We start from the raw sequence: 57671 nt of genomic DNA, 5'->3' as shown, positions 1-57671 counted from the left end.
GCCCTCATCGCCGATATAATTGACTCGATGTCCCTGTTGGCCTTCTTGTTATTTATTTCCATTTCGGATTTTTCTTCCCTGCTTAATCTTAGCAGTACAAAATGAAGCCTTAATTCATAGAAAAAATGACCCTTTAAATTATTGAATATTTCTATATTCAGATGATAACGGCAAAAGAAATCGCATACATAATGGCAAATTTCACCGAGTTCAATCGAAAATTCTTCCAAAGGCACCTCACCTTTCATCAAATTACCTGCACCATCGCATACATAATCAAGATAATTATCTAAAATATGAGGCTTTTTTAATACTCTGCGGGTTAAATCCGGTTTTATATTGCCATAAATAAAATCGGTCTTATTCAGTTCCATTTGGCTTTTTAAATGGTTATATAATATTTTTGAAATGGCGATATGTGTGAAAAAGTTCATCTTTACAGCCCCCCTTTATCGCTGCTATATATTCTACTTATAATATAACCTGCCGATATAAATATTGATTAAACTTACGGTTAATATTATGTCAATTCCTTGTTAAATCATATATTTGAGTTACAATTGATTTGATGAACAATTATATATTAATGCCGAACTGGAATGTGATAGTCGTCATATAAGGGGGAAAATGAATATTGAAAGGTTTGGATTTGTGCAGGGAGTATTACAGTAGCGTAATAAAACCTATAATAGATGAACATATCAGCTTCATTGGAGAAAAATATGCTTCTGCCTTAATCGGTTGGGGATCGGATGTCCTGGGTAACGATGATGAAATATCCACTGACCACGAATGGGGGCCTAGATGCATAATTTTTTTACCCGAGGAGTTAAAACAATATAAAGATAGAATGTATGAAATATTGAATACACGGATTCCATCTACGTTTATGGGTTATTCTACGCATTTTATAACCGATAAAGAATCCATGGGGGTCAGAAAGCTTTCATCTGACGGGTCAGGGAATGTACATATAGACATAACGACATGTAAAGATTATTTTCAGGCCAATCTTGGAGTCTTGGTGCCACAAAATGAAATAGAGTGGCTCTCTATACCTGAAAATCACCTGCTGGAGGTGACAGGAGGCGAAGTATTTTTTGACGGTATGGGCAAACTTACAAAATTGAGAAAGTTTTATGGCGGGTATTACCCTGATGATGTCTGGAAATACAGGCTCGCATATGCATGGCAGTCGCTTGGGTGGGATATTGACCTAATAGGCTTATGCTGTGACAGGGGAGATGTTTTATCATCAAGATATTGTTTGAATGAAACCATATTTAGAATAATAAGGCTGGCATTTCTATTAAACAGGCGTTATGCTCCATCTTATCCAAAATGGATACATCGCGAATTTTACAAACTCCCATCTATTGCGAAAGAGATCGGTACAAACCTTGAAAATATATATATTGAAAAAGATATTAAAATTGCCATGAAGAAGATAACTCAAATATGCCGTTTTTTAATCGAGTACCAAAATCGAATAAAAAAATTGCCTTCATTAAAAATAAGGCAAAACCCATATTGTAGAGGATATATGGATATCGATTTTCAGTATATTGCAGAGCAAACCTACAGGACAATTTATGGTGAGCTTAAAAGTATTCCGATATATGGCGCACTGGACCAATGGATTACAAATGAAGATTTTTTATTGGATGCTAATAAAATGAAATCATTATCGGCCATCTACAAATATGATGATGAAATATAGCATCCCATATTAAAATACTTCTTATTTGTACGATATAGCCATTTTGCCCATGATGTTCCATACCTTTATAAAGGATTGCCTGTTGATTTTTTGATTTTTCACACCGTTAAACGGATTGTTTATATAGCAGTAATCTTTATCGTAACCTACGAGCACAACAGCATGTTCATTCAGCGCTGCCTTGATTTTAGTGCCGTTCTTCTCCCACTCCTCATATTTTTCAGGCGGGTTAAAATCGATTGTGGACCATACAATTACCGGATGGTTTTCATTGACACTCTTTATCAATGATTCAAAGGGTTTTCCGGTCAGATCGACTGCTCTGCCATGCAGATACTGATCCATGAGTTCCATCATGGGGATATTATAAACTGCAAAGCCCTTATTTTTCCCTGTAATATCTCCCACAAATCCTTCATTGGGGTTTCCCCACTTTTTTATGTGGCCCTTTTCGTCTAAAACTACAGGAGTTTTGTCCTTCTTTATCTTTTTTGCAAGTGTCATCTTGTCGACCTTGATGCCCGCATACTGGAACACCATAGCCAGGCTGGTTACCTCACACCCGCTCATCAATTCCGGTTTTTGGGGAATAATGGGCACATCCAGTAAAACCGATTCCCTGTTTTTATCATCATTGTCCTCCCGAGCCTGAATATTCTCCCTCTTCCTGTCCGAATTCCGGTCCGGCTTAGTTTTTTCACCATCCGGACATCCCGTAAATAATATATTTATCAATAAAATTAAAATCATTAACTTTATTTTGGTAATCTTCAGCATCGAAATCTTTCCTTTCTGAAATCGAAGATAATAGTTAAAAATTGAATTACTTTTATGTTATGCATTTTTGAAAAATCTAATATAATTTTTTTTACGGGATCACTTTGGGGGCATATGCTAAAGCCTGTAGTTTCAGGCTAAAACCTCCGCTTCAATTTCCACTCAAAAAAAATTTATATAAAAAGGCCATATATTAAAAATTTATTATTGAAATTAATATATATATATGTTATAAATAATTCGAATTATAATTATACACCAAAAGGTATAAGTATAATTACCAATTTTCTGAATTGTATGAAAAAAGGAGCTGATATGGGTTGGCAAACTCTATGGTAAAACTTGATAATGTTGTTAAAAGCTTTAGCGGTGAAAAGGATGCTGCCATAAAGGGTATTTCCCTCGATATCAAAGAGGGAGAATTTCTAACGATACTCGGCCCGAGTGGATGCGGCAAAACTACGACTATCAGGATTATCGCCGGATTTGAACAGGCGGATAAAGGCAGCGTGCTTATAAACGGCAAAGACGTATCAAAGAAAGCACCTTATGAACGCAATGTAAACACAGTATTTCAGAGCTATGCGTTATTTCCTCATATGAACGTATTCGATAATGTGGCTTTTGGTCTGACCATAAAAAAAGTTCAAAAGAGGGAGATCAGGGACAGGGTATTGAATATGCTCAAGATAGTACAGATGGAAGGCTATGAAGATAAGATGCCCGATCAGTTAAGCGGAGGCCAAAAACAGCGTGTCGCTATTGCAAGAGCGATTATCAATGATCCAAAAGTTCTTCTTCTGGATGAACCATTAGGTGCACTGGACCTTAAATTACGCCGTCAAATGCAGTTGGAGCTTAAACATCTTCAAAAGAAACTTGGTATTACCTTTTTGTTTGTTACCCACGACCAGGAAGAAGCTATGACCATGTCCGACAGAATATGCGTCATGAACAACGGGCTTATAGAACAGGTCGGAACTCCGAAGGAAATATATGAAAAACCAAGGACGAGATTTGTTGCAGATTTTATAGGAGATACGAATATTTTTGACGGTACTGTAACAGGCATAAACAACGGTTATGCATCCGTAAAACTTGAAGACAACCAGATAATTGACCTTACATGCAAAAATACAGATGTAAACAAAAATCTGTGCTTTGCCGTAAGGCCTGAGAGATTAAAGCTAAAATCTTCACCGGACCCTAATAATCCTTTCCTTTATGCGACTTTTAAGGAGAGAACTTTTATAGGTTCCGTTTCCAAAACCATCGTTACTCTCTCCAATGGCAGAGAAATAACGATAAGTGAACAGTCGGGAGAGAATTATGCCTTCCCAAGCGGTATAAATAAGGCATATGTGACATGGAACCCCGAAGATGCGGTGGTGATTAAATCATGATAAAGTCAAAAGGTGCTTTAAAATCTATATCGCCTGTTGTTATATGGATGCTTTTATTCTTTATCGTGCCTCTTTTTCTTGTCGTAGTTGTAAGCTTCATGACAAGGGGGCAATATGGTGATATACAGTACAAGATTACCTCCGGTAATTATGCAAAGCTTCTTAATCCTCTTTATATAAGGATTTTATGGAACTCTATTTTAATATCGGCAGCAACGATGCTTTTGTGCCTTATTTTCGGGTATCCTTTTGCATACTTTGTGGCAAGGTCTCCGAAAATTTACAGGCCCATCCTGCTGATGCTTATAATACTCCCTTTCTGGACGAATTCGCTCATAAGGACATATGCGTGGATAATACTTTTAAGGACGGAAGGGATAATAAACACTTACCTTTTAAAACTCGGGATTATAAAGGCACCACTTACACTCCTCTATAACAATACTGCTGTGTTGATCGGAATGGTGTATATGATGTTCCCGTTTATGGTACTGCCTCTTTATTCATCCATCGAAAAACTGGATAAATCCCTTTTGGAGGCGGCATCGGATTTAGGGGCTACACCGGTTAGAGCGTTTTTAAAAGTAACCCTGCCGCTGACAAAACCAGGCATATTTTCAGGATGCCTTCTCGTCTTCGTTCCGACACTCGGGTACTTCTTCATACCGGATTTGATGGGAGGAAGCAAGATAATTCTAATCAGCAATCTGATTAAGAACCAGTTCCTTTCCGCGAGGAATTGGCCCTTTGGCTCGGCGATATCCGTTATTCTCATAGTAATAATGTTTGTAACATTGTTAATATATATAAAATCCGGCGGAAGCAAAGATAAGATGGAGGTGTTATAATAGGTGAATAATTCAGCAGCAAAAAAAATAGGTACGATATACAGCATTTTAATATATCTATTTTTGTATATACCGATATTTGTGCTGGTTGTTTTTTCTTTTAACAGTTCGAAGCTTAATGCTGTATGGACGGGTTTCAGCCTTAAATGGTATTACAGCCTGTTTTCAAATTACAGTATAATGGAAGCTGTAAAAAACAGCCTTATCATCGCCTTTTCAAGCACAATATTATCTATTATAATAGGCACCGCAGCGGCAGTCGGCATGTATAAGTATAAGTTCAGGGGCAAATCGCTGATAGACGGCATGCTCTTTATTCCCCTTGTGATACCGGAGGTAGTCATGGGTATCGCAATGCTTGCTTTTTTTTCTATGATCAAGCTTATACCCCTTGGACTTATAACCCTTATAATAGCTCATGTAACATTTAGTGTTTCGTACGTTATAATTGTAGTAAGATCAAGACTTGATGGATTTGATAAATCCCTTGAAGAGGCTGCGATGGATCTCGGGGCGACTCCCATGCAGACATTCACGAAAGTTACGCTGCCTGTCATAATGCCCGGCATTATGGCGGGCGGACTTCTGGCGTTTACCCTTTCAATCGATGATGTTATAATAAGCTTTTTTGTGGCAGGCCCCGGGAGCAATACGCTTCCCCTTAAAGTTTTCTCGATGGTTAAATTCGGCGTAACGCCTGAAATCAATGCATTATCCGCAATACTTTTGGTGCTTACAGTATCACTTGTCGTGATAATGCAGCTTTTAAACAAGAATATAATAAATGGCAAAAAAATAATAAGTTCTGCGCTTGTTTGCGTGCTGTGCATAACGTTTCTTGGAGGAAGCGCATTCAAAAGCGCGGCGGGTAAAAGAGAACCTCAAAAAGTTATCAATGTATTCAACTGGTCTGAATATCTCCCGCAGTCTGTAATAGATAAATTTGAGCAGGCTTACAATATAAAGGTTAATTACAGCACATTTTCCTCCAACGAAGAAATGCTTGCAAAGCTTATGGCCGGCGGATCCCAATATGATCTGGTCGTGGCAAGCGATTATATGGTTGAGACATTAAGAAAGCAAAACCTGATAAGGCCCATTGATATCAATAATATAGAAAACTTTAAAAACCTGGATGAATCAAGGCTTAATCTTCCCTTTGATCCCGGGAACAAATACAGCATACCTTATATGTGGGGAGATGCATGTATTGTTTTTGATGCCTCAAAGGTCAAAGTCCCTATAAAAGGATATAAGGATTTATGGAATCCCGCCCTTAAGAATTCCATAGTCGTTCTCGACGACGAAAGGGCGATAATAGGTATGGTGCTCAAAAAATCCGGATATTCCATCAACGAAACCGATCCTTTAAAATTGCAGCAGGCAAAGCAAGACCTTAAGGCCCTGCAGTCCAATATAAAGGCATATGACAGCGACAGCCCCAAAACGCTTCTGATCAACGGAGAAGCAAAGGTTGGTTTTGTATGGGGAGCCGAGGCTTCGCTTGCAAAGCGCGAAAATAAAAATCTAAAAATAGTTATTCCACAGGAAGGATTATTCCTGCAGCAGGATAACTTCGTCATACCTAAGCTGTCAAAGAACCAGAAATCCGCCGAACAATTCATCAGTTTTATACTGGAACCCGAAATCGGCGCTGAAATATCGAGGGAATTTCCTTATGCCAGCCCGAATAAAGCATCCTTCCCGATACTGGATCAGGATATATTAAAAGATACGGCAGTATATCCTCCACAGGATGCCGTAAATAAAGGTGAATATTTAAAAGATATAGGACAGTCGGTTAAATTATTTGATGATATATGGACCGAGGTTAAGAACAAGTAACTCAGCCTGCATGTTAAAAAAAGGAATGCAAATTTTGCACTCCTTTTATTTAACCCATTTTTATCTAACACGCCTTGCACCGGTAAAATTCATCCACCTGAGCGACGCAATTTTAACGACATCGCCGGTTTGCGGAGAATGTATAAATAACCCATTGCCTACATATATCCCTACATGATAAGCAGGATTGCCGAAAAATACAAGATCACCCGGCTGAAGATTGTCTGAAGAAACAGCCGAGCCTTGTGAAGCCTGATCAGCCGCCCTTCTGTTCAAATTGACCCCGAAGTGGGAGAAAACATATTTTGTAAAACCCGAGCAGTCAAAGCCTGCTGGAGTGCTGCCGCCCCTTACATAAGGCGTTCCCAGGAATCCTGCAGCATATTCGACTATTGCATTTGAAGATATGGGAGCACTTCCATCCCTTGATGCCAGCAGAATCCTGTTCCCTGTAGATTGTGCAGCTTGAGCTTCCTCCGCCGCTTTTCTCTCCTCTATCTCTTTTATCGTTGCATCAACGACAGCCTGAAATTGAGATATTTTATCGGAATACTCATCTTGCTTGGTTTTCAAATCGGCAATCAGAAGTTTCTGTGAATCTTTTGATGAGTTCAGCTCCGACAATTTACTCTCATTCTGCTTTTGATACGCCAGCAACTGATTTTCGGTTGACTGAAGGGATTTCTTCATTAAACTTATCTGGCTTGTCTTTAATTTTATTTCGCTCATTACGCCTTTGTCGTAATCTATTACCCTTTTTATCATATCCAGCCTTGACAGAAGATCATTGAGATCTTTCGACTGCATAAGCACTTCCATATAGCCATACTCACCGTTCATATACATGGCTTTTACCCTTTTGTTGAACAATTCCTGTTCGGCATTAAGTTGATCCTGCAGCTTTTTTATTTTATCCTCGGTATCCTTGATTTTAACTTTTGTTCCCTCAATTTTTACTTTTATAGCCTTTATCTGATCCGTCAGATTTGAAATTTGCTCGTCTATCTTTTGTATATTCTGTTCAGCCTCCGCCATTTGCTTCATTACGCCATCGTATGTATCCATATTCTGCTTAAGCGTTTGCTGTTCATCTTTTAAACGGTCCGACAATGGATCTGCAAGTACACTGACACTAAAGATTAAATTGATAGCAATTGCCGCTGCAATTATTTTTTTAAAGTTCAAAATAAACACCTCTGAATGTGGGATTTTATATAAAGGTATAAAATTATACCATAAAAGATTTATTGAGCAGAACATTTTGCATTTAAGAGAATAAATAATATAAATAATCAGTATGCATTCTGCTGACGTTAATTTCCTTGCATTATGATGCGAAATATTATAACTATATAAATATACTATACCATTTTAGGCTTCAAATTTAAACTGGAAATAGATGCCACAATATTCTATTTTGCCCGATTATTCATGATTTTGCACGATTAGCCCGGGGAAATATGTATATTTTACCTTATAAGCACTTTTAGAATAATAATTATAAGCGGTTGGTGAATAAGATATATCATAAAAGTATGCCTTCCCAAAAAAAGCAGCGGATTATCTTTCATTGAAAAGCTAAAAAGGCTTTTTCTTTCCTTATACAAAAATCTTCCTGCGACTATGCCGAAAATATATACTCCTATCCATGGAAATACAGGATAATAGTCTGCAGAATAAAAATACTTGTTTGTCAATCCGACCGGAAATAATAAGCCACTTTGAACCTTTACCTTTGATATCAAATTGCCTACAAGGAGTGAGAGGACTCCTCCCACGATCAGTTCAAGACTGTCGGCTTTATTCAATAGAGGATAAATCATCATGCTTATACCTAAAAAATGAAGTATGCCAAACTTTATCAAATAATCCCGTCCTGCAATATATGTAACTATACTGATTGCAAGAGCTGCCGCAAATACTTTTAATCCCCTTTTCGGATTGTTTCTGCTCAGTGTAGAGCTTAGGCCTGAAATGATAATAAAAAGTATTGCAGAAACTCTTCCGATAACCCATATGACACCGCTCTCATAATTAACCGGATATCCATATATATCGCCCAAATCATACATAATGTGAAAGAAGATCATAAGCAAAAGCGCAATTCCTCTTATAAAATCGATTTCCCATATCCTGTTTGATTTTTCAATCATGATTTTCTATCTTTTTTCACCTATAAAGAACAACGCCAGCGTTCCCGGCCCGGAATGCGCTCCTATAACCGGCCCTATGTATGTGATAATGATGTCTTTTACCGACGTTTCCTTCAATATCAATTCCTTAAGATGGTTTGCATCTTCTATGCAGTCGCCATGGCTTATAATTACCAGCTGCTCCTCAGGTTTTACCGCCATTTCAAAAAACTTATTCGCAATCATCCTTATGGACTTTTTCCTGCCTTTTACTTTTCTTACAGGTATAAGCCTTCCTTCATCGTCAACGTGCAGCACAGGTTTTATATCCAGCACCGTACCGATAAACGCCTTCGTGTTCGATACCCTTCCCCCTCTTCTCAAATGGTTCAGGCTATCAACTGTAAACCAGTGATTCAATTTCAGTTTGTTATTTTTCACCCATTCCACAATCTCTTGTTTGCTTTTCCCGTTTTTCAGCATCTCACAGGCATAATATACTAAAAGTCCCTCGCCCGCTGATGCGCTTTTGCTGTCTATAACGCTTATATCTGCATTACTGTATTCCTTTAACACCATATCCTTAGCGATAAGAGCATTGTTGAGGCTCCCGCTTAAAGCCGATGAAAAACCTATATAAATAATAGACTGGCCATCCTTTATATGCTTTTTAAACTCTTCTGCAAATGTAAATACATTTATCTGGGATGTAGTAGACATCTCACCATTTCGTACGGCGGCGTAGAATTCACTGTAACTTATGGTCCTTCCAAAATCATCGGCATATTCCCTGCCCTTGAAATGGTATGTCATGCTCACTACTGAAATATCGTTGTCATTGATGTATTCTATCGGAAGATCGCTGCATGAATCAGTAATAATTTTAACCTGCATTCTTATTCACCTTCATTTCTATTTACTATTGTTTTAATGTTAACATTGTTTATGCTATAAATCAACGATTTTCAAAAGTCCACTTCAATTCGCAATATGAAACCAAGCCTAGGCATAAATAGGATTATGCTATTTTGAACACTCATTCGCCAGATTCAAGTTTTGTAAGTTCTAAGGCCAGATGCCTTATTTTTATGAAATGTGCACCCCGAATGTTAAATTTTTTAACATTCGGGGTGCATTTTATAAATCGGCAGTTTTTAACCTCCAAGGTATGCTTTCCTCACATCATCGTTGTTTAAAAGATCCTTTGTACTGCCCTCAAGCGTTATACTGCCATTTTGAAGCACATATCCCCTGTCAGCAATGGATAATGCCATACCTGCATTTTGCTCGACTAAAAGCACCGTCGTTCCATTATCATTTATATCCTTTATTATAGAAAATATTTCATCGACTAATATCGGAGCAAGTCCCATCGAAGGCTCATCAAGGAGCATAAGCCTGGGCCTCGACATCAATGCCCTGCCTATTGCAAGCATCTGCTGTTCTCCTCCGCTTAAAGTGCCTGCAATCTGGTTTCTTCGTTCGCCCAGCCTCGGAAACCTTTTAAATACCTTTTCAAAGTCCTCCCCGATTTTATCCTTGTCTTTTCTTAAAAATGCTCCCATTTCAAGGTTTTCATATACAGTCATATTCGAGAATATCCTTCGTCCTTCAGGAACGTGGGATATTCCCATATGCACTATTTGAGGGGCATTCATCCTGTTAATATTTTTCCCCAAAAATCCCAGCGTGCCGGTTTTGGGTTTTACGATTCCAGATATCGTCCGAAGCGTCGTGGTTTTGCCGGCTCCATTCGCACCGATCAGCGTTACGATCTCGCCTTCTTCTATATGCAGCGATATTCCCTTCAATGCGTGTACCGCCCCAAAATAAACGCTCACATCTTTAAGCTTTAACATAATCTTTCCCCCCGAGATATGCCTCGATTACCTTTTTATTTTTCTGGACCTCTTTTGGAGCACCTTCCGCAATCAACTGCCCGTAATCAAGGACAAACACTTTTTCACATATATTCATAACCAAAGACATATCATGTTCTATTAATATAATAGTAAGCTTATACTTGTCTCTTACCCATTTTATAAGCCCCATAAGCTGCTTTGTTTCATTCGGGTTCATTCCCGCGGCGGGCTCATCAAGAAGCAGAATCTCAGGTTTTGCCGCAAGCGCTCTTGCGATCTCAAGCCTTCTTTGCTCTCCATAAGGTAAATTTCTGGCAAATTCATTTTTCTTGTCGGCCAGTTTGAAAACATTCAAAAGCTCCGTTGCCTCTTTATATATTCTTTCTTCTTCACTGTAAAACGAAGGCAGCCTTAATATGGATGACATTACTCCGCATTTGATGTTGTCATGAAACGCCAGCCTGACATTATCGAGCACCGTCATGTCCTTGAATAGCCTTATATTCTGGAATGTCCTTGAAATACCGCATTTTGTGATCTGGTATGGTTTTAGTTTATTGCCTGCAATGTCTTTTCCCCTCAATTTATAGGAAATGGTTCCCGATGTGGGGCTATACATGCCCGTCATTACATTGAAAAGTGTGGTTTTGCCTGCGCCGTTTGGGCCGATCAAACCTGCAATCAAGCCTTCCTCAACAGCCATGCTTACGTTGGAAACCGCAATAATACCTCCAAATGCCATGGTAAGATTATTTATCTTGAGCTTTAGCATTCAATCCACCTCGCTTTTTTAGAAATCCAAGGCTGAATTCTTTAGTGCCCATAAGTCCCTGAGGACGGTATATCATAATGAAAAAGAGAATCAGCGAGTATATAACCATCCTAAGTTCCGGAAAGCTCTGGAGGAATGCCGATATAACCGTCAACGCAATGGCGCCGAAGATCGAGCCCGTGATACTTCCCATGCCGCCGAATACTACGATTACAAGTATGTCTATAGACTTTAAAAATCCAAAGGAATCAGGCTTTAAAAGGCAAATATAGTTGGCATACAGGGCGCCTGCAATACCTGCAAAAAATGCTCCTATTACAAATGCAAGTATCTTATAATTTGTTGTATTGACACCCATGGCCTCTGCCGCTGTCTCATCCTCCCTTATAGCTATGCATGCCCTTCCGGCATAAGATTTTATAAAATTATTGACTACCACTACAGTTAAAACAACTGAAAAATAAAGCCATGTCCAGTTTGTATAAAACGGAATATCATTAAAACCGCTGGCTCCGCCTACATAATCGATATTAAAAAATATATTCTTGATTATTTCCCCAAAGCCCAGGGTAGCTATCGCCAAATAATCCCCCTTTAATCTGAGTGTAGGCAGGCCTATCAGAAAACCTATTACTGCGGCGCTAATCGCCGCAAGTATTATGCCGATTGCAAAGGGAAGCCCCAATTTGGCCGTAACGATGGCACATATATATGCACCTATTGACATAAAACCTGCATGTCCGAGGGAAAACTGCCCCGTAAAGCCGGTAATGAGGTTAAGGCCTAATGCGAGTATTATATTTATTCCTATCAGCACGACATTTGTAAAAATATAATCGTTGATCGAGCCGTTACTTATAAAAAACTGCACTATAAAATATACTGCGAGTATAACAGCAAGGCTTATGATATTCTTTTTATTGAACAGTTTCAAAATACCACCCCTATACCTTTTCTTTGACATTTTTGCCAAGGAGCCCATTGGGTTTTACAATGAGTATTATTATTAAAATCGCGAATGCCACCGCATCCTTGTATAAAGCTCCCCCGTTTGCGCTTACCATGGTCTCGGTTATCCCGAGGAAGAAGCCTCCGAACATGGCACCCGGTATTATGCCTATGCCTCCTATGACTGCGGCGACAAAAGCCTTGAGCCCAGGCATTATTCCCATAAGAGGATCAATGGTGTTATAATATACCCCGACCAATACTCCCGCAGCGCCTGCAAGGGCAGAGCCTATCGCAAATGTGTACGAAATCGTCCTGTTTACATCGATACCCATGAGCTGCGCCGCTTCAGCATCCAGCGAAACAGCCCTCATGGCTTTCCCAACCTTTGTCCTGTGAATTACATATTGGAGCAACACCATGAGCAACACCGTTACGACAATGATATATATATCTCTTACATTTATGATTACGCCGCCGAATATTTTGAATTTCCAATCCGGAAGGACATTTGGAAATGTCCTCGTTTCCGCTTTTACAAAATACATCATTCCGTATTCCAAAAACAGCGATACGCTTATGGCGGTTATAAGAGCTGCAATCCTCGTCGAATTTCTAATGGGCTTATAAGCCACTTTTTCAATTATGACTCCCAGAATTGCGCATACGACCATCGAAATAATAAGAGACGAAATAAAATCCATATGGAAAAAAGTCGTTAAGGCAAATCCTACATAGGCTCCTACCATATATATATCGCCATGGGCAAAATTTATAAGGTTGATTATGCCGTATACCATTGTATATCCGAGAGCAATCAGGGCATATGTGCTTCCCAAGGATATTCCGTTGACAAGCTGCTGTAATAATTGCTGCACTAATTTCACTTCCCCTTTTTATTAAATCGCTTAAAAATGCCATAAGAGGGGGGAAATATATCCCCTCTCTTTTAATACTTCAGGCATCTTTAATCAGCAATTCAATTTGTTGTTTGAATCCCTCATTTATTATATTTAATCTCTTTGCTCTCTAAGGCTGCTGCTTTTTTACAAATGTCTGCACGCCGTCTTTCATTTCAAGTATTGTCGCTGCCTTTACAGGATTATGGAATTCATCTATTGAAAGCGTCCCTGTAATCCCCTTAAAGTCCTTTGTCGATGCCAGCGCTTCTTTGATCTTGGCAGGATCTGCAGCTCCCGCCCTGTTTAATGCATCGGCTAAAAAGTATTCGAGATCATAACCAAGAGCATTAAATGCGTCGGGCACTTTATTATATTTTGCCTTAAATGCATTAATGAATTTGACAACCTCCGGCGATGTATCCTTTGACGAATAATGGTTGGTAAAGTATACATCGTTAAGCACATCGTTTCCTGCGATCTGGGTAAGCTTTGGAGAATCGTATCCGTCTCCTCCAAGGACAGGCACATTGAACCCTAATTCCCTGGCTTGCTTTACAATAAGCCCGACCGATTCATAATATCCAGGCAGATACAAAACATCCGGATTGCTCCCCTTGATCTTTGTAAGAACGGCTCTGAAGTCCTTCTCCTTTGCCTGGTAAGCCTGCTCTGTTGTGATCTTTCCGCCAAGTTCCCCAAATTTCTGTTTGAAATTCTTGGCAAGTCCCTTGCTGTAATCGCTTGTGCTGTCTATGAGCACCGCCGCGTTTTTCTTCTGCAGATCCTCGTATGCAAAGTTTGCCATTATTACTCCTTGGAAAGAATCACTGAAACAGGTCTTGAATATATAGTCCCTTACCTTTCCGTTGCTGTCCACCGTAATATCGTCGGCTGTTGCAGAAGCTGATATCAGCGGTACCTTATGCCTTGTGGCAACTGCTGATGCGGCTTTTGTATTGCCTGATGTAGCCGGGCCGAGTATTGCGACTACCCTGTCGTTTGTTATGAGTTTTGTAGCGACGTTAGCAGCTTCGGCATTATCCGATTTGTTATCTGCTTTGTCGAGTTCTATCTGTTTTCCTCCAAGCACTCCTCCGCTCTTGTTTATCTCCTCTGCGGCAAGTTCTATACCTTCAACAAGGCTCTGGCCATATGTCGCCACATCGCCTGACAATTCATAGTCCAAGCCCACCTTTACTTTGGCGTCGGAATCTTCGACTTTTTTGTTGGATGCAGTCTTGGGGCCGCATCCAACAAATAATCCGACCAATAATACAAATGCCAGTAATAATGATAATTTTTTACGCATTCCTATTTCCCCCTTTAATTTTTAAATCATTTTCTATTATTCTTTTAAATATTCATTTGCTTTTATCATCCCGTCCACCGGTAAGTCCCAACTGAACCACCCCCTAATACAAAAAAGAGTATAATTAATATAACATCTGCATATGCTGATGCGAAAAGCCAAAAATTCAATAAAATAATCCGGATGTCAAATATGATAGATAAACAAAAAGCCTCTATATGTATATTTATACATATAGAGGCGCGTAATTCGCTGTACCACTCTATTTCGCTGCTGCCCTGCGGCTGCAGTCTTAACAAGGTTCTATCAAACCCTGGCATTATAACGTATACCAAAACGATCAAGCCTACTTAAGTTTCAGCCGGACAATTCGGAAGCGATCATTTATTCCAATTAGCGCCGATTTACACCCCCACGGCTCTCTATAGCTAATTTAGCAGAATATTTTTGTCTTCGTCATCATCTTTTTATCAATATCACGATATGTTTAACTGATGTAATTGTTCTTACTTTATCACAATAAAGTTAACCCGTCAACTGCTTTTAATGAAATAGTATAATTAAAATTATTACAAATTTTCGCATAAATTTAAGCTGGCATATTTATATTTTATAATCAGCTTTTGCATAATACCTGCTACTTAAGATTCGTCATTTTCGGAACCGTATTGCTTCCGTGGGGCAATACATATACTATGCTTTGATCATCCACAAGCTCGTACAGCAATTTATCCACGTCATGAAACTTTTCCATAAACAGTTTATTTGTGCTGTCATGGCTTAAACTGCTCATAAGATAAATCGGATGCTCCATAATGACCCTTGCGATGCTGTATGCTTTATGCCCTCCAAGCTGAAACTCCTTTTTTATCCTGTCTGCAATATCCTCCGGGCATTTTGCATCGTCGATCCACTCCTTGAATGTTTTGTTCCCGAAGCCTTCCCTGCATTCGGCGATCAAAATTATGGGAGCCCCAGCCTTCAGACAATAAGAAGCATTTTCGATTGCCTTCTGCGCCTGGTACATGTTGATGTCCTTGGGATATCCGCCGGGTGATACTACTGCCAAGTCGCCCAATCTGTCGATTTCGACAGTCGAAAGGGTCTCGCAGATTTTTACTCCCTCCCGCCATGCATAGAGGTAATGGCCTGTAACGATATCGGCTATATTGCCGCCGCTGTCCGCAACGGCATTTGCAATAAACCTGAGTTTTGCATAAGATGCGGCTTCAACCATCGTTTCATTGAAGGGATTGCCTTCAATATTCAATGTTCTGGAACCTTTAAGGCACATGAGCGCATGATGCTTTTTTATCGTTTCGATGCCGCATACTCCGGGAAGCACTGATTTTCTCCCTCCGGAATAACCTGCCATATAATGTGGTGCAATGACCCCGACAGACAGCAAAAGATCCGCCTTTGCCACAAGAGGATTGATTGAAATAGGGATCCCGTACGCAAGATGGCCAATGTATGTCATCCTGCCTCCTGCCAAATGGTTTACAATCTTATATTCACCTGCGATTTTACTGCCCAGCATATCGGTTATTTCGCCGTCAGCCATGGGCCTGTGCATACCTGTAGCGATGAGGATGGTAATATTTCTTTTCTTTACCCCTGCCGCCTCAAGCTCCTTGAGCATAGGCTCCAAAAGAAGATCGTAGGGCGTCGGACGTGTTATATCATTTATTATAATTACAATGTTTTCAGGATTTTCCTCATGCACGATCCTGCTTAATGTCGGAGAACAGATAGGATTTTCAAATCTTTTTTTTGCTATCTTATGCAGATCCGGCATGCTGCTTTCTCTGTTATTTTCGAGTATCCTCATATTCTTGTTTGACTTTATGCTTATTTCGCCGCTGCCGTATTTGATTTCAATATATTTTTCAGCCATTTATTTTACCACCGTTTTAAAATATGCTTAAACCCCGTTCCCATTATTTTCCATGATACTTTTTAAGCCTAAAAGGCTCTTATATGCTGCCTCTTTAGGACGAACCTCGATTACATATATGACATCCATGTTATGTAACTTCGATATATAATACGGAAAATCTATTTCACCGCTCCCTATTATCGAGTGATCCTTGCCGCCCTTTACATCGTGCAGGTGCATATTCCTTATATAGCTTATGTTCTGGAGCATGAAATCCATCTGGTTTTTCTTTATATATGAGTGTCCGAGGTCCCATGTAAGGTATAAGCCGCTGCCCAGCAATGATTTTATGGCATTTTTCTTTGCACCGCCAAAAAAACCTGTATTTTCAGCGCAAAGAACTATTTTATCTCCTGAAAAAGCCAGGAGCTTGGACATCGCATCCTTTAATATCTGAGTATATTCGTTCTCATAGTATTCCTCCAAACGGACGCTTCCGTCAAACATCGTGAAATTCACGCTGTCCCCTATATGAAATGTAAACCTTTTCGCTCCGAGGTCATGTGCAAAATCTATGCTCCTTTTTAATATTTCAAGGCTTGCGTCTTCGATAAGCTCCTGTTTTGTGGAAAGGTTGATATCCTCGGGAGCATGAAATGTAAGAGTAAAGCCTTCATCATCCAGTTTGTCCCTTATATGTTTCCTGTCGGGCTTTCCATACCTATCCGGATAAAATTCAGGCATGTTTAAATTTATCTCAACAGCATTAAAACCGTGCCCTTTAGCAAAACTCGCCGCATCCAAAATAGATGCAAAACCATACGTAGCGGAAAAACCTATTCTTAACACAATATCACCCCTAAAACTCTATAAGCTTTGTCTGGAATATTCCATCCATCTTCTTTATGCTCTCCAGGATATCCCACGGCACGTTTTCATCGATGGTTATAGCCATGAGCGCAATGTCTCCCCTGTTTTTCCTTCCGACTCTCATAGTTGCAATATTGATATCGGCATTGCCAAGTATCGTCCCGATCCTTCCGACATACCCGGGTTTATCCTTATTATTTATTAACAGAAGATATTTTTCAGGCACAACTTCGATGGCATACCCCATTATTTCCGTAATCCTTATGTCGCTGGATCCGAAAACAGTGCCGCTGAATGTGGTGCATCTATCGCCCGAATATATTCTCGCGTTTATAAGGCTGGTGTAATTGTCGCATTTGTCTGAAGTGCTCTCGACTATATCTATCCCGAAATCTTTTGCAACCACATATGAATTTACGAAGTTGACCGTCCTGTCTGATATGTTGCTTAAAAAGCCCCTTAAAAATGAGAGCGTCAACAGCTTTATGTTAAGGCCGGCGGCTTCCCCGCAGTATGTTATCTCTATTCTGTTTACATGTTTTCTGGAAATCTGATAATATATCTTACCGAGCTTTTCTGCAAGGATCATAAAAGGCCTTATAACTTCAAACTCGCCTTTCCCGATGGAAGGCAAGTTTATGGCGTTTTCAACCATGCTGCCGTTTAATGCCTCGATTACTTCCTTAGCAACACTGATCCCTACATTTTCCTGAGCTTCCCTCGTCGATGCGCCTAAATGAGGGGTTATAACGAGATTATCGACACTTAGAATGTCGTTTTTGTAATCCTGGATTTCTCCCTCTTTCAAATCATATTTCGGCTCCACCTTAAGCACATCTATGGCGGCGCCTTCGATCCTTTTTTCATTTAAAGCCCAGGCAAGCGCCTTCTCATCTATTATTCCTCCCCTGGCACAGTTTACGACCCTTGCAGTTTTTTTCATAAGCTTGAACTGGTCAAAGCTTATCATTCCCATGGTTTCGCTTGTTTTAGGGGTATGCACTGTTATAAAATCGCATTGAGGAAGAAGCTCCGCCAGGGATTCCGCCTTCTCTACGCCGAGATTTTTGAACTTTTCATCGGATATATATGGATCATATGCAATAACCCTCATCTGGAAACTTTTGAGTCTGGACGCTACGAGGGAGCCTATCCTTCCAAGTCCTATTATACCGATCGTTTTCTTGTTCAGCTCCACTCCCTTCAGATTATTTCGTCTCCAATCTCCCTTTCTTATTCTGATATTGGCTTCGGGTATATTTCTTGCACAGCTTAAAAGCAGGCCTATGGTATGTTCGGCCGCGGATATGCTATTGGCGTCGGGAGTATTCACAACTATTATTCCCCTCTTCGTGGCCTCCTTAATATCGATGTTATCCGTGCCGTTTCCTGCCCTGCCTATAACCTTAAGATTCGGGGCATTTTCCAAAAGTCCCTTATCCACAAATACCGTGCTTCTTACGATTAAAGCATCATAGCCCTTTATTATATTATTAAGTTCATCTTTTGAAAGCCCTAATTTTACATCGACATCCGCTTTTTCTTCAAGATATTCTATCCCCTTGTCGGCTATCCTTTCAGATACAAGTATCTTCAAAAGCTTTCCCCCCTTTAAAGCGTATTTACGATTTCTTCTGCACGTAAAATTGCACTTCCCGTATCATTTTTATATCCCATTTCATTCAATACCGAACCTAAAGTCTCTATAGTCCTTATAATAAATTCATTTTTCAGATACCCCATATGGCCTATCCTTATTATGTTTCCCTTTAGCTTGCCCTGGCCGCCTGCTATGACTATGCCTCTATTGTACATTCCCCTTCTTAGCGCCTTTTCATCTATATCCTGCGGTACGTAGAGGGCGGTAAGGACTTCGGAGTCGAATCGTCTATCCGGAAATTCCACCAGATTCATGATGAGTGCCGCTTCTTTTACAGCCTTCGAATATATGGAATGCCTCTTGTAAACATTTTCAAGACCCTCGCCGAGTATCATGTCAAGAGCCTTGTCCAATCCAAGGATTAAAGATGTACACGGAGTATACGGCATCCTTAGATTTTTGTATTTTCCAAAGTCGAAATAGAATTTCGCAATCCTGGATTTTTGAGTCTCCAACCAGGCCCTGTCCGACATGGATATAAGGCTTAAACCCGGAGGACACATCAAACCTTTTTGGGATCCAGCTACGGCAACATCGACGCCGTATTCATCGACGTCCAATTTCAAACATCCAAGGGCGCTTACGGCATCGATTATAAACAGGCTGTCATACTTTTTAACGATATCGCCTATTTTTTTTATGTCGTTTTTTATGCCTGTGGATGTCTCGCTGTAAGTGGCATAGACGGCTTTATAATGATTTTTTTCAAGCTCTTTTTCTAAAACCTCCATCCTTATGCCATATCCTAATTCGGACTTCAGTTCGGTAACATCCACTCCGTATGCCCTTGCTATATCGGCATAGCGTTTGCCAAATACACCGCAGTTTATGCAAAGCAATTTATCGCCCGGAGAAAACATGTTTACAACTGAAGCTTCAAGTCCTCCTGTTCCGGAACAGGATAAAATAAGTATCTCATTTTTTGAACCGAACACTCTCATAAGCTTTTTATCGGCTCTGTCCGTTATGTGCATAAATTCATCGGTCCTGTGGTGTATGTTGTATGACATGGATTTGAACACTTCCCGGGGTATATTTGTAGGTCCCGGTGTCATAAGAAGCCTTTCCATAATCATTTCCCCCTTATTTTAAGGGTACATCCTAAATGTGGTACTCGTTTGCCATTTCAAGCAATTTTATGCCTTTATTTCCCTCAGAAAATCTCTGGATGCCCCATTCATATACAAATAGCAGTACAAGCCTTGCGTTTTTGTCCTTTACAATCATGGTATCGCTGGATATATAAAGGCTTGAAGGATCAATGGCATTTTCAAGCCACCTTATAAACCTGTACGGCAAATGCTCAATCCTCACATCCACGCCATATTCATGCTTTAGCCTGTATTCGAGCACTTCCAGTTGCAGCATCCCGACAACGCCTATTATAAGTTCCTCGAAACCTACGTTTATCTGTTTGAAAACCTGTATGGCCCCTTCTTCGGATATCTCGCTGATCCCTTTTATAAACTGTTTTCTTTTCATCGTATCGACGGGACGTATTCTTGCAAAGTGCTCGGGCGGGAAAACAGGTATACCCTGATACTTAAAATACGGTTCCTTTTCGCAAAGGGTATCTCCGAGGCTGAATATGCCTGGATCGAATAAACCTATGATATCCCCCGGATACGCCTCTTCGACAATTTCCCTCTCCTGCGCCAGAAATTGCTGCGGTTGGGAAAGTTTTATGACCCTGCCCTTCTGGACATGGAACACTTCCATACCCTTGACAAATTTGCCGGAACATACCCTCATAAAGGCAATCCTGTCACGGTGGGCAGGATTCATATTCGCCTGTATTTTAAATATAAATCCGGAAAAATTTTTATCATAAGGGCTTATATCTCCTATATTCGATGCCCGCGGCGTAGGAGCTGTCGTCATCTCTAAAAAATCCTTCAAAAAAGGCTCAACGCCGAAATTAGTAAGAGCGCTCCCAAAAAATACAGGCGTAAGTTCGCCGCTTCTTACTTTTTCTATGTCAAATTTATCTCCTGCAATATCGAGAAGCTGTATATCATCTTTTAGCTTATCATGGAGGTCTTCTCCCAGGATTTTTGTAAACGCCGGATCATCGGCACTCCCTATTGTGGATGATACGCGCGTCTGCCCGTGATCCCCCCCTTTGAACACCTCTATTGTGGAAAGATTTCTGTTATATACCCCTTTAAAATCGCCCTGTATTCCAATAGGCCAGTTTACAGGATAAGAACGTATGCCGAGGACTGTCTCTATTTCATCCATAAGCTCAAAGGGATCCTTTCCCGCCCTGTCAAGCTTATTTATGAATGTAAAAATAGGTATGCCCCTCATCTTGCATACATGGAAAAGTTTCTTCGTCTGCTCCTCCACGCCCTTTGCGGCATCGATAACCATAACGGCGCTGTCTGCTGCGACCAGCGTCCTGTATGTATCTTCGCTGAAATCCTGATGCCCTGGAGTATCCAGTATGTTTATGCAATAACCATCGTATTCGAATTGAAGCACGCTCGATGTAACGGATATTCCTCTCTGCTTTTCTATTTCCATCCAGTCCGATGCAGCATACTTTTGTGCTCTTCTCGCTTTCACCGAACCTGCAAGCCTTATGGCTCCGCCATACAGAAGCAGTTTTTCCGTAAGCGTCGTTTTCCCCGCATCAGGATGGGAAATGATCGCGAATGTTCTCCTTCTTTTTATTTCATCTTGAAAACTTTTAGTAAATTCTGGCATTTTATTTCCTTTCCTTTATATTATTAGTCATATGCGCCCATATGTCATATGTTCCATATTCTCAAGTATTATCGATTTTACATTTATAATTTTAATATGTCAAATCCCTGGATGTGCATGTTTTTTATTTGAAGAATATTATTTCAATCGCTTTTACCGCACATTACCTGACCTTGCGCATTTTCTCTTCGATGGCTCTTGCCAGTTGATCCGGGCAGGATGTGGATTTATCGCCGCACTTTATACCCTTAAGCTTTTTTACAACTTCTCCGGCTGGCAGACCTTCCACAAGTCTGGATATGCCGAGGAGATTCCCCGGGCATCCTGAATAAAACTTCACGTCCCTTACAACACCCTTTTCTATTTCAAAGGTAATTTTCTTTGAACATACTCCCTTTGTTTCATAAGTAAACATTATAACACCCCATCGGATATTTTCTAAATAAGTTAACCTGCCTTATGGAATAAATATTAATTGGCAGGTACTTTATTATTATATCATCTTTTTAATCTGCTATGTCCAGATAAAAAAATCTATTTCAAATCCCTAAGTTCACATTCTATAAATCCTGTATTGCAAACCCGTAATTTTACAAATTGGAGGTAAATTATTCCAAGCCTTTACATTTACCCAGATTTCCTATATAATATCGAAGTAACAGCTGAATCCGGCCATCTTTGCCGGAACGGAGGAATATAATTGGGGTGAATCTTAATTGAAGGCTACTCTATGGCCTAACCCGTCAACTAACTTCGTAAGCATGATAGAGGAGGAAAACAAATGTCAAAAATAAAAAGATACTCACGCACATGTATAGCTGCTTTACTTTTTCTGAATTTCAATATGTTTGCTGTCAGATACTTTTTCTCACCGAAGGCGGCTACATCTAAAAAATCAGGTACAAAAGAAAACGATATGGAAGCAAATAGAATTGTTAATGACGAATATATGCTTAAAATGAAAAAAGCAGCTGCAAACAATAATATTTCCATCCCTTCTTCAAATAAAAGCGATCTTTCCAAATACATAATTAAACAAGGGGATACGCTATGGGATCTGTCATCGGCATTTGAGATCGACGTTGACAGCATAATAAAGGCAAATAGCCTGGAATCACCGGATGAACTGAAAATCGGGCAGGCCATCCTTATTCCGGATGTGGATGCCCAAAAGGTCGCATCAGTCGAAAATCAAACTGCTACACAGGCTGCAAAAGCCTCCAGTGCAAAAAGCGCAAGTCCCAAAAAAGTCGCATCGAGATCTTCATCGAGCATAAATATCGGAATCTGGCCGGTGCATGGCCGTATTTCCTCAGGCTTTGGCAACAGAAACGGTAAATTTCATAAGGGAATAGATATAGCGGCTCCGACAGGAACCGATGTATATGCCTATGCAGGCGGGAGAGTAGTGTTCAGCGGCTGGGATAACGGCGGTTACGGCTACCTTGTGATAATATCACACGGCAGCGGACTTGAGACGTATTATGCCCACAATTCCAGATTGCTTGTTAAAACAGGGGCAAGAGTAAATAAAGGACAGCATATTGCCGATGTTGGAAATACAGGTGACTCGCACGGATCCCACTCCCACTTTGAAATAAGAAGAAATGGAACTCCGGTTAACCCGTTAAGTTACCTGCATTAATTTCAAATAAAAGATCTCTCTGATTTTCAATGCAGAGGGATCTTTTATTTGCTCTTTAATTAACCTCTTAGTACCATTTTAGGCGTTTAATTTTACCATAAAATCATAAATAAAACTTTGTGCCCCCAACATCCATGCTCAGTTTATCGCCTTTTATTTCAGTTTTTTCTTCAATCTTTAAGTCCCTTCCATTTTCCCAGTTTCTTTTATAAAATCCCGGTTGATCTCTGTGATAATAACTGTATCCTATAAGCAACGCCAAAAACAGAAGCCAGGAAATGGTCTTCACTATCGTATTGTTCCTGAATATGATATTTATACCTATGACTATAAGTATTACAGGCCATATTTCAAAAAAAGCATCCAAAATCGACCAGTCAATTATGCCGAAATTTATCAAGATGATGAATATTCCTATGGTTATCAGAAAAATTCCGAAACATATATTGCCCTTATTCATATTATTGCTTCCTCCTGCCGTTAATGATAATTACTATACCGAGTACTATAATTGCCAGAGGCCACAAATATTTGTCCAGCCAGTAAAAGTAACGCCTGCCAATCAAAATAACACCTATTGCGACAAAAATTCCACCTATTATAAGGCTTGTTTTTTCCGGATTAAAGTTATATTTTGTGTCGTTGAACTGTCCGCTGCTTTGGGAGTCGGAAAAATCTTCATCCGGTATTATTATTGCACATATTATATATGCAGCAATCCCTATACCGTTCAGACTTATAAGCACCCACAGAATCCTCACAATTGTCGGGTCTATATTAAAATATTCACCAATGCCGCCGCACACGCCGGCAAGCAACCTGTTTTTCCTGGAACGATAAAATTTTCTGTACATATTTCTTCACCTCTTTCAAAGATTAGTCAAATTACATACACATATATAAATACGTAATAATTTTAAAAAAGTCTTATGCTTTATAAATTTTTTTATTTCCAAATATCCTTCCGTAAAACCAGTTTCTTTTAATACCCACGGCTTTTCGAGGGCAAAGCTCATGGCAGCAAAAACACCGGATGCATTTATCAAGGCTCACATGAGGCTTTTTATCAATCATCTCTATGGCAGATGCCGGACAGTTCCTCATGCAGACGCCGCAGGATATACAAACATTATAATTAAAAACCGGCCTTGGCTGAAATGTATTTATTAAAATATTTTCAACGGATTTTGGAATCTTACCCTTTGCATAAAACGATACAATCGAGTTTGGAAGTTCAAAGGGTTTTATATTTATATCGTTTAACGGTATTCCCTCTATTTCTATATCGTCCACGCTTCCGCTTAATAATCCCCTGTTATACGAAGCATTTATTGTCGGAACGCTTTTGGGATTTATTCCTATAATATGGGCAGCTACCGTATCAAGAGCATAGGGATTTTCAGATGCCATTATAAGTCCTACCTTTCTTTTTTCCCCTGCAGAAGGTCCATTGCCCTCCATGCCTTCCACGCCGTCTATTACGGAAAACAGCGGTTTTACATAGTCGCATATATCCACTAAAAGCTCCGCAAAATTTGATGCATTCCTCATTTTTAAATGATATTCTGCTTTGGTGAAGCCTGGCACCACCCCGAATAAGTTCTTGACTGCACCTGTAAAAGTCATCATGCCATGAGTCTTCAGCTTTGCAGCCGATACTACAAAGTCCGCATCCTCCACGGCTTTTATTATCTCCATGGACCTGAGCATCTTTGCTTTATCGTCATGTACCGTAACATACGATATATCATAGTTTAGCATGAATCCTGCCCTGTCGGCGGCATCCTTCATGCCGCACTTTTCATATACGGCTTTGAGCACATTTTTATTGAAAGGCCCTCCTGGACTGTCCGCTACAATCACATTGCATCCAATATCCATAAGATACCTTGCTATAGCCTCAACTACAAACGGATGGGTCGTTACGTCATCCTCCGGACTATCTCTTTTCAAAAGGTTTGCCTTTATCAGCACTTTTTTCCCGCGGATCTCATCTTTCTTTATCCTTAGAATACCGTCAAGGCATCGGTAAACCGCATCTTTAACTTTTGGGAAGTCATATTCGTCACATCTTTGAATAGATACCCTCTCCATAGCGCACCTCCATTAATATATAAGTCATGGAACCTCCAGCGATTGGAATAATATTCTTCATATAACTTCGATTCGCAATATGAGATCAGGCATAAATAGGATTATGTTGTTTTGAGCAACGAATGAGCATTATGAAAGTTTTGATAAGTTCTTGGCTTTGCTGCCGCAAAAAAATCCTTAGAGCTTTTGAGTGCCTGAGTGCAGGCGAGTTTCAAAAGCTCTTGGATTCTTAAGGCTGCTGGCCTTAGAACTTACAAAACTTGGATCTGCCGAATGAGTGTTCAAAATAACATAAGTTCAAATTACGAATTGAAGTTCATATAAAAATATTCTTAATATCCATATAAATTTATTATATATTATTGACATACAGCCTACAATCGGTATAATAATTAAAGAAGTAAATATTTAAACAGGTGTCTTTTATATGTCATATATGAAAGATTAAAAGGGAATCCGGTTAAATGCCGGTACAGCCCCCGCTACTGTATGTGGGAATGAAACCCGAGATGCCACCTATATGATTGGGAAGGCCGGGAAGTAAGATGATCCGCAAGTCAGGAAACCTGCCTGTTTAGTTCAAGTAATGCCTTCGGAGGGAAGGAAAGGTGAATTTTCGGGTCGTGTTCTATCGCAAAATTTTAGCCTGTGCCTTTGTAAGGTACAGGCTTTTGTTATTTTGAAGACATATCCGGATATTTATCGGGAGGAAAAATGAAAAAAAGTTATAATGAATATCATATTTTAACCGGCATAGCCGTCATTTTATTTATGCTGATATTGTCTTTTACAACCAGTAATCCACCTTTATTGCTCGGTATTTTTATATCCTCCCTGTTCATGTTGATAACCGGCGAAGGTATTGCCAGGCTTAAAACAAGCATTATTTTTGCCGCGCCTTTTTTCACTGTGATATTTCTCATAAATATTTTTTTCGCTCCGGAAGGTCAAACAGCATTATTTAGCATCCCCGGAAAAACATTTACCCTTGAAGCTTTGGTATCGAGTGCAATACTTTCCTTTAAAATACTTCTCGTAATATTTATTTTTATGCTGTTTGACGTGCTTGTAGATTCGGATCGGGCAGCGGTATATTTTTCAGCTAAAATGCCAAAGTCCACCCTTATGGTTATGATAGGGCTGAAGCTTTTGCCGAACATGCGCCAAAGATTTAAAAGCCTCAAAGAGATATACAGCGTAAGAGGCTTAAACTTTGAAGGGAAAAGCATCAAGGAGAAGATAAAAAGCTATGTGCCCGTGCTTTCCGTGCTTCTTGAAAGCTCCCTTGACGGAGCATTCGACATAGGCGAGGCAGTTTATGTAAAGGGTTTTTTAAGCGGAAGCAGGAGTATATATGACAGACAGCATTTTAAGCTAAAAGACTGTATCGTATTGGTTTTCGTGGCGGTATTATCATTTATGTTTATAATATTTAAGCTTAATCACTCTGATGCATTCGATGCTTATGCAGGCACATATGTTTTAGTTTTTAACAAAAATATATTTTTAATGTTTTTAGCGATTATATTTTTTTGCATCATATTCTTTTGCATGGCTGGTGAAACGCAGGATGAAATACATCGACATCAATAATTTAAATTACAGATATCCATCAGAGGAGCAAAACGCCCTGTCAGATATAACCTTAAAAATAGATAAAGGGGATATGCTGCTCATTGCCGGAGAATCCGGCTCGGGCAAGTCGACCCTTGCAAAGTGCATCGCAGGCACTGTGCCTGGTTTTTATGGCGGTACCATATCAGGCAGCATTTTAATAGCGGGAAAGCCCATAAAAGAAATGAGCCATAAGGAACGCTCAAAAGAGATAACAATGGTCTTTCAGGACCCTGAAAGGCAGTTGGTGATGGATAAGGTGCACAGGGAGGTTGCATTCGGCCTTCAGAACATCGGAATCCATGAGGGAAATATCAAGAGAAGGGTTTTTGAAGCCCTTCAGTTTTCGGGAATACTTGATCTTTCAAACAGGGATATAAATACCCTGTCGGGGGGTCAGAAGCAAAAAGTTGCTTTGGCATCAGCAATAGCCCTTTTGCCGGGATGCATAATACTCGATGAACCGACATCGCAGCTTGATCCATCCTCGTCGGAGGAAGTCATTTCCCTTGCAAAAAAAGTCAACGAGGAACTCGGTATAAACATTATCGTAATAGAGCAGAGGATAAACAGGTGGTTCGACAGCGCGGACAGGATAGCCGTCCTGAAAGGGGGACGCTTATTATTTTGCGGTACTGCCGGAGAATTATATGAAAGCGCCAACAGCTATATAACAAATTTTCTGCCGACCGGCTTAAGGCTTTCAAAATCCCTCGGAATTTTCAAAATGCCTGGAAGCTTTAAAGAAAACAGGCAAAAGCTTTCACACTTTGACTTTAATCCTGTGCCTGTACATTATGACAAAAAGTCTAAAGAAGTTATCGGCATAAAAAATCTTTCCGTCGACTTTGGTTCAATAAGAGCCATTAAAGATATTGATTTAAAGATATATGGAGGCGATTTTGCAGGCATCATAGGCGCAAACGGAGCGGGAAAGAGCACGCTTTTAAGATCTATCATGGGCTTTTTGAAATATTCGGGCAGCATAAGGATACTGGGGGCTGAAGCCTGCAAACAGACGGTGAGTAAAATTGCCAGGACATGCGGCTATGTTTCGCAAAACCCCAATGATTATATATCAAAAGATACAGTATACGATGAGCTGAAGTTTACGCTGGACAATTACGGGATAAAAGATGAGGGGATAATCGATGAAACACTGGATTTACTGGGAATATACGATCTTAGAAATAAAAACCCGCGGGATATAAGCGGAGGGGAAAGGCAAAGGGTTGCCATCGCATCTATCATAGTTTTAAAGCCCAAAATACTCCTTCTCGACGAACCCACGCGGGGGCTTGATGGAAATGTCCTGAGCAAACTTGGCTGTACATTGAAAAAGCTCAATGGATCGGGCACCACAATAGTGCTTATAACCCATGACATAGAATTTGCCGCCAGGTATTGCAGCAGATTTGTCCTCATGTTTAACGGGGAAATTGCTGCGGACGGAAGCAGAGACAGCGTTTTAAGCGGAGGGATATACTATACAACTGAAATAAACAGGCTTTTAAGAAACAAAAATGAGCATCTTTTTACACTGGAGCAGGCACTTTTATCCGCCGGAGGGGAGCATGAATGAAAAAAATAAGCATAGTTTTATCCCTTGCCATCATCCTGGCGCTTTTGGCATTGACTATCTGGAAAACTTCCATAGAAGGTTTTTCAAATATATTGTCGGTTGCGGTTATAGCCATACTTTTTCTGAGCTATTTTTATTTCGAAAAAAGCAAAATGGGGACAAAGGAGATCGCCTTGATCGCAACTATCAGTGCCTTTTCCGCAGCCGCAAGAGTTATTTTCGCCCCCCTTCCAAACATCAAACCCACGACTTTTCTTGTTGCTCTATCCGGGCTGGTATTTGGCCCTTATGAAGGATTTCTGGTGGGAAGCACCGGAGCATTTTTGTCTAATATATTCTTGGGTCAGGGGCCTTGGACTACCTGGCAGATGATATCGTGGGGAATTATAGGTATTATTTCGGGTTTTATCGGCAAGACAAACAGGCACATATCCGTTGAGAAGTTTTCGATACTTTGCTTTTTGTATGGATTTCTATTCGATTGGATAATGAATCTATGGCATGTAGCGGGTTTTGTAAGACCCTTGAATTTAAAAACCATAGCCCTTGCTTATTTGACGGGACTTACATTCGATATAATGCATGCCGGAAGCAATTTCGTCTTTTCGATGATATTTTATAATAATTTTTTAAAAGTCTTAAACAGGTTTAAAAAACGCATGGAAATAACATATGAGCAGGAGGAATTAAAATGAAAAAAAGGATTCTTTATATCTTACTATCTTTTGCAATAATCATCGCACAATTATCACCTGCATTGAATTTAAAAGCTATGGCAGAAAGCTATCCAAAAGCTTCCGTAAGGGTCGAGGGCTTAAGCGGAACGATCGCCGAGGGAGATGCAAGCGGTAAAAACGCTCTGGATATATTTGAAAAAGTCATGGATAAAAATAAGATACCATATGGTGAAGACTCGTCAAAGACATATATAACATCCATCGATAATATCGGTTCTGGGGACTATGGTGGAATGTCGGGATGGATGTACTATGTCAAGGATCAAAATAATGTAATAATCCCTATGGTAGGCATGAATCAGTATATTCCTGAAAATGGAGATATGATAATAGTCTATTTCGGTGACTTTATGTCGACATCGATTTTAAATAAAATAACATTCACCCCGAATGTTGTAAAAGAAAATGAGCAGTTTAAGATGAAGTTTAACTATTCGCACTTTGATTATATGCAAAATAAAAATATAGATACACCCATTGCAAACGCGGGAATAAATATCGATAATTTAACCTATGTTACGGATAATAACGGCGAAATAACAGTCCCGGGTCTGAAATTCGGGGAGCATACTTATAAAATAAGCGGCTATAATATAGATAAAACACCATCTGTCGTAATGGATAAGGGAATATTTAAAATTGATAATGTGAATCCCCCGATTTTAAATCACAGCGATTCGGCATATGATGATTTATATAACAGCAATAATAATAAAGAAATAAAGAATATAGATTCGGAGATTAAAAATACATCAGGATACATCGAAAGGAACCAGGAATCTCCGTGGGCTGCCATAAGCCTCAATAAACTTAGGCTTAAAATAGATGAGAGTTTTTTAAATGAATATGTAAAGGATATAAAGGAAAACGGAATCGCAGATTACTCAAACACGGAGCTTGAGAAGCTGATACTGTCGTTGACTGCAGCAGGTTACAGCCCGTATGACTTTACAGGGCGCAACCTTATATCCGAGCTTTTTGGCAGGAATATAGGTGATTTTCTTATAAACGATGACATTTTTGGAATGTTTGTATACAGCTACACAAATGCAAAAGATGGCGGATACCCTATTTCAAGGGAAAAATTAAAGGACGATATACTAAAAAAAGCTATGAGATGTAAATTTGAAGGCAAGTATATATACGGTTGGTCTCTTATGGGAGGCAATATGATAGATCCGGATATCACAGGCGCCGCCTTGAATGCGCTGTCCCCGTACATTGGCGATACCAAAGTCAAGGATTTAGTTGATAAAGCCGTCAAAAGCCTTGCGGCAATCGAAAATGAAAGCGGATACCTTCCTGGCATTTACGATTATTCCAGCGAAAGTCTATCATTTGCAATAACAGGCCTCACATCCGTCGGGATAGATCCTGAAGGGGCATTATTTAAAAAAGCAAAAGGAGATTTATTTTCAGCCCTGCTATCCTATAAAGGCAAGGACGGGCAGTTTAAGCATTCAAAGGACGGCGCCGACGACTTTATAGCAACCGAGGAAGCGCTGAGGGCCCTTATAGCATTGAAGGAATATAAAAAATCAGGAAAATACGACTTTTACAGCAGCAATATAGATGCAAAAACATTGCCTGTATATAACTATAATAACGCTAATCCAGATGAAAATTCAGGATCAGATATACAAGGGCATGCAAGTACCGCAAAAAAAGAAGCAGGCAAAGACACAGTGCCGACTTCCGTTCCTTCAACTTCAAACGGTGTTCCTTCAGTTTCAGCAAGCACGAATATAGAAATTGCTTCAGGGAATAATGAACAGGTAACCGGCACTACAAGCAATGAACCTCTTATGAATAATACGGAGGATATACTATATGCCATAAAAAACACAGACGGTAATATAACTGTCGATGCATCCAACAACAGCATAATCGATAAATCCATATTCGATGCGATTTCAGGGCTCAATAGATCGATTACATTCGAATATGGAGATATAAGCTGGACATTCAATGGTGCTGATATAAAAAATGCTGCAAAGGATGTGAATATAGCTCTTAACGATACGCCGGAATATAAGAATAAGATTATATCTAAATACGGAAAATATAATATATTCATAATCTCGTTCATGGATAATGGCATTCTCCCTGGAAAGGCTGAAGTTAAAATAAAGCCTGACTCAAAGTGGCTTGAAGGAAGATCCGGCAAGGATTTATACCTTTATTATTTTAATCCGGATTCAGGCAGTGCAGAAAAAATAGAAGGCCCTCTTAAAGAAGATATGGACGGATTCGTAACAATCGGCCTGACACACTGCAGCGATTATTTTCTGACTGACAGCGGCAGTTTGGTGGATAATGCAAAAAAAGCTTCACTTTTTAATACTACAACCGTTGCTGCCGGCATACTGATAATACTTGGCGGCATTACCGCCGCGTTATTATTGATTAAAAGAGGTAAACAAGCATGAAAATGAAAAAAATTGCGCTTATAGCGGCAGTTATTATATTCTGTTCGGGACTGTTTTTGCTCTCGAGAGGCCTGCAGAATAGATATGTCAATACCGCTTCCACCAATACGGGCGATGTCGGATATTTAAAAGGCAGTAATATACAGAAGCAAAGTCCAAACGGTACGAAAAACACAGATACTGCCGACGTACAAAAAGGCAATAATAATACTGAAAAGAGCGATGCGCCGGATACGCAAAAGGAAGGTACTAAAAAATCAGGCTCTTCCGATGCAGACAAAACTGCTACTGATAAAAGCAAAAGCACGGATACGAAGCCTGCAAAAGAGCTTCCCTATAATTTTAGAGTAGCGGACACTGTTTCAGGAAAAACGCTGTTCTCCTCAAGGGTAGAGTACAGCGGGCAGACAGCTGCTCAGGCTACGATAAATGCATTAAAAAGCGGCGGGATTAAATACAGAGCGCAAATAACGGGGCAGAGCACATACTTTTCCATGATAGCTGGATTATATGAGAAAAAGGCCGGCCCTTCAAGCGGCTGGTGCTTTTATATAAATGGCAAGAAGATGTCCATAGGCTCAGGCAGTTACTCCATGAAAAAGGATGACAACCTTGAATGGCGCTACCTTAAAGACGGATTGCAGCCGTAAAAAATCAACCTGCAAATGAATATGGCACCAGATTTATTTTTTATATTTGAAAAATATTCCATAATATTCTTTAAATATAATCTTAATGCGCCCATATGCCTTGCAGCAGTCTTCCACAGCAATTTGACTCCATATTATGAATTGCACGTTAACAATATTTTAACTTTTGTTATTATTGTTTATTATATGTATCGTATGGTGTATAATAATATGGAAATTGGAAAAGGAGTAATTGAAAAATGTTACCTGTTAATATATTGTTATTGATGATATCGCCATATACAACGATAATACCTGTTATGTTTGTGGCCTATAAAGTGATGCAGGGTAATGGATTGTTGTTACATAAAAATCCATGGAATACGGGACTGATTTTATTGTTCTTATGGTCCTTTATCTCGGGTTTGCTGAACAAAAATCCTATTTCAGCCACTGCATCCATAGCTTTCTTGCTTTCTTTTTTCGTAAGCATATATTTGCAGAATTATTATACGGATAAGGAAAGCATAGAAAGGTTATTGAAGTATGTCATACTTTTTGCTGTGTTGTCTGCATTTATAGGTATTGCCGAAAAAGTTACATGCTTGGTCTATAACAAGGTAAGCTGGGGACGTTTTTTCGGTATGTCGTTTGGCATTCCTCAAAGCAGTATTTCAAAACTTAATTACAGAATATCTGCGACCTTTGGGAATCCGAATGTTGCAGGAACCTGGTTTTCTGCGATAATACTTATATGCTATTATTTTTATGATAATGCCGTTAAGAAAACGAAGTTTTTGTATATGCTGCTTATACTTTTATTTTTGTTCATACTTGATCTTACCGGATCTCGCGGTGCGGCATTCGGTTTATTATGCGGAATCATGGCATATACTTATTTTAAAAACGATAAAAAGAATATGTTTTCCCTGTTTTCATTATTTGTTTTTGTGGTGCTCTTGATGTTTGTAGTTCCTCAGTTTATATCACGCACTAAAATTATAGACGCGTTCAAGATTGGCGAACAAAACCCCATATTGAACAATCTCAATACTTCAATGCAGCATGATGTAAACAGGTCGATAAACAGCCGCTGGGAAATATGGCTCGGCTCTTTATCGCTTTTCAGGAATGAACCTATAACAGGAAGCGGGCTTCTGGGCATATATTTTGCAAGCAAGGATTTATTTAATTTTTATGTAAGAGAACCCCATGCCCACAATATATTGCTCACATTTGCATCTACACTTGGAATTGTTGGTGTTTGCATATATCTTTATATGAAATATTATCTGTTTAAAGGTTTGATGTTGCTTCATTTCTACAAATGCAAACTGACTCCTGTGCTGGCCGGTGTACAAGCCATTATAATAAGCCACGGTTTGGTGGATGCTACGATATTCGGTCCGCAGGGAGCTGTCTTATTTATATCTTGCTCTGCGATTATTACTTCACTGGCCGCGCAGTACGGATTTGAAAACGAAAATGTTTCTGAGACATACTGGCTTAGAAAAAGAATACACCAATTTTAAATATGCATTATACAGAAATACCGTTTATCCGGTCCATTATTTAAAAAATATAATTCCTCCCGATTTATAATAATCGGGAGCTTTTTATTTATAATGAAGTATTCAAAACGTCGCAGGACATATTCAAATGGGTGTAATATAAATGAGTGTTCAAAATAACATAAGCCAAATTACGAATTTAAGTATTTATATATGTACCCATTCGGTGAACCGAAGATTTAGTATAAATATTTTGAAACTTATGCCGAAAATAATATATAGTATTTGTCTATATGCAATTATGTATAATTGATTAACTTTAATTTCTATTGGGGGTATGGCCTATGGCTAAATTTTTAAAATTATTCTATAGTGACAAAAGAAAGGTCAATCATAAACTCATCTTTTATCTATCATTATTTATACAGATTCCTCTTCTCTTATACTTTTTATATGTAATATTGCCTGAGATCAATGGATCTTTTAAAACAGGCATAAAAATTATTTTATTTTTATTGATATTACTGGATATCACGGCGTTTATATCGTTCAAGCTATTATTCAGGCCTGTAAGAGATATCATCAAATATGCCAAAACGTTATCCCAGGGTGATTTGAACGTAAACGATTTGGTCTTAAATGATGAGAGCAACTTCGGAATGCTGGCAACTGCGTTTAACGATATGAAATCCAGCTTGCTATCTTTTATAGAGCAGACTAAAAACAACATACTCGTTATTTCCGATTCTGTGGATACGCTGTCAAAGGGTACACAAATGAGTTATAAAGGCAACGAGCAGGCGTCTTCTACAATACAGGATATAGCATTTAAAACCCAGGAACAACTGTCTCTTGTGAAGAAAACAGCCGAAAATTTAGATAATGTGAGCAAAAGAGTTGACACGATACTCAAGCATATAAAAAATACAGAATCGATAGCCCGGAATACCAGCACGGTTACAAACAGCGGGATCGATAAATTAAATACATATAATGAACAAATCAACGTGATTTCAACGGATCTCAACAATACTTCGGATTTCCTTGTCAAATTAAAAGACAGCATAAAGCAGATAACGGGAGTTACTGATTTTATAAATGATATAAGTGAAAAGCTTAAAATGCTCGCGCTGAATGCATCTATCGAGGCGGCAAGAGCCGGTGAAGCCGGAAAGGGGTTTAACGTTGTCGCCGATGAGACAACAAAGCTTTCTGAGGCCGCAATGGATGGAACAGATAAAATATACAAGATTATTAAAGCCGTACTTGAGAACAGCAGTTCCGTAGAAGAGAGCATAGGAGAATGTATAAACAGTTTTGAAAAAAGTGAAAAGCTATTTGCAAGCGTAAAGGATTTATTTTCAAAGATAGACAACCAGAGCGATGTCATACTTGATAGTATGAATGAAATAAACAAGGAAACATCCAACATCAACGATTCAGCTAAGGATGCCAATGCGCTCAGCAGCAAACTCTATGATGCTTCAAATAAAGTGACATCCGGTACTCAGGAAGTTGCCGCAGCTATAGAAGAAAGCGTTGCAGAACTCCAGGAGATAACAAAATCTTCGGATGGTCTTTCGTCGATGCTCAAAAAAATTGAAAATCTTACATCGAAGTTTAATACGAGCGTAAAACCGGTCGATCAGAAACCTTCAAAGCGCCTTAAGATATCCATAATATACCCATGCAATGCGGAATTCTGGAATTTTATAAAGCAGGGTATAATGTATGCTAAAAAAGAACTTTCAAAATGCAATACCGATATTGAAAGCATAGAAATAAATGAGCCGTCGGCAGAGAACTTTAAAAATGCCATAAATGACTGCATACAGAAAAAATACGACGGCATCTCTGTTGTCGGATATTATAAAGAAACTGTCCCTCTTATAAATAAAGCAGTTGAAAGCGGCATTCCTGTAGCTACATTTAACAGCGATCTTCAAGACAGCAAAAGAATCGTATTCGTTGGTCAAAATCCGTATAAAGCAGGAGAATTTGCAGCTCATCTGATGGCAGATGCCCTGAGCAGGGAAGGAAAAGTTGGCATCATAACAAGCGACTTCAATATAAGCGGCCATCAGCTCAGAAGCGACGGATTTAAAAATGTTATCGGCGATATAAAAGATATGGAAATCGCATTTGAAAGAGAAGTGCATGACAACGATCTGGAAGCCTATAAGAAGACAAAAGAGCTTTTATCGAAATTTAACGATTTAAGAGGCATATTTATCTGCGCAGGAGGTATAAGCGGTGTTGCAAAGGCTGTTGAAGAATTGAAGCTTTCTGGAACCATAAAGATAATTTGCTTTGATTTTATAGATAAAACAATCGAATATATCAAAAAAGGTGTCATAACGGCATCCATCGGGCAGGATCCCTTCGGTCAAAGCTATAGCTCCATCGTTTATCTGTATAATAATATCACCGCCGGAAAAAATCCGCCTGATAAAAAGATGTGGACGAGAATGTATTTTGTAAACCAGAAAAATGTAAATGATATTTTGATGTAAAAAATCGTATCCGAAAGCATGCGAATAGGATGTGCACATGAAATATTTATTCATTGTGCACATCCTATTCGCATTATATGCTGCAAATCCCGTCATCTTCGATTCATAATATAGAACTGTGATGTTTTGAACACTCATTCGCCAGATTCAAGTTTTGTAAGTTCTAAGGCCAGCAGCCTTAAAAAGCCAAGAGCTTTTGAAACTCGTTTCACTCAAACATTCAAAAGCTCTAAGGATTCTTTTGCGGCAGCAAAGCCAAGAACTTATCAAAACTTTCATAATGCTCATTTCGCTGTTCAAAAACATCACAGTTCTATTTATACCAAATCTTATATTAAGAACTATAAATATATATACCCTAATGTTAATTTCCGCTTACATATTCGGCGAAAATAATATATAATTTATAGATGAAGCCGTGTTAACAAAAAATTAATATAATAAAATATTTAGGCCGGCAAAGCAGTTAAATTATAGCTGCAATTTAACTGCAATATAATATTATATAAGTATAGATATTTTGGCAATTGGGGATGATTATTTGAAACTGACTGATTGGCTTAACAATAAAATACCGAATATTGCTCAGTCTATTGAAGATATAAACAGAGACTATTTTTTCAGCGACAAAACCATAGGATTTGCAGGCAAAGAAAGCATAAACAGGGTGCTCCATTACCTGAGATCGGCACTTTTCCCGGGAGTATATGAAAAATATCCTATAGATGAGTTTAAAGTCAATGTACTTATAGGTAACAATATCAGGTCTGCAGCTCTTGAACTCAACGATTTAATCGAAAAAGTTTTCATAAATAAATGTGATTTTAACGATAAGGAAAAAAGAGATTGCACAAAATGCATGGATATGGCCAACGATATTACGATAGAACTTATAAACAGGCTGCCTGATATAAGGAGGATCCTCCAGACAGATATACAGGCCGCATACGACGGCGATCCTGCAGCACATACTACCGAGGAAATAATTATGAGCTACCCCTCGATAACGGCAATAAGCATATACAGGATATCTCATGTACTTTGCCAGCTTGGAGTGCCTGTCATACCGAGAATAATGTCCGAATATGCACACGCTGTCACTGGAATAGATATACACCCGGGTGCAAAAATAGGGACCAGCTTTTTTGTAGACCACGGCACAGGCGTCGTAGTTGGAGAAACATGCGAAATAGGCAATAATGTTAAACTTTATCAGGGCGTAACACTCGGGGCAAAAAGTTTTCCGTTGGATGATAAGGGTAATCCGATAAAGGGTATCAAACGTCATCCCAATATAGGTGATAACGTAATCATATATGCCGGAGCAACCATACTCGGGGGAGATACGGAAATCGGCCATGATTCCATTATAGGAGGCAATGTATGGCTTACGCACAGCGTGCCTCCATTTTCAAGGGTATATAATTCTCAACCGTCACCTACAATAAAAAACGGCAACAGCGATACACCGCGAGAGGAATTGTTTTAACTTAATTCAATTTTTGAGGCTATGTATGGGGGCGGGTATCCTTCCCCCTCTTTTTATGAATTTACTGCTTGAAAAATTGCTGACAGCCATCACGGGTGCTCTTCCGAGCAAGCCTCCGAATTCAACATAATCTCCTACTTTTTTCCCTATAGCCGGAATGATGCGGACGGCGGTTGTCTTGTTGTTGATAACACCTATGGATGCTTCATCCGCAATCATCGCAGATATGGTTTCAGCCGGAGTATCACCGGGAATCGCGATCATATCTAATCCTACAGAGCACACACATGTCATGGCCTCCAGTTTCTCTAGGGAAAGTGAGCCTCTTTCGACGGCTTCTATCATGCCTGAATCTTCACTTACAGGTATGAAAGCTCCGCTTAAACCGCCCACATGGGAGGACGCCATAATACCGCCTTTTTTTACCGCATCGTTTAAAAGAGCCAGTGCAGCCGTAGTGCCTGGTGCTCCGCAGCTTTCTATGCCCATTTCCTCAAGTATATGCGCTATACTGTCCCCGACAGCATTTGTCGGCGCAAGGGAAAGGTCGACGATCCCAAAGGGTACATTCAGCCTTTTGGACGCTTCCAGCGCAACAAGCTGTCCTATTCTGGTTATCTTAAACGCCGTCTTCTTTATTATATCGGCCACAGTATCAAAATTAGCACCTGCGGCTGTCTCTAATGCAGCCTTTACAGTGCCAGGCCCGCTTACTCCGACATTTATGACGCATTCGGGTTCGCCAACGCCGTGAAAAGCACCCGCCATAAATGGATTATCTTCGGGAGCATTCGCAAAAACGACGAGTTTTGTGCATGCCAGCTCGTCTTTCCCTGCCGAAACATTTGCAGTTCTTTTAATTATTTCACCCAGTTTCGCTACTGCGTCCATATTGATTCCTGCTCTGGTTGTAGCTACATTTACGGAAGAACACACCCTGTCTGTAACATTCAAGGCCTCCGGTATGGAATCGATAAGCGTATAATCACCCTTTGTATATCCCTTATGTACCAGCGCCGTGAATCCCCCGATAAAGTTAACCCCCACAGCCTTAGCCGCGGAATCAAGGGTTTTCGCATATTCCACATAATTTTTCTCTCCGGACGATTCCGCAATGCTTGAAATGGGTGTAACGGATATCCTTTTATTTATAATAGGTATGCCATATTCAGCCTCTATATCATTTCCAACCTTAACAAGGTTTTTGGCACATCTGCATATTTTATCATATATCTTCCTTCGCGCTGTATTGCCATCATCTGAGCAGCAATCATAGAGCGATATGCCCATAGTAATCGTCCTTATATCCAGCTTCTGTTTTTCGATCATGTTTATTGTCTCAATAATCTCATTGGAATCAATCAACGTATTACCCCTCCTGTGTATAAAGTAAATTGCTGCGAAATTTCCGTCTTAGAGCAGTTAAAATTCCGAAAGTCATCCTTCATATCCTGTGCATGGATTTAAATATCTCCTCCCGCTGTATTAAGATCGAAATCTTCAACTCTCTGCCCTCTTCTTCAATACTCTCTTTAAGCTCATTAAACTGGACACTGGCCTTCGATATGTCTACCAGCATTGTCATTGTGAAATACTCCTGCATTATCGTCTGAGTTATATCCATAATGTTTACATTTTTCTCTGCAAGCACCTTGCTTATCCCGGCTATTATCCCTATCCTGTCGCATCCAACTGCCGTGATTACAGCTTTCATTTTAACACTCCCAATTTTTTATCATTATTTTTATATTACCACGAACAAAAAAATAATGCGAACAAATTCTATAAGTGAACTTGTGCATCTTGAGCACTCATTTGCCAGACTTGAATCCGGACGCATCCTCCATGGCACACCATTTAAAAACCCCGGAAAAGATTTCCGGGGTTTTTAAATGTTAAATTATTTGAGTCCGTATTCTTCCGGCCTGAATTTGCCGGGTTCGATTTCGTCTTTAATTTCATTCCAGAATTTCTCTTCGTCATCCGGAATATCATCAAGCTGGCTCTCCATAATATCAAGCCATCGTTCTTCCTTCTTTTCAACCTTTAATTCTTTATTTGAAATGGCATTTCTTAATTTCTCGATTGTAACTTCCGCAGCCTTTTTGGTCCTTAAGAAAGCATCCTTTTCTTTTATGATTTCAGAGCTTATGTCATATACGACATCGGGCCTCAGCACATAAGCCTGGGGATCAAGTCTGCTGTCGGAATCCGAAAGCCAGTTTCTAAGCTTCAGCATACTCTCGTGGCCGTCATTTTTAGCTTCATTCATAAGCCTGCAATCATATATAAGCTGTTCCATCGAAACTACCGGAGCCATATCGCTTAATAATTTCACGTTCTGGACCGACTCATTGCTCCACAAGTCGGCTACAGCCTGTGAAACATTGCCGACCGAAGTAAGATGCGCACATGCGCTGGATTTGCCTTCCATAGCAATAGGAACTCCCGCCATGGCTTTCATATAAGGCCCTTCGTATGCGCAGTCCTTGCTTGGCCCTACGGCGCCCATTTCATATGCTACAAGGCTTCTCTCGACAGTTACTGTTCTTACAACCGCCGCAAACATCCTTGGTATAAAGCCGCGTTCAGCAAGTATCATTGCTGTATTCCCAAAACCGCAGGCGGTATCGCCGGATGCTATGCTTCCTGTCTCGTCGGCTATCTTCACTATATTGCCCCATAAATACCTCATATCCCTTACTCCGAGGACTCCTAACGAAAAAATTACCTTCCTTAGGTCTGCATTTACTAAAGCATCATCGTCTATTTCTTTTCCTCCCGTAGATTCTATCGCGAGGAAATCCGCCCCATCCTTTGCACACCCTTCAAATGTTTTGAGCATATTCTCCCATGGTTCACCTCTCCTTAAGAAAGGAGGCCTTAATATTTCACGGGTATCATTTGGCGTTATTCTCATAACACTCTTTAGCCCGTATTTTGCTTCATATTCAAACATAGCATCACGCACGAGCTTGTGAACTTCAATACCCCATTTAGGATTCAGCGTCATTGGAGGCAAAAGCTCAAGTTCAACTGCGATTCCCGGGGCATGAAGCTCCTTTGCACGCTTTAGCACTCCATTTATTATCATGGTGTACTGTTTTCTGACCTCAGGCATCGTGCTTTCATTTATATTCATCGGCGGAAGTGTAAAATTGATTTCCGGATAGACATCTCCTCCGCCTATTACAAGCCCATTTTTTGTCTTGACGGGATTCGGACTGTAACCATACAGAAATTCGTCTTTTGATTTATATGCCAACTTATCAAATGTTTTAGCCATAGCATGTCCCCCTTTAATTCTGTCTTTCAATCAAAGCCTTCTTGGCTACTTCTGCGGCAGTTGCAGCATCCGCAGTATAATAGTCGGCTCCTATTTCCTTTGCATATTCATCTGTTACAGGTGCTCCGCCTATCATCACTATATATTTATTTCTTATGTTTCTCTTCTTGAGTTCCTCCACTACATCTTTCATAGCCGGCATCGTAGTTGTCAGAAGAGCAGACATAGCGATAATATCGGCATGCAGTTCTTCGGCCTTTTGGGCAAATACTTCTTTGGGAACATCGACGCCAAGATCATAAACCTCGATCCCCGTACCTTTAAGCATCATTATAACCAGATTTTTACCAATATCATGAAGGTCTCCCTTTACCGTTCCCATTACAGCCCTTCCTACAGCCTTTACACCTGTTTTGGTAAGTATGGGCTCAAGTATTTTCATTCCCTGGGACATTGCCCTGCCTGCTATAAGCATTTCAGGAACATATATTTCCCCTTCTTTAAATCTTTCGCCGACCGCAGACATTGCTGAAATCAAACCTTCATTCAGTATTTTTACAGCTGGTATCCCTTCTTCTATGGCCTTTGTAACAAGTTCCTTAGTCTTTTTTGCGTTACCTCTTTCTACATAATTTAATATTTCCTTTAAATCCATTTATCGCACCCTCCTTATGATTTACTCTATTTAACTTCAATTCGTAATATGAGCTTATGTTATTTTGAACGCTCATTCGCTATTCAAAATAACATAAACCTATTTATGTCTGATTTCAGATTACGAATTGAAGACTCTATTTAAATATATAGCATATGAAAAAAACAGTATCCTATTTACTTTTATTATTTTGTAATATTTTTAGATAATATAAAAAGTAAAAGCAATTCAAAAATGATGCCCTATTAACACATTATCTGTTATTTTATAGCTAACAATAATTTTTACCTTTTTATAATAGCAAAATATTTGTCTTATCCATAATAATTTATCGCTATAATTTGTAACATTTTTATAAAAATAACGTTTTTTTTGGATTATATAGTAAAACTTATGCTATAATTAGTATCATAAATATTGCGCAATGAGAAAGCTACCGCGGGTGCATATTCTATATTTGAATAATATTTCGGTGGGAGGAAGCTATGGATAAATCGGTAGATACTCAAAAAATGTTGAGGGACATTCTATATAGTTATTATTATTCTACGGGCATACCTGTATTTTCTATCGATTTTGAAGGGAATACAGGCGTCAGGTCATGTGAATGTGCAGGTATATGCAAATTTTTAAACGATTATCTGAAAGAATCCTCTCCTTGTTCCCAGGCACACCTTTATGCAAGCAAACAGGCAGAATCCATTGGTGATGCATATGTATTTTTCTGCCCTGCAGGCCTTGTCCATTATACGACGCCCATAATAAGGAACGATTTATTCACAGGAGCTATCCTGGCGGGCCCTATACTTTTAGACTATCCTGATCAGATAGCTGTCGATGGCATCATACAAAAATATAATATGTCTGTCAACATGAGGGGAAAGATAGGAAGCTTCCTTCAGGCCGTACCAGTTGTTGAAGCGTCAAGAGTAAGATATTTAAGCAGGCTGTTGTTCTTCATAACATCCGGCATGCTCTCCCTGAATGAACATATTCTATTCGAAAGAAGAGAAAGTATGGACCAGCAGTCTCAAATAAGCGGAAGCATCCAGGACATAAAGGAATACTCAGATAAAGATTATTATCCATATGAAATGGAAAAAGAGCTTCAGATAAAGGTAAAAAACGGCGATGTTACAGGTGCAAAAACTGTCTTGAACCAGCTGCTGGGGCATATTTTTTTTACATCCGGTGGAAAGATAGAGATCATGAAAGCTCGGACTTTGGAGCTTTGCACATTGTTATCCAGGGCTGCTGTTGAAGGCGGCGGCGCCCTTGATACTATTTTTGGAATGAATTATGAGTTTATAAACAAGCTTTATAAGATAAAAAATATAGAAGAGCTTTCATACTGGATTTTAAGGGTACTTTATATATACTCTGAAAAAGTCTTTGATCTTGGCAGCATTAAAAACGCCGAACTTATTAAAGCCGCTATAAAATATATCAATGAAAACTACAAAAACGATATAACGCTTGCGGATATATCCGGTTATATAAAACTCAATCCTTCTTATTTTTCGGCCATATTTAAAAAAGAAACAGGTATAGGCTTTTCCGACTATGTCAACAAGGTAAGAGTGGATGAGAGCAAGCGCCTCCTTTTGGATACAAGGATTTCAATACTTGATATAGCATTGGATGTCGGTTTTGAAAGCCAGAGTTATTTCACCAAGGTATTCAAAAAATTTACAGGCATGACGCCGAAGCAATATCGAGAAAAACAGCCATAAAAAGCAGCAGGCATAAAATCTATGCCTGCTGCTTTTTAGTTCGTATAAAGTTTTAACGGTATCGTCCTGTCAAACTTTTTAATCATGCTGTGGCCGGTTATGGAAATCGTTATGCCCTTTTGATTCTTTTCTATGCCGCCTATCTCCTCCCTTGTCTTTAGAGCGTACGCTGTAAATAATTTATCTTTATATTTTGTTTCATAGTTTTTAATCACATCATCATAATCGTACTTTTTACCTTTTTCATCTATAATTGTTCTCTCATATGCAGATGAGCCTAAAAGCACATTTTTACTATTATCCTGCTGATTTATACCAATGGACATATCCATATAGCTCCTCACTTCAGGCTCTATTATATCAAACTGTATATGATCATCATCCTTTTTAAGATTATCGACAGTTATTTTATTTCCAAGGTAATAAAATTCCATAGGAAAATTGCCCTTGAAATCGATATAAACCCTTGTTTTATCCTTATCCTCCATATAGTCTGTATGGCTGCCTAAATATATGCTCAAATCCTTAATTCTATCGTTGTATATAGTTCTAAAAAAAAGCTTTTCTGTCGCTGTGCTAGTAACAACATCTATTTGTGGAATATTATACATGCATCTGTAATTCTCGCTTCCGTTTTTAAGAATCAAGTCATATCTAATAGAATTTAAAAATGTCCTGTCCTGGCAATCAACATCGATTACAGTGCATGATAGTCCGACCGTAAGCTTTTTAAACTGCATTTTATGACCATCTATCTCTGCGGTGCTCTTTAACAGATAAGATCTGCTCTTGAATTTTTTAAAGGGCACATCAAAGGACCAGTTGCCTACAATTGCATCTGCCTTTATATCCTCAGTTCCATTTTTTATCATCCTTTTGTATATCTTTCCGATTTTGACATGGAGTACTTTATTTTCGGCGTCGATGGGTCTTAATCCCATCAGACATATGCTTTGCTTATTAGCCGAATACTCGTATGACATAAAACCATAACTTCCTACTTTCTCTTTAATATTTACATCTCCATCTTGTATATAATAAGCGCTGTTTTCATCACCCTGTATCTCAAAATAAATAAGAGTCTGTATGTCGTCTGCGGCAACCTTGACAACCGTAATCTTTATACCTCTGTCCGTGCTCGATATGCTTAAATTCTCGCCGAAAGCGCCATATGAGTTGCTATAACTTTTACCGGACATCGCAATATCTATTACATCCAATAATCTGTATCTTTCATTTTTTGGCACCAAGAAAAAGACAAACAGCAGCGCGGCAATGGCGATACCTGTTATGGAACCCGCCTTCAAAAGCTTTTTATTTGCTTCTCTCTTTGGATTATAATCCTTTAATACTTTTTCATACATACCGGTCAGGAAATCAGAAGGAATTTTTATATTCCTCACGCTTTCCTCCAACTTCCATGCAGTTTTATCTATCGCTTTTATTTCATTAAAGCAGTCATCGCAAATATCCAGATGAGAGGCTACTTTCTCTCTTAAATCATCATTCAGATTTTTGTCTATGTATTCGACCATATAATCTTTTACATCTGCACAATCCATAATTACGACTTTTCACCTGCGCGTTCGGTTATATTTTTGATGCCCGTATATACGAGTGTATATACCTTTACTTCATCTTCAAAGATTTAATGCTAAGCATTTTCATTTATTATTAATATACCCCTGTAATGGCTTCTTTTCAATCAGAATTCTATATTTATTTCAGTTTCTCTTCCTGAACTTTGATTCGTGATAAAAAATCGGTCATAAATAAAATCATGTTATTTTGAGCAACGAATTAGCGCTCAAAATAACACAAGCTAAAATTGCGAATCGCAGCTCCCTGAAAAACAAACATTACTTTTCAAAAACTGATTTCATCAATGCAATAAGCTGTTTGTCAGTTTGCTCATAACGTTCGAGGCTTTTCCCCCGGTCAACCTTACCACCAATAATCACGGCATCCGTCTCCGCTTCAATGGCGATACCGACGCCATTTTCCATGTATACCAGCTTGCGGACATGAGGTATCTTTATATGCACGTTGGCCTCCTGTGAAAAATCATCTATGTGAATTTTCCCCTCCGTTCTGGTTACATTTTGCATCTGTTCGATTTTTTCCGTATCGAAGTGATCCTCTGCGAAATAGAAGATGCTGAACCTGTTTTGAAATTCCATCGTATCTTTATTGAAGTAATAATAAACCGTCTGGTATGCCATGATTTCATCAGTTGCGTCATCTTTTAAAACAGCTTTCGTCATTGTATAATCCCCATCTGGAAGAACAGGGTCGATGATGTATGTGTGCAATGATGATTCTATATCGTCCTTAGTAAATTGCGCCTGCTGGTGCCAATGCCGACCGATATCCAACTCTTTTCCTGCTGACATAAGCCAACCGCTGAAGTAGAAGCTAACTGGCACTTTTGCGTCTGAGTCATATCCATGTCTGACAATCTGCGATATGTCTATGTTGTGATATACCGCACCGCTTTGCCCTGTAACATCAGTTTTGGAAGATGCAGGGGTCTGCTTGCTTGGTTGATTCAACCCGCTTTCACTTTCGATAAACCTCTTGTTATCGGGATATGGCTGGATGCTTGTAAAAGCAATGATAAACGCCAGCACACATGCAGCAACAGAAACATATTTCGTCTTTGATCTGAAATCGAAAAGAGTAATTTTTGATTTCTCCGTAATCTTTCTTATTGTTTGAGATTCCAGCCACGGCTGAACCTCAATGCCGTCCAATCCCTTATGGAGCGCTTTTTCAATCGAGATATTCATAATCTGACCATCCCCTCTCGGTTAAAATTTCTTTGAGATAAATTTTGGCCCTGTGCAATCTGGAGTTTATGGCGGACTCTGTTGTTTTAAGTATTCCCGCAATTTCTTTCGACGTATAACCGAAATAGTATTTAAGCAATATTACGTCTTTATAGTCTAAGGGTAATGAAACAATAATTTTATAAAGCTCATCGCATTCATCGTATATTGCCGTATCACGGCGGTCATCGCAATCCAGAAGATTTATCGTATCATTCCTTAAAGAACGACTTTTTAGGAAATTTTTACATGTATTGATTGCAATTCTTGTCAGCCATGTTTTGAACCCGGATTTGCCGCAAAAGGCAGAGTGTTTCCTTACAAGCTTAATAAAGACTTCCTGAAAAGCATCTTCCGCATCCTGCTTATTTTGAAGATAATAACGGCATATTTTCAGGACATCTTTCCCATAAGTCTTAACTATTTCTTCGATATTCTCAATGCCGCTTTTGGACATCTAACTTACACCTCCAACAGGTTGCACATCAAAACCCACCACCCTTATTTTAGTCTTGTAACCGGCTTCTATATATTAGACAATCTTAAACCCGTTTTTTGTTCGCATAAAGAAAATTTTTTTATGTGATCTCCTAAAAAGTACCTGCCAGCCAGACAATTTCAGCGCCGCCGTTCAGCATTTAGTACCTTCCACAGAATATTTTGCCAAGAAAAATGCACCTTCAAATATTAGATTTTTTCCTAACATTTGGGGTGCGCTTCATTTTTTTACGACTATTTTTTATTTCGTATAAAGTTTTAACGGTATCGTCATATCAAATTTCTTAATTACGCTGTGGCCCGATATGGAAAACATTATGCCCTTTTACATCCGCACAATCCATAATTACGACTTTTCACCTGCACGTTCAGTTATATTTTTGATGCCCGTATACAAGCTGTGCCTTACTTCACCCTCAGGAATTTTAAGTATCAGAGCTATTTCCCTTATAGAATACCCTCCGTGATATTTAAGGATTACCACATCTTTTTCTTTTCCATCCAATGTACGTACATATTTTATTATATCCCCATCGTTATCTGGAAAGCTAGGGCCATATTGTGTGGCGACATCCTTCTGCCCGCAGGCTTTTCTGCATTCATCAAGGAACATATCAACCGCCCAGTATTCAAAATCCTCTTTCCCCTTGAGACTTTTTATATTTTTAAATATATTTATAATCGCCCCTTTAAAAACTGCATCCATGCTGCAGCTTTGGCAATACGCAGATGCAATCCGATACATCACGGATTTTCTATCGCGGAACCAACTTACAAGCGCATATACATTTTTCCTTCTTATCTCTTTTACAATATCCTTATCCTTAACCTGACTGTGTACCATTTCAAGATCCACCATGCTCTCACTTCTATCCGTAATGCTAAGCATTTCTATTTATTATTACTATACCCCTGCAATGGCTTCTTTTCAATCATAATTTTATATTTACTGCGATTCGTAATTTAAACTTATGTTATCTTACATCCTTTTCCACGAAATGTTGTCCCCTCTTGACATATCCATGATAAAACCTGCTCTGTTTATCCTTCTTTCTATGCACTGCCTGCATTCTGCAGCTTCCTCGCCTGTACATACCTTTCCGTCATATAAAGCATACTTTTTCCTGACATTTAAAGGCGATAAGTTTGGCATGACAACATTGGCCCCTGCCAGAAGCCCCTTTTCTCTTCCTGAAGGATCGATGGTCCCAAGCGCGGTTGTCGCCGGAAGCAATACATCGGGAAGAAGAAGTCTTATTATCGAAAGAAGCATTACCGTTTGCTTAACCGTCCCCCTTCTGCAGGCGGACAAGGGTGTATCCTTATGGGGTATAAAGGGTCCTATCCCCACCATATGGGGTTGAAGTTTTTTTAAAAACATCAGGTCATTTACATAGTCTTCATTTTTCTGTCCGGGAAGTCCTATCATAAAACCTGCGCCTACCTGGTATCCTATTTTTTTGAGATTCCAAAGGCATTCTATCCTGTTTTCGAAGCTCATCTTCGGGTCAAGTCTCTCATACAATTTTTTTGTAGCTGTTTCATGCCGTAGAAGATACCGATCAGTACCGGCATCATAGTATCTTTTATATGATTCATATGTTTTTTCCCCGATTGAAAGCGTAACGGCACATGATGGAAAAATATCTTTTATCCTCCTGACGAGCTCTACTATTTTATCATCTGTAAAATAGGGATCCTCGCCGCCTTGGAGTACAAAAGTCCTGTACCCCAATTTATATCCTGTTTTGCATGTGTCAAGTATCTGATCTTCAGTAAGCCTGTATCTTTCGGCTTTTTTATTTGAGCCCCTTATACCGCAGTACATGCAGTTTCTCCGGCAGTAGTTTGTAAATTCTATAAGTCCCCTCATATAAACGCTCCTGCCATAATACCTTAATCTCGTCTCATCTGCCCTCTCCATCAAGTACTTGAATGAATCGTCCTCCATATTATCGAGCATATATTTAAGCTCTTCCCCGGACAAGCTGTTTTCTTTATATAATTTGTCGATTATTTCTTTCATGCTGATCATATGCTTTATCCCTTCACATTGATTTTAACCGGCCAGCAAACGCATACTCAAGGTATATCCACAAACCATTTGATAAGTTCTTGGCTTTGCTGCAGCTTAAGAATCCTTAGAGTTTTTGATTGTCTGCGCTAAGATAAGTTTCAAAGGCTCTTGTATTCTTAAGGCTGCAGGCCTTAGAACCTCATGTTTTTTGAACAGCATGAGGTTCTCCCGATGCAGCAGGTTATATATGGAGATCCCTTTCGCCTTTTTCGATTCTCGATAAATAATCCTGTATGGTGCTGTAAATCTCCTGCCCCTTGAATCTATCCACATAATCATTTATAACTTTATTGCCGACTCTTTTGGTCTCATCCGATGCATAATCCAGCAGATATTCCTTGAATGTGAATATGGCATTTGGAATGCAAAAGTTGTGTACAAAGCTTGATTTTGCATATCCCATGAAATTTTCACCCGTACGGCCTTCCCTATAGCAGGCTGTACAGAATGAAGGTATGCTGTCCATGGAACACGTTTCCCTTACGACATCGTCGAGAGGCCTTGTGTCTCCAAGAGTAAACTGTTCCTTTTCAGGAATGTCATTTGCCTGGCCCTTTTTATATCCGCCTACGCCTATTCTCGAGCCTGCATCTATCTGGGATACTCCAAACGGAATAACTTCACTGCGCACTTTTGGATTTTCCCTTGCAGTCAATATCATTCCCGTATATGGTACTGAAAGCCTGAGTATAGCGACCAGCTTTTTAAAGTCCTCATCACTTACGGCATATTTTAAATCTGTCACATACGGCGTATCTATTGCAGGCTCTATTCTCGGGAAGGAAATAGTGTGCGGCCCTACGCCGTTATATTTTTTTTCAAGATGTATGGTATGATATAAAAGTCCCATGACTTCAAAGCGCCAGTCATATAGCCCGAAAAGCGCGCCTATGGCCACATCGTCGATCCCTGCATCCTGTGCCCTGTCCTGGGCGTAAAGCCTCCATCTGTAATTACCTTTTATAGTATTTTGCGGATGAACTTCTCTATATGTCTGATGGTTATAAGTTTCCTGGAATACCTGAAAAGTCCCTATTCCCACCTTTTTCAGCTTTTTAAGCTCATCCCTTGAAAGAGGTGCACAGTTTATGTTCGCCCTTCTTATCTCTCCATGTTCGCTTTTTACACTGTATACGTGCCGGACACTTTCAGCTATAAAATCCGCGCTTGTCTCGGGAGACTCCCCGTATACCAGCACGGTTCTTTTCTGTCCTTCACTTATCATTATCCTGACTTCTTCTTCGATTTCTTCCATCGTCAGTGTCTTTCTCTGTATTTTCGTGTTGCTGCTCCTGTAGCCGCAGTATTTGCAGTTATTGGCGCATTTATCGCTTATATAAAGTGGCGCAAAGAAGACTATCCTGTCCCCATAAACCTTCCTTTTCAGCTTATTTGCCAGAGCGTACATATCTTCAATCATTTCCTTATCCTTATTCTGTATCAATATAGCTGTTTCTTCAGGTTCCAGCCTGACCTGGGTTTCAGCTTTTTTTAGAACGGAGCGCACATCGGCTTTCGAAGGATTTCTCCACTTGTCAAGCTGCGCCCATATTTTATCATCATCGATAAAATCCTTGTCCATAGAATCGTATTCCTTAAAGTCTTCCTCATACTTCTTTAAAAAATCCATATTACCCCTCCATCATAATATATTTTTAATCTCCTGTGCCGCCCGCAAAACATGTATCGAGTGCATATTTTATATTTGAAGAATATTAACATCGCGCTTGATACACCCACATATTTCAGCCGGCACAAAGAATACTGACATCAGATAAAGTGCTATTTTTCAGGAAACTATCCCGATCATTCATCCATTCCCGCTTCATCAAGAGCAAGCAGCGCTGCCGGGAATGGCCCCAGCGCTCTTCTTAATATGCCCAGAACATAGGCTATAAGCAACCCGTAATTTGTTATCGCAACACCCTGCATTTCCGCTTCCCTTATCCTATACTGCATCTCGCGTTTGTTTAACATGCAGGCGCCGCAGTGGACTATCATATCATAATCTTTGATTCTTTCAGGAAAAAATGTGCCTGAAGCCCATTCAAAGCTTATATCTCGTCCTGTTATCTGCCTTATCCATCTCGTGATCTTTACCTTGCCTATATCATCGGACTGCCTGTGATGCGTACATCCTTCCACAATAAGCACCCTTGCGCCGTCTTTTAAGCTCTCTATCTTTTTAAGCCCCCTCACCATCCTCACAAGGTCTCCCTTTTGCCTTGCAAAAAGTATCGAAAAGGATGTCATCGGTATATCGGGCGGAGTATCTGCAGTTACCTTTAAAAAAGCCTGGGAGTCCGTCACGACAAGAGCAGGTTTTTTGCTTAAATTTAAAAAAGTTTCCTTGAGTTCATATTCCTTCGTAACAACCGCTATCGCATCGGAATCGATAATATCGCGTATGGTCTGCTGCTGTGGCAGTATGAGCCTTCCCTTCGGCGCAGCTTTGTCGATGGGCGTCACCAGCACGACAATATCGCCCGGATTTATGAGATCGCTTACGATACTAAGCTCCGAATCATCGTAACTGGCATTTTTTACTATAAGCTTTTTAACATCCTCGATCCCTTCTTTAGTCTTGCAGCTTATTTTTGCCAGTGGTATGCCAAGCTTCAGGCTGTAATTTTTCACTGTTTCAGATGATACGTCTGCAAGATCGCACTTGTTTATGACGCCGATCGCTTTAATATTTCTATCCTTCAATTCCCTTACAATATCCGTTTCAAATTCTGTTAAGCCGTCAGGTGCGCTTATGACGATAACTGCAAGATCCGTTCTTCTGAGTATCTCATATGTCTTTTTCATCCTTAACGTGCCAAGTGCCCCTTCATCATCCAGACCGGCCGTATCCGTTATTACAACCGGCCCTATGGGCAGAAGTTCCATGGTTTTATATACAGGATCCGTCGTAGTACCAGCAACATCCGAGACCACCGCTATTTCCTGATTTGTCAGTGTATTAATCAGCGTGGATTTGCCTGTATTTCTCTTCCCGAATATGGATATATGTATCCTGTTTCCAATAGGCGTATTGTTCAAATATGTCCCCCCTTAGTATTTCTTTCCGGGAATCCCCGGTCTTGTCATGACGGATGGATTGATTATTTTATCTATATTTTTTTCATCAAGTATTTTCTCCTTAAGCAAAACATCCTTTACCGTCATGCCGGTATTCAAGCACTTCATGACCACTTTCGACGCCCTTTCATAACCTATGTATCTTGTAAGCGCAGTAGCAACGGCAAGACTTCTTTCCAAATTGTTCTTGCACCTTTCCCTGTCGGCATGTATATTTTTAATGCATTTTATAAAAATCTTAAGCCCGTTTCTTAAAAGGTCCAACATCTCAAGAAGATTTTTTGCAATCAAGGGAAGAAAAGCATTTAGTTCAAGCTGCCCTGCCTGAGCTGCAAGGGTTATAGCAAGATCGTTTCCCATTATCTGAAATGCTATCTCACCTACTGCTTCGGGTATAACGGGATTCACTTTGCCGGGCATTATGGATGAACCCGCCTGAACGCTCTGAAGCTTTATCTCGCCGATTCCCGCCCTTGGCCCGGAAGATAAAAGCCTTAAATCATTCGATATTTTAAGCAGGTTGACGGCAGCCGCCTTTAAAAGTCCGGACACTTCTACGAAAACATCACAATTCTGCGTAGGATCCATCATATATTCAGCTCTTGCAAGCCCTAAACCTGTAAGCTCACGAAGTTTCTCTATCATGTTGAATATATATTTCTTTTCTGCATTTATTCCCGTGCCTACGGCGGTTCCTCCTATATTTACCTGACGCAGCCTTTCCTCAGCCTTATAAAGCCTCCATCTGTCCCTTGCTATTGCCTGGGCCCATGCGCCAAATTCCTGCCCCAGTGTAACCGGTACGGCATCCTGCAACTCAGTCCTGCCTACCTTTAGCACTGATGAAAACTCCTCTTCCTTTTCCTGAAGGGCGCTTTGAAGATCGGCGAAAAGTTCGCTTACGGGAAGCAGCAGCTTTATGGCAGCAATTCTTACCGCCGTAGGGAAAACATCATTCGTAGACTGGGACATGTTTACGTGATCGATGGGGTGCACTATGGAATAGTCCCCTTTTTTACCTTTCAAAATTTCGATCGCACGATTTGCTACGACTTCATTTACGTTCATATTTGTGGATGTTCCGGCTCCACCTTGCATGCAATCTACTACGAACTGATCGTCAAACTTACCTGAAAGTATTTCATCACAGGCCGCAATGATGGCATCCGCAATCCTTTTGTCAAGAAGCCCCACATAATTATTGGTCAATGCGGCAGCTTTTTTTATTGTTACCATCGCTTTTATAAGTTCAGGATGCACAGGTCTTCCTGTAATATTAAAATTTTGAACGGCCCTTAACGTATTTATGCCGTAATAAGCATCATCATCAATAAATGCTTCACCCAATATATCATGCTCTTTCCTCATTTTCCCTCCATAACATATGATCACAGGTGCATATTTTATATTTGAAGAATATTATTCCACATCAAAAAAACTTCCTGAGCATTTTCAGGAAGTTTTTAATAACATATTCTCTCTAAAATCCTTCCGTTCGGATAAGCCCAACCCTTCGGGAATCCCGTCTGTTTATTACACGGGATAACTTGTATACCCTTCGACGCAGGATGGATCCCACATCTTGGAGACAATATTTGATTTTTAAATGCACTTAACTTTAAATTCTTGCAACTCCGGTTTTCCTTGCTGCCTCGGCAACTCTTTCAGCGACAAGCTTGCTTACCCTTTTATCGAAAGGCTGCGGGATTATATTATCCTCACCAAGCTCGTTTTCACCGACAAGTGATGCAATAGCTTCCGCAGCCGCGATCTTCATCTCATCATTTATTTCCCTTGCCCTCACATCAAGAGCTCCCCTGAATATTCCCGGGAAAGCAAGCACATTGTTTATCTGATTTGCAAAATCGGACCTTCCTGTGCCAACAACACGGGCTCCGGCCGCCTTGGCTTTATCAGGCATTATTTCGGGAACGGGGTTTGCCATTGCAAATATTATCGCATCTTTGTTCATGGACCTGACCATTTCTTCATCTACAGTATTTGGCGCTGACACACCTATAAACACATCGGCGCCTTTTATAACATCTTTAAGTTTGCCCTTTTCAAAGTTTCTGTTTGTAACCTTGGCGATCTGCTCCTTTGCAGGGTTCAGCTTTTCTCTCCCTTCATATATAGCGCCTTGCCTGTCACACATAATGGCATTTTTAAGCCCTCTCTTTATCAGCAATTTGACGATAGCGATCCCAGCAGCTCCCGTACCATTCATCACGACTTTTATGTCCCTAATGTCTTTCTTTACGATTTTGAGGGCATTTATAAGAGCTGCCAGCGTGACAACTGCAGTTCCATGCTGGTCATCATGAAATACAGGTATATTGAGCTCTTTTTTAAGCCTTTCCTCTATTTCAAAGCATCTCGGCGCTGAAATATCCTCCAAGTTTATTCCTCCGAATGTAGGGGATATCATCTTTACCGTATTTACTATTTCATCGACGTTTTTTGTCGCAAGACAAATAGGAATCGCATCGACGTTTCCAAATGTCTTAAATAAAACCGCCTTGCCCTCCATTACAGGCATCCCGGCTTCCGGCCCTATATCTCCAAGACCTAGTACCGCCGTTCCATCGGTTACTACAGCTACCAGATTCCACTTTCTGGTATATTCATATGCCTTTTCAACATCATTGTGTATTTCCATACATGGTTCAGCAACCCCCGGCGTATAAGCCATCGAAAGATCTTCTCTTGTTGCGACGGGAGCCCTGCTTACTATCTCGATTTTACCCTTCCATTCAGAATGGAGCTTAAGTGCTTTTTCTTTTAAATCCATGATTTACCTCCTATATATCTTCCACTTGTTTTAGTACTTCTTTAATCTTTTCTGCAGAAGTTTTCAGTTCTTTTAATTCAAGATCGTCTAATGTTATCTCAAGAACCCTGTCTATACCATTTGAGTTGATGATGCAGGGCATGCTCAAAGCCACATCATTGATACCGTATAAACCGTTTATTACACTGCTTACCGTCAAAATAGAGTTCTGATTTTTAATAATAGCCTCGACGATCCTGTTTACAGTCATAGCAATTGCATAATAAGTAGCACCTTTATTCTTTATTATAGTTGCTCCCGCCTCTTTTACTTCCTTGGCAATCTCATCCTTATCCGTATTGCACAGCGGATTATTATATATGCTGCAATATTCGCCCAATCTCATTCCGGCAACATTTACAGCGCTCCATACAGGGATCTGACTATCTCCATGCTCTCCGATTATATAGCCGTGGACATTTCTTACATCCATGTTAAATTTTTGACTAAGTAGATATCTGAATCTGGAACTGTCAAGCACAGTGCCCGAACCGAATACTTTAGATGCTGGAAGTGAAGACCACTTTCTAAACATGTAAGTTATGATATCAAGCGGATTGGAAACGACTAATATTACTCCCTGATTGTAATATTTTATTACGTTTTTCGTTATGTCTTTAATTATAGAAGTGTTCTTTTTAGCCAAGTCAAGACGCGTCTCTCCGGGTTTTCTGCCTGCTCCTGCAGTGATTATTATACAATCGCAGTCTTTACAATCCTGATAATCTCCGGAATAAATAGACATTTGTCCCACAAATGAAAGCCCGTGATTTATATCCATTGCTTCTCCAAATGCTTTTGCCTTATTTACGTCGATTAGTACCATTTCAGACACAAGGCCCTTTATAGCCATCTCAAAAGCTATGGAAGATCCTACAAACCCTGTGCCGATTATTGCAACTTTTACTTTTGATTTTACCATATTTACGCCTCCATAGGTAAATAAAAACGAAATTGATAATATAATAACATATTTCAAGGGATAAAATCAATGTTTAAATCTCCCATATTATATTTATATCATCTATTATTATACAGCATTTTATTATATTTTTTTCGTTTATCTTATTATTAGTACCTATTTCGCATATATACAAAATAACTATAATTATTTTGACCGGAATGAAAATGCTGTCATGCCGGCAATTGACCTTCGGACAAGTTGCTTATAATATAAACTGTGCTGTGCTATTTTAAACATTTCATTCAAAATGGCACAGCACAGTTTTATTTATATTAAGTTGCAAGTTACAAAATTGAGGCTATCTCACTGAAAACTTATATATCGTCGTTTGCCTGTATTTCTGCCCTGCTCTCAATACAGGAGATGGAAAATTCTCATGATTTGGCGAATCGGGATAGAATTGTGTCTCCAGGCATAAAGCCGATCTCTTTTCATACGCCTTGCCGCCCTTGCCGATATCCTTGCCATTCAGGTAATTTCCTGTGTAAAACTGCACTCCCGGTTCTGTCGTATACACTTCCAGAACCCTTCCTGATGCGCTATCATATACCTCTGCCGCTTTCTTGGGAGTTTTTCCGCTTACATTCAACACGAAGTTGTGATCAAACCCGCCTGCAAATTTTATCTGCTCATAGTCGCTGTCTATATCCTTTCCGACTACAGTAAGGTTTCTAAAGTCAAGAGGCGTTCCCTTTACAGCTCTCAATTCTCCCGTAGGTATGGATTCTTCATCTACCGTAGTAAACTTGTCCGCATTTATCATTACCTGATGATTTAAAATACTGCCCGATGGCTGACCCGAAAGATTAAAGTACGAATGGTTCGTGAGGTTTACCACTGTGTCCTTATCTGAAACAGCATAGTAATCTATTCTTAATGAATTATCATCTGCAAAAGTGTATGTGACAGTTACATTCAGATTTCCCGGATATCCTTCCTCGCCATCCTTGCTGAAACATGAAAGCTTTAAGCATTCATTCCTTCCGGATTTTACTATGTTTGCAGTCCAGACCTTTTTACTAAAGCCTTCAAACCCTCCATGCAAATGATTTTTCCCCTCATTTTTTGAAAGGTGGTATTCTATCCCGTTGAGCTTGAATGTTCCTTTCCCTATCCTGTTTCCGTAACGCCCGATGAGTGCTCCAAAATATTTTTTGCCATTTAAGTATCCATTCAAATTGTCATAACCGAGCACTACATCATCCATATTACCTTTTCTGTCGGGAACTTTCAGTGAAACAAGAGTACCTCCATAATTGATTATTTTAGCTTCTGCACCCTTTGAATTAGTAAGAGTAAAAACATCCACTTCTCTACCGTCAGCTGTATTTCCGTATAAACTCTTTGTAATTCCCATGACTTCTACCTCCAACGTATAATATTAAAATCCTGCCTGTACATATTTTAAAACACTCATGCAATATTGTCACTATATTTTTAATGTTTGGTATTGCTAAAATTCAAAATTTTTAAGTTTATGGGACGTATATTTTATATACCCAAGTTTATGACGCTTTGCATAAAAAAACGATATTTACATCGCAGTGAGTAGGTAAACTCGGGATAGCTAATCCCGAGTTTTTCCTCTCATAGAACCGTACATGCGGGCCCCGCATACGGCTCCCGAAAGACTTCAGTTGTTATTATTCATAGTAACAATACAAAGTACCGACTTGTAGTTTAGAAATGTCAAACAGTTTCATTTCATCAAACCATTTATTAGGAAGTGCCATACTAATGAGCGGAGATGCTGAATTTCTCCATCTTGACATGGATATCTTTTCAAAATCTCCTTCATAACCCATTTTCCTTAATTGCTTGTGTAGTGCCCTCCATG

49 protein-coding genes and 2 riboswitches (1 of these 51 running past the window's edge) are annotated in these 57671 nt (G+C 39.6%); of the genes, 14 read left to right on the top strand and 35 right to left on the bottom strand.

The features are described 5' to 3' along the window. Positions 1 to 434 carry the 5' portion of a zinc dependent phospholipase C family protein gene (locus QME45_02275; protein MDI6617486.1) on the bottom strand. 172 nt of this gene lie to the left of the window's left edge, so the window shows 434 of its 606 coding nt (coding positions 1-434); the start codon lies at positions 432 to 434; its stop codon lies off the left edge, out of view. Between the two features lie 200 nt (positions 435 to 634). On the opposite strand from QME45_02275, the gene QME45_02270 reads away from it, so the two are divergent. Further along, positions 635 to 1720, top strand: a complete 1086-nt coding sequence (locus tag QME45_02270) for a DUF4037 domain-containing protein (GenBank protein MDI6617485.1) — start codon at positions 635 to 637, stop codon at positions 1718 to 1720. A gap of 21 nt (positions 1721 to 1741) precedes the next feature. Here the strand turns inward: QME45_02270 and QME45_02265 are convergent, their stop codons facing one another. Then, positions 1742 to 2497, bottom strand: coding sequence for a C39 family peptidase (locus QME45_02265; protein MDI6617484.1), 756 nt, complete (start codon positions 2495 to 2497; stop codon positions 1742 to 1744). A gap of 320 nt (positions 2498 to 2817) precedes the next feature. Between QME45_02265 and QME45_02260 the strand changes: the two genes are divergently transcribed. From QME45_02260 to QME45_02250, 3 genes are read left to right on the top strand one after another with little or no spacing between them, the layout of a single operon-like run. Next, positions 2818 to 3900, top strand: a complete 1083-nt coding sequence (locus QME45_02260; GenBank protein MDI6617483.1) for an ABC transporter ATP-binding protein — start codon at positions 2818 to 2820, stop codon at positions 3898 to 3900. Beyond that, entirely contained in the window at positions 3897 to 4748 is an 852-nt protein-coding gene (locus tag QME45_02255) for an ABC transporter permease (GenBank protein ID MDI6617482.1), read from the top strand. Before QME45_02260 ends, QME45_02255 begins: the two co-directional genes overlap by 4 nt. Positions 4749 to 4751: 3 nt before the next feature. Next, a complete protein-coding gene (locus QME45_02250; protein ID MDI6617481.1) occupies positions 4752 to 6593 on the top strand; it encodes an extracellular solute-binding protein in 1842 nt (613 codons plus the stop codon). Positions 6594 to 6653: 60 nt separating this feature from the next. Here QME45_02250 and QME45_02245 read toward each other — a convergent pair whose 3' ends face one another. The 14 genes from QME45_02245 to QME45_02180 form a co-directional block, all read right to left on the bottom strand. After that, positions 6654 to 7778: an NlpC/P60 family protein gene (locus QME45_02245; protein ID MDI6617480.1), complete on the bottom strand. Its 1125-nt coding sequence runs from the start codon at positions 7776 to 7778 to the stop codon at positions 6654 to 6656. 284 nt (positions 7779 to 8062) lie between these two features. Further along, entirely contained in the window at positions 8063 to 8746 is a 684-nt protein-coding gene (locus QME45_02240; GenBank protein MDI6617479.1) for a heparan-alpha-glucosaminide N-acetyltransferase, read from the bottom strand. 6 nt (positions 8747 to 8752) lie between these two features. Then, the gene (locus QME45_02235) at positions 8753 to 9619 is read right to left on the bottom strand and encodes a DegV family protein (protein MDI6617478.1); all 867 of its coding nucleotides are present in this window, start codon (positions 9617 to 9619) and stop codon (positions 8753 to 8755) included. A 260-nt stretch (positions 9620 to 9879) separates the two neighbouring features. Further along, a complete protein-coding gene (locus QME45_02230) occupies positions 9880 to 10584 on the bottom strand; it encodes an ABC transporter ATP-binding protein (GenBank protein ID MDI6617477.1) in 705 nt (234 codons plus the stop codon). Then, positions 10571 to 11359, bottom strand: a complete 789-nt coding sequence (locus QME45_02225) for an ABC transporter ATP-binding protein (protein MDI6617476.1) — start codon at positions 11357 to 11359, stop codon at positions 10571 to 10573. Before QME45_02225 ends, QME45_02230 begins: the two co-directional genes overlap by 14 nt. After that, complete coding sequence (locus tag QME45_02220; GenBank protein ID MDI6617475.1) at positions 11337 to 12296, bottom strand: branched-chain amino acid ABC transporter permease; 960 nt, start codon at positions 12294 to 12296, stop codon at positions 11337 to 11339. Before QME45_02220 ends, QME45_02225 begins: the two co-directional genes overlap by 23 nt. A 7-nt stretch (positions 12297 to 12303) precedes the next feature. Beyond that, positions 12304 to 13185 carry a branched-chain amino acid ABC transporter permease gene (locus QME45_02215; protein ID MDI6617474.1) on the bottom strand — a complete coding sequence of 294 codons (882 nt, stop codon included), beginning with the start codon at positions 13183 to 13185 and terminating at the stop codon, positions 12304 to 12306. A gap of 151 nt (positions 13186 to 13336) precedes the next feature. Continuing rightward, a complete protein-coding gene (locus tag QME45_02210) occupies positions 13337 to 14518 on the bottom strand; it encodes an ABC transporter substrate-binding protein (protein MDI6617473.1) in 1182 nt (393 codons plus the stop codon). A 637-nt stretch (positions 14519 to 15155) separates the two neighbouring features. Then, on the bottom strand, positions 15156 to 16415 hold the full coding sequence (gene larA, locus QME45_02205; GenBank protein ID MDI6617472.1) for a nickel-dependent lactate racemase: 1260 nt from the start codon (positions 16413 to 16415) through the stop codon (positions 15156 to 15158). Positions 16416 to 16442: 27 nt separating this feature from the next. Continuing rightward, on the bottom strand, positions 16443 to 17246 hold the full coding sequence (locus tag QME45_02200) for a sugar phosphate isomerase/epimerase (GenBank protein ID MDI6617471.1): 804 nt from the start codon (positions 17244 to 17246) through the stop codon (positions 16443 to 16445). Positions 17247 to 17256: 10 nt separating this feature from the next. Then, positions 17257 to 18864, bottom strand: coding sequence for a phosphoglycerate dehydrogenase (gene serA / locus QME45_02195; GenBank protein ID MDI6617470.1), 1608 nt, complete (start codon positions 18862 to 18864; stop codon positions 17257 to 17259). 14 nt (positions 18865 to 18878) lie between these two features. Beyond that, the gene (locus tag QME45_02190; protein MDI6617469.1) at positions 18879 to 19997 is read right to left on the bottom strand and encodes an alanine--glyoxylate aminotransferase family protein; all 1119 of its coding nucleotides are present in this window, start codon (positions 19995 to 19997) and stop codon (positions 18879 to 18881) included. Between the two features lie 31 nt (positions 19998 to 20028). Further along, positions 20029 to 21636 carry a peptide chain release factor 3 gene (locus QME45_02185; GenBank protein ID MDI6617468.1) on the bottom strand — a complete coding sequence of 536 codons (1608 nt, stop codon included), beginning with the start codon at positions 21634 to 21636 and terminating at the stop codon, positions 20029 to 20031. A 163-nt stretch (positions 21637 to 21799) separates the two neighbouring features. Then, complete coding sequence (locus QME45_02180) at positions 21800 to 22051, bottom strand: TIGR03905 family TSCPD domain-containing protein (GenBank protein ID MDI6617467.1); 252 nt, start codon at positions 22049 to 22051, stop codon at positions 21800 to 21802. 235 nt (positions 22052 to 22286) lie between these two features. Next, positions 22287 to 22413, top strand: a riboswitch (cyclic di-AMP (ydaO/yuaA leader). Positions 22414 to 22417: 4 nt separating this feature from the next. Between QME45_02180 and QME45_02175 the strand changes: the two genes are divergently transcribed. Beyond that, positions 22418 to 23281 carry a M23 family metallopeptidase gene (locus tag QME45_02175; protein MDI6617466.1) on the top strand — a complete coding sequence of 288 codons (864 nt, stop codon included), beginning with the start codon at positions 22418 to 22420 and terminating at the stop codon, positions 23279 to 23281. A gap of 103 nt (positions 23282 to 23384) precedes the next feature. Here the strand turns inward: QME45_02175 and QME45_02170 are convergent, their stop codons facing one another. The 3 genes from QME45_02170 to QME45_02160 all read right to left on the bottom strand — a co-directional run bounded on the left by QME45_02170 (position 23385) and on the right by QME45_02160 (position 25375). Further along, the gene (locus tag QME45_02170) at positions 23385 to 23741 is read right to left on the bottom strand and encodes a DUF5668 domain-containing protein (GenBank protein ID MDI6617465.1); all 357 of its coding nucleotides are present in this window, start codon (positions 23739 to 23741) and stop codon (positions 23385 to 23387) included. A 1-nt stretch (position 23742) separates the two neighbouring features. Next, complete coding sequence (locus tag QME45_02165) at positions 23743 to 24135, bottom strand: PspC domain-containing protein (GenBank protein ID MDI6617464.1); 393 nt, start codon at positions 24133 to 24135, stop codon at positions 23743 to 23745. Positions 24136 to 24208: 73 nt separating this feature from the next. Continuing rightward, complete coding sequence (locus QME45_02160) at positions 24209 to 25375, bottom strand: DUF362 domain-containing protein (GenBank protein ID MDI6617463.1); 1167 nt, start codon at positions 25373 to 25375, stop codon at positions 24209 to 24211. 397 nt (positions 25376 to 25772) lie between these two features. Further along, positions 25773 to 25964, top strand: a riboswitch (cobalamin riboswitch). Between the two features lie 125 nt (positions 25965 to 26089). Here QME45_02160 and QME45_02155 point away from each other — a divergent pair. From QME45_02155 to QME45_02120, 8 genes are all read left to right on the top strand, one after another. Then, complete coding sequence (locus QME45_02155) at positions 26090 to 26968, top strand: energy-coupling factor transporter transmembrane component T (GenBank protein MDI6617462.1); 879 nt, start codon at positions 26090 to 26092, stop codon at positions 26966 to 26968. Further along, positions 26946 to 28571, top strand: a complete 1626-nt coding sequence (locus QME45_02150; protein MDI6617461.1) for an energy-coupling factor transporter ATPase — start codon at positions 26946 to 26948, stop codon at positions 28569 to 28571. The genes QME45_02155 and QME45_02150 overlap by 23 nt, the downstream gene beginning before the upstream one ends. Beyond that, a complete protein-coding gene (locus QME45_02145) occupies positions 28568 to 29266 on the top strand; it encodes an ECF transporter S component (GenBank protein MDI6617460.1) in 699 nt (232 codons plus the stop codon). Before QME45_02150 ends, QME45_02145 begins: the two co-directional genes overlap by 4 nt. Beyond that, entirely contained in the window at positions 29263 to 31737 is a 2475-nt protein-coding gene (locus QME45_02140; GenBank protein MDI6617459.1) for a DUF4430 domain-containing protein, read from the top strand. Before QME45_02145 ends, QME45_02140 begins: the two co-directional genes overlap by 4 nt. After that, a complete protein-coding gene (locus QME45_02135; GenBank protein MDI6617458.1) occupies positions 31734 to 32387 on the top strand; it encodes a DUF4430 domain-containing protein in 654 nt (217 codons plus the stop codon). Before QME45_02140 ends, QME45_02135 begins: the two co-directional genes overlap by 4 nt. Before the next feature lie 239 nt (positions 32388 to 32626). Beyond that, positions 32627 to 33898, top strand: a complete 1272-nt coding sequence (locus QME45_02130; protein MDI6617457.1) for an O-antigen ligase family protein — start codon at positions 32627 to 32629, stop codon at positions 33896 to 33898. A gap of 323 nt (positions 33899 to 34221) precedes the next feature. Further along, positions 34222 to 36390, top strand: coding sequence for a substrate-binding domain-containing protein (locus tag QME45_02125; protein ID MDI6617456.1), 2169 nt, complete (start codon positions 34222 to 34224; stop codon positions 36388 to 36390). A 541-nt stretch (positions 36391 to 36931) separates the two neighbouring features. Beyond that, positions 36932 to 37879, top strand: coding sequence for a serine acetyltransferase (locus tag QME45_02120; protein MDI6617455.1), 948 nt, complete (start codon positions 36932 to 36934; stop codon positions 37877 to 37879). Positions 37880 to 37885: 6 nt separating this feature from the next. Here the strand turns inward: QME45_02120 and QME45_02115 are convergent, their stop codons facing one another. The 4 genes from QME45_02115 to QME45_02100 all read right to left on the bottom strand — a co-directional run bounded on the left by QME45_02115 (position 37886) and on the right by QME45_02100 (position 41820). Next, positions 37886 to 39241: a PFL family protein gene (locus QME45_02115; GenBank protein MDI6617454.1), complete on the bottom strand. Its 1356-nt coding sequence runs from the start codon at positions 39239 to 39241 to the stop codon at positions 37886 to 37888. Positions 39242 to 39323: 82 nt separating this feature from the next. Then, entirely contained in the window at positions 39324 to 39593 is a 270-nt protein-coding gene (locus QME45_02110; GenBank protein ID MDI6617453.1) for an ACT domain-containing protein, read from the bottom strand. Between the two features lie 186 nt (positions 39594 to 39779). Next, complete coding sequence (locus tag QME45_02105; GenBank protein ID MDI6617452.1) at positions 39780 to 41165, bottom strand: methyltransferase MtaB domain-containing protein; 1386 nt, start codon at positions 41163 to 41165, stop codon at positions 39780 to 39782. A 13-nt stretch (positions 41166 to 41178) separates the two neighbouring features. Then, positions 41179 to 41820 (bottom strand): corrinoid protein, encoded by a 642-nt coding sequence (locus QME45_02100; GenBank protein ID MDI6617451.1) that lies wholly within the window; start codon positions 41818 to 41820, stop codon positions 41179 to 41181. 485 nt (positions 41821 to 42305) lie between these two features. On the opposite strand from QME45_02100, the gene QME45_02095 reads away from it, so the two are divergent. Further along, positions 42306 to 43553, top strand: coding sequence for an AraC family transcriptional regulator (locus QME45_02095; protein ID MDI6617450.1), 1248 nt, complete (start codon positions 42306 to 42308; stop codon positions 43551 to 43553). A 35-nt stretch (positions 43554 to 43588) separates the two neighbouring features. On the opposite strand, the gene QME45_02090 is transcribed toward QME45_02095, so the two are convergent. The 12 genes from QME45_02090 to QME45_02035 form a co-directional block, all read right to left on the bottom strand. After that, positions 43589 to 45115 carry a zf-HC2 domain-containing protein gene (locus tag QME45_02090; GenBank protein MDI6617449.1) on the bottom strand — a complete coding sequence of 509 codons (1527 nt, stop codon included), beginning with the start codon at positions 45113 to 45115 and terminating at the stop codon, positions 43589 to 43591. A gap of 297 nt (positions 45116 to 45412) precedes the next feature. After that, positions 45413 to 46342, bottom strand: coding sequence for a hypothetical protein (locus QME45_02085; GenBank protein MDI6617448.1), 930 nt, complete (start codon positions 46340 to 46342; stop codon positions 45413 to 45415). Continuing rightward, positions 46326 to 46838: a sigma-70 family RNA polymerase sigma factor gene (locus tag QME45_02080; protein MDI6617447.1), complete on the bottom strand. Its 513-nt coding sequence runs from the start codon at positions 46836 to 46838 to the stop codon at positions 46326 to 46328. The genes QME45_02085 and QME45_02080 overlap by 17 nt, the downstream gene beginning before the upstream one ends. A 387-nt stretch (positions 46839 to 47225) precedes the next feature. Beyond that, positions 47226 to 47738: a sigma factor-like helix-turn-helix DNA-binding protein gene (locus tag QME45_02075; protein ID MDI6617446.1), complete on the bottom strand. Its 513-nt coding sequence runs from the start codon at positions 47736 to 47738 to the stop codon at positions 47226 to 47228. A 120-nt stretch (positions 47739 to 47858) separates the two neighbouring features. Further along, a complete protein-coding gene (gene hydE / locus QME45_02070) occupies positions 47859 to 48905 on the bottom strand; it encodes a [FeFe] hydrogenase H-cluster radical SAM maturase HydE (GenBank protein ID MDI6617445.1) in 1047 nt (348 codons plus the stop codon). 232 nt (positions 48906 to 49137) lie between these two features. Beyond that, positions 49138 to 50586 carry a [FeFe] hydrogenase H-cluster radical SAM maturase HydG gene (hydG, locus tag QME45_02065; protein MDI6617444.1) on the bottom strand — a complete coding sequence of 483 codons (1449 nt, stop codon included), beginning with the start codon at positions 50584 to 50586 and terminating at the stop codon, positions 49138 to 49140. Between the two features lie 176 nt (positions 50587 to 50762). After that, positions 50763 to 52001, bottom strand: a complete 1239-nt coding sequence (gene hydF, locus QME45_02060) for a [FeFe] hydrogenase H-cluster maturation GTPase HydF (GenBank protein ID MDI6617443.1) — start codon at positions 51999 to 52001, stop codon at positions 50763 to 50765. A 12-nt stretch (positions 52002 to 52013) separates the two neighbouring features. Beyond that, entirely contained in the window at positions 52014 to 53408 is a 1395-nt protein-coding gene (locus QME45_02055) for an aspartate ammonia-lyase (GenBank protein MDI6617442.1), read from the bottom strand. 250 nt (positions 53409 to 53658) lie between these two features. Beyond that, a complete protein-coding gene (locus QME45_02050) occupies positions 53659 to 54831 on the bottom strand; it encodes a malic enzyme-like NAD(P)-binding protein (GenBank protein ID MDI6617441.1) in 1173 nt (390 codons plus the stop codon). Between the two features lie 10 nt (positions 54832 to 54841). Further along, complete coding sequence (locus QME45_02045) at positions 54842 to 55792, bottom strand: L-lactate dehydrogenase (GenBank protein ID MDI6617440.1); 951 nt, start codon at positions 55790 to 55792, stop codon at positions 54842 to 54844. Between the two features lie 340 nt (positions 55793 to 56132). Further along, positions 56133 to 57191, bottom strand: coding sequence for an aldose epimerase family protein (locus tag QME45_02040; protein MDI6617439.1), 1059 nt, complete (start codon positions 57189 to 57191; stop codon positions 56133 to 56135). Between the two features lie 286 nt (positions 57192 to 57477). After that, positions 57478 to 57671: group II intron reverse transcriptase/maturase (locus QME45_02035; protein ID MDI6617438.1), on the bottom strand; the 194-nt coding region annotated here is incomplete at its 5' end.

It is taken from the genome of Clostridiales bacterium (genome assembly GCA_030016385.1).
In the GTDB taxonomy this organism is placed as follows: Bacteria; Bacillota; Clostridia; order Clostridiales; family Oxobacteraceae; genus JASEJN01.
Note: the sequence above shows the minus strand (reverse complement) of the source record. Positions and strands in the feature narration are given on the sequence as shown.

Excerpts from the sequence above, each read along its gene's own strand:
- QME45_02265 (MDI6617484.1), bottom strand. The coding sequence starts at position 2,497 with ATGCTGAAGATTACCAAAATAAAGTTAATGATTTTAATTTTATTGATA.
- QME45_02255 (MDI6617482.1), top strand. The coding sequence starts at position 3,897 with ATGATAAAGTCAAAAGGTGCTTTAAAATCTATATCGCCTGTTGTTATA.
- QME45_02240 (MDI6617479.1), bottom strand. The coding sequence starts at position 8,746 with ATGATTGAAAAATCAAACAGGATATGGGAAATCGATTTTATAAGAGGA.
- QME45_02235 (MDI6617478.1), bottom strand. The coding sequence starts at position 9,619 with ATGCAGGTTAAAATTATTACTGATTCATGCAGCGATCTTCCGATAGAA.
- QME45_02230 (MDI6617477.1), bottom strand. The coding sequence starts at position 10,584 with ATGTTAAAGCTTAAAGATGTGAGCGTTTATTTTGGGGCGGTACACGCA.
- QME45_02225 (MDI6617476.1), bottom strand. The coding sequence starts at position 11,359 with ATGCTAAAGCTCAAGATAAATAATCTTACCATGGCATTTGGAGGTATT.
- QME45_02210 (MDI6617473.1), bottom strand. The coding sequence starts at position 14,518 with ATGCGTAAAAAATTATCATTATTACTGGCATTTGTATTATTGGTCGGA.
- larA (MDI6617472.1), bottom strand. The coding sequence starts at position 16,415 with ATGGCTGAAAAATATATTGAAATCAAATACGGCAGCGGCGAAATAAGC.
- QME45_02190 (MDI6617469.1), bottom strand. The coding sequence starts at position 19,997 with ATGGAAAGGCTTCTTATGACACCGGGACCTACAAATATACCCCGGGAA.
- QME45_02185 (MDI6617468.1), bottom strand. The coding sequence starts at position 21,636 with ATGCCAGAATTTACTAAAAGTTTTCAAGATGAAATAAAAAGAAGGAGA.
- QME45_02180 (MDI6617467.1), bottom strand. The coding sequence starts at position 22,051 with ATGTTTACTTATGAAACAAAGGGAGTATGTTCAAAGAAAATTACCTTT.
- QME45_02175 (MDI6617466.1), top strand. The coding sequence starts at position 22,418 with ATGTCAAAAATAAAAAGATACTCACGCACATGTATAGCTGCTTTACTT.
- QME45_02170 (MDI6617465.1), bottom strand. The coding sequence starts at position 23,741 with ATGAATAAGGGCAATATATGTTTCGGAATTTTTCTGATAACCATAGGA.
- QME45_02165 (MDI6617464.1), bottom strand. The coding sequence starts at position 24,135 with ATGTACAGAAAATTTTATCGTTCCAGGAAAAACAGGTTGCTTGCCGGC.
- QME45_02160 (MDI6617463.1), bottom strand. The coding sequence starts at position 25,375 with ATGGAGAGGGTATCTATTCAAAGATGTGACGAATATGACTTCCCAAAA.
- QME45_02155 (MDI6617462.1), top strand. The coding sequence starts at position 26,090 with ATGAAAAAAAGTTATAATGAATATCATATTTTAACCGGCATAGCCGTC.
- QME45_02150 (MDI6617461.1), top strand. The coding sequence starts at position 26,946 with ATGAAATACATCGACATCAATAATTTAAATTACAGATATCCATCAGAG.
- QME45_02145 (MDI6617460.1), top strand. The coding sequence starts at position 28,568 with ATGAAAAAAATAAGCATAGTTTTATCCCTTGCCATCATCCTGGCGCTT.
- QME45_02140 (MDI6617459.1), top strand. The coding sequence starts at position 29,263 with ATGAAAAAAAGGATTCTTTATATCTTACTATCTTTTGCAATAATCATC.
- QME45_02135 (MDI6617458.1), top strand. The coding sequence starts at position 31,734 with ATGAAAATGAAAAAAATTGCGCTTATAGCGGCAGTTATTATATTCTGT.
- QME45_02130 (MDI6617457.1), top strand. The coding sequence starts at position 32,627 with ATGTTACCTGTTAATATATTGTTATTGATGATATCGCCATATACAACG.
- QME45_02125 (MDI6617456.1), top strand. The coding sequence starts at position 34,222 with ATGGCTAAATTTTTAAAATTATTCTATAGTGACAAAAGAAAGGTCAAT.
- QME45_02110 (MDI6617453.1), bottom strand. The coding sequence starts at position 39,593 with ATGAAAGCTGTAATCACGGCAGTTGGATGCGACAGGATAGGGATAATA.
- QME45_02105 (MDI6617452.1), bottom strand. The coding sequence starts at position 41,165 with ATGGCTAAAACATTTGATAAGTTGGCATATAAATCAAAAGACGAATTT.
- QME45_02100 (MDI6617451.1), bottom strand. The coding sequence starts at position 41,820 with ATGGATTTAAAGGAAATATTAAATTATGTAGAAAGAGGTAACGCAAAA.
- QME45_02095 (MDI6617450.1), top strand. The coding sequence starts at position 42,306 with ATGGATAAATCGGTAGATACTCAAAAAATGTTGAGGGACATTCTATAT.
- QME45_02090 (MDI6617449.1), bottom strand. The coding sequence starts at position 45,115 with ATGGATTGTGCAGATGTAAAAGATTATATGGTCGAATACATAGACAAA.
- QME45_02085 (MDI6617448.1), bottom strand. The coding sequence starts at position 46,342 with ATGAATATCTCGATTGAAAAAGCGCTCCATAAGGGATTGGACGGCATT.
- QME45_02080 (MDI6617447.1), bottom strand. The coding sequence starts at position 46,838 with ATGTCCAAAAGCGGCATTGAGAATATCGAAGAAATAGTTAAGACTTAT.
- QME45_02075 (MDI6617446.1), bottom strand. The coding sequence starts at position 47,738 with ATGGTGGATCTTGAAATGGTACACAGTCAGGTTAAGGATAAGGATATT.
- hydE (MDI6617445.1), bottom strand. The coding sequence starts at position 48,905 with ATGAAAGAAATAATCGACAAATTATATAAAGAAAACAGCTTGTCCGGG.
- hydG (MDI6617444.1), bottom strand. The coding sequence starts at position 50,586 with ATGGATTTTTTAAAGAAGTATGAGGAAGACTTTAAGGAATACGATTCT.
- QME45_02055 (MDI6617442.1), bottom strand. The coding sequence starts at position 53,408 with ATGAGGAAAGAGCATGATATATTGGGTGAAGCATTTATTGATGATGAT.
- QME45_02050 (MDI6617441.1), bottom strand. The coding sequence starts at position 54,831 with ATGGATTTAAAAGAAAAAGCACTTAAGCTCCATTCTGAATGGAAGGGT.
- QME45_02045 (MDI6617440.1), bottom strand. The coding sequence starts at position 55,792 with ATGGTAAAATCAAAAGTAAAAGTTGCAATAATCGGCACAGGGTTTGTA.
- QME45_02040 (MDI6617439.1), bottom strand. The coding sequence starts at position 57,191 with ATGGGAATTACAAAGAGTTTATACGGAAATACAGCTGACGGTAGAGAA.